This is a genomic window from Runella sp. MFBS21 (genome assembly GCF_029433105.1).
Taxonomy (GTDB): Bacteria; Bacteroidota; Bacteroidia; order Cytophagales; family Spirosomataceae; genus Runella.
Window position 1 is genome coordinate 1 of the sequence record NZ_JARNTW010000016.1, and the last position, 57671, is coordinate 57671.

A 57671-nucleotide genomic window follows, 5' to 3' on the forward strand; every position below is an offset into this window, starting at 1 on the left:
CAATCGATACAGTTCAATGACATGCCATCGAAAGGCACCTGTTTTGTACTTTTTCTTTAAATTAATAAAGCTGCTCACTTTCATAACTTTACACAATTTGTGTCAAGCTATTTCAGGGATATACAGTCGTTTAGACAAATACATTTTTGTTAAATTAACCTAATGATAGGTTATACCTCATGGCATAAATATCCTCGCAATTCAGACAATTTAAAAGCCGACAATAAGGTCTAATTAAAAGATATGACAGAGTTATACCTTGCCTTTATACTCAAAACAATAAAAATCCAATTCCTTCAATCTGTCTCGAAGGAAAGATAGAACGTGTTCTAAGCTACGTAGTAATCAAGACTCCCCACTCACGAAATAGCTATTGGGATTGGTTTAATCGTGTTTTATAGTAGGCAAATATTAGCGAATGCCGTACCGATACACATTTTTTGACTCTGCAAGAAAAATATTGACGTAGAAAAGGATTAGGAACGGCCATTTCTATCAAGACTGAACAAGCTCCCTTCATTGACACTTGCTTAAGAAAGAGAAAATGTATACAGAAAACCAGAATTCGTATTACTCCCCAACGATAGGCCTACGCTAATTTTGTAATCAAATCAAGACAATTAAAATCAATCATGAAAAAAGTAATCTTAATCACGGGTGCCAGTTCAGGAATGGGCAAAGAAACCGCTAAAAAACTAATTGGTGAAGGCCACCGCGTTTATACTGTTGCCCGCCGAATTGACCAAATGCAAGACCTGAAAGCGATGGGTGGGTTTCCCCTACAAATGGATGTCACAAACGAAGCCGATATTCAACAGGTAGTGGATACCATCATCAAAAAAGAAGGTAAAATTGATGTACTGTGGAATAACGCTGGTTTTGGTTTATACGGCTCGGTAGAAGATGTTCCTTTAGACGAAGCTCGAAGGGAGTTTGAGGTAAATGTGTTTGGAATGGCAGCCATGACCCAGAAAGTAGTCCCTTACATGCGGGAAACTAAGTCAGGTACAATCATTAATACCTCATCAATGGGAGGAAAGATGTATTTTCCGATGGGAGCCTGGTATCATGCGTCAAAACACGCAGTGGAAGGATTAAGCGATTGCTTACGCCTAGAATTGAAGCCCTTCCATATTAACGTAGTCGTGTTGGAACCTGGCTTTATTGCTACTGAATTTGGATCGGTACTCCTAAACAATTTCGCCAAAATCCGCCCCGACAGTGCCTATCGGGAGATGATGGATAAAATCATTGAAGGAACAAAAAAATCGGCAGAAGGCAATGGTTCATCCAAACCTTCAGTCATTGCCGATGCCATCAGTAAGATTGTCAATAGCAACAATCCTAAAACCCGTTACCGAGTCGGGAAATTTGCCAAGCCAATGGTCTGGATGCGGACTTATCTGGGTGATGAACTATTCGATAAAATTGTCATGAGTCAGATGTAAAATGGTCAACCACTAGGTCAAGACAACCATAGTAGAGTGCTTATCCATAGTTGTTGTTTATTCTGTACTTAATTGAAAACAGTTGACATAAACTCCTCAAAATGGCAGAAATCGTGATGCCCAAGAAGATGCGAAGAATTTCATTTTATTAGGTAGTACCTTGCACATTTTTCCAATGTGCATCCCCTCACAGATTATAAAAGCCTGTGAGGTTTTTTATCGTAGTACCAATATACCAAGTCAGGCTTCGTACCTTTGGAACTAGATAGTAGGTAATGGAATGAGGACAACTACAAAAAAAGAAATGTCTTTTAACATCTTTCATTTTGCATATGAAAAAATTATTGAACAAAACAGCGATTGTGACCGGAGCAGGTTCTGGAATGGGAAAAGCCATTGCAGAATTATTTGCTAAAGAAGGGGCCAATGTAATACTGGCCGACATCAACCAAGAAGCCATAGAAACGATTGTTGCCGAAATTCAACAAGAAGGAGGGAAATCAATAGCTGTCAAAGCAAATATGGCCAATGAAAACGACATTGAGGCGATGGTAGCGGCAGCCGTAACTACCTACGGAAAGCTTGATATTCTGGTAAATAATGCGGGTATTATGGACAATTTCAAACCCGTCGGTGAAGTGGACGATGCCTCTTGGGAGAGGGTGATAGGTATCAACCTTACGGGGCCATTTAAAGCTGCCCGTGCTGCGATACATATTATGGAGAAGCAAGAGACGGGTGGAATTATTATCAACAATGCTTCTATCGGAGGTTTATTTGGAGCTCGCGGTGGAGCTGCCTATGTAGCCTCAAAGCATGGGCTTTTAGGACTCACCAAAAATATCGCATCCACTTATGGCACTTTTGGCAAAATACGCTGCAATGCCATTGCCCCAGGCGGCGTAAAAACGAACATAGGACAAACCATTACAGACCCTAGTGAATTGGGATACAAAGCTATCTTGAGTACTGGCGAATCCATTATGGGCGTTCCGGAGCAGATTGCTACGATTGCCCTATTCCTCGCATCTGATGAGTCCAGTTTTATAAATGGAGATGTTATCACGGCAGATGGAGGCTGGACAGCGAGATAAAAAACGTCTTTCTTTCAAAATGTAATATTGGCATTTCCCCCTCATTGGCTTCAAAGCCCGTGAGGGTTTCTTGTTATGTTTGACAAAATGCTGCATCATATCTTGCCTAAAAACCAACCTGCACCAGCTTGCTATTGAGCAAAACATACTTGTCTAGATACAGCACTCATCCTACTAACTGAAAACGTGGATTTGTATACAACAATCGTGGATTTGATTAATCACTGTCTCTAAAAATATTCAGTACTTTGTCTGGTAATAATAACGCAGTTGACATGAAAGCAGTCATCATAGGGGCAACAGGAGCAACGGGCAAGGAATTGTTGCAATTGCTCATGGCAAGTAAGGACGTTTCGGAAATTGTAGCCTTAGTTCGCAAACCACTTCCTATAAAACATCCTAAGCTGAATACAATAGTTGTGGATTTTGGGAAATTAAGTGATTGGAAAAAGCACATTTCTGGCGATGTAGCATTTTCATGCCTTGGCACTACGTTGCGAGCAGCAGGTAGTCAGAAAGCGCAGTATGTCGTAGATTATGAGTACCAGTACGAATTTGCCAAACTAGCCAAAGATAATCATATCCCTACTTTTATCCTGATTTCATCTTCTACCGCTAATCCGAAATCATTGATATTCTATTCAAGAATGAAGGGGGAGTTGGAAAAATCTGTAGAAGCATTAGGCTTTAAAAACGTTGTCGTTTTCCGCCCTGGTCCATTGATAAGACCCGAAACTGACCGAACAGGCGAAAAGATAGGTGTAACTGTTATTTCTTTTCTGAATAAAGTTGGATTGTTCTGCAAGATGGCACCATTGGAAGTAAAAGACCTTGCCACATTGATGCTCCGTTACGCTACAAAGCCTCCTTTGATATATACAATTCTGGAGTCAGGAAGAATACTAGAAGAAGCACGGAAGTAAATAAAATATACGATTAAAAGATAAAAGACTATGGAGTTGATACAACACACAACCAACTGGATTAAAGGAGAATTATTTGAAGCTAAACTCATTGTTTCCTTCGGAATTTTAACCGCAGTTGTGGGATTTCTGTTTTGGAAATTGGGCAATACGCCTAATTCTCATGCCCTTTTATGGCCACTTCTGGTATGTGGGGTCATTTATATAGGTGTTGGAGGAGGAATGCTTGTTTCTAACCCAAAACGAATGGTAGAATTGCCTAAAAGTTATCAGCAAGACCAAAAAGCGTTTATTGTCTCTGAGAAGAAACGAGTAGATGATTTTCAATATGGCTATAAGGTGTCCAAAATCGTGGCTACTATCTTTTTTGCCGCCACGTTACTCATTTTCTGGACTACCAAAAATCCAACCTGGATGGGCATCGGTATTGGGTTATCGTATTTCGCTATAGCAGGTTTGGCAATTGACTATTTCTCCCAGGAACGAGCCGACACGTATTATAACGCTATTTTGGCCGCATTACATTAACAAAATAAAACATTCGTTATCCTTCCTATTTTAAAACAATGGTTCAAATGGATCAATCAAAACCAGTACTGGTAACTGGCGCGCCTGGTTTTGCGGTTGTTGATGATCGTAGGCCCCATGGCCAATAAATTTTTTACTCGACAAATGATTCGCAATAACTAACGTTGACATTCCGTTTAGCGTGGATAATTCCAAAATAAAGCGAGATCTGCAATTAACGTTTCTCCCCCTCAAAACCACCATGGAAGACCGTTTTCAGGTATTGGTTGATGTACAAATACTAAAGGCTAAATAACTAAAGTCATGAAAAAAGCAAATCGCTATCTGGCTCGATTTATAGTCGATCTGGTAATATTTAGAGTACAACCTAAAAATTCACATTCCCACCTATCTATAACAACTGGCAGGGCACTTGGCTCCTTAATTCTTAGAAAAATAGACCCTATACGATTTACCGTTTTTACCCATGATTCGTATTCATAAAAAACACTGGTTATGAGCAATATCCATCATATAGAAACGATTATTGAGATGTATAAAATGCTTCCAAAGGCGGAAGTAAAGCATCCATTGGTGGCCGTGGTCGATTTCTCGAAATATCAGGAACAGATCAACTCTGGTATGAAAATGACGTTGGGATTTTACTCGGTCATGTTCAAAAACTTCTGCATCAACAAAATGAAGTATGGTCAGCAGACCTATGATTTCCAAGAAGGTAGTCTAATTTGCATGGCTCCTCGACAGTTGATCACCATGGATGAGCCCACAGAACCAATCATCGATGCAACAGGCTGGGGGTTATTCTTCCATCCTGATTTAATCCGGGGCACCTCTCTAGGAAAAAGCATCAAGGAGTATTCATTTTTCTCCTATGAAACCAACGAAGCACTTCACCTTTCTGAAAAGGAAAAGAATGTATTGGCCGATATTATCCAAAAAATCAATGCTGAACTACAGGAAAATATTGACAAGCATAGCCAAACACTGATTGTTTCGAACATCGAGTTACTACTCAACTACTGTACTCGTTATTACGAGAGGCAGTTCATTACTCGAAAGCACGTTAATAATGACCTGTTAACAAAAGTAGAAGCCGTGTTACTGAATTACATGCAGTCCACAGAGTTAAGTGAGAAGGGTTTACCAACCGTTAAATATTTAGCTGATCAAGTGAACCTGTCTCCTAATTATTTGAGTGACCTATTAAAAAAAGAAACAGGCATGAATGCCCAAGAGCGCATTCATTATTACCTGATTGAAGAAGCCAAAGATTTACTGTTAAACTCCAATTTATCCATCAGTGAATTAGCCTATAAATTAGGATTCACCTATCCTCAATATTTCTCAAGGCTATTCAAAGCAAAAACGGGTATTCTTCCCCTAGAATATCGACATAAAAATTAACTCAGACAACCCTTCAGAAAAACCATTCTCGTTATACTGATACAATCTCACCCCTAATGTCCAGATTGACTCACATTAAATATAAAGCGAAACAACTTTGCAAGTTTCGCCGATATCTACTATTTTGAGCAAAAACGAGATTGAATTTTACACAACTTTTGCAAAGTTAGTTTCTTAGATTTATAAGTAGAAAATAATTACTAATGATAGCAGACCTTCTGAAGCAATTTTTTGATCCTTTTGTCTGCCTTGACATTAAGGTCTGGGAAAATTTCGAAAAATTAGGAGGAGTACATCATTTCCCTAAAGAAAGTGTATTGAAAGCCTCAAATACAACAGAAAAATATTTAAGTCTATTACTTAAAGGAAGTGGAGGAAATCTGATTTGGAATAAGAATAACTTTGTGTGTATTGATATTGCCTTTGAAAATGAATTTTTGTGTGATTATATGTCATTTACCCTGCAACAACCCACACCTATTGAAGTTAGGCTTTTTGAAGATGTAACCCTCTTCCGCATTTCGCATCAAAACTTCCAACAGACGTTGCTTAGTGGCAATCATGGCGAAAAGGTTACTAGGCTTGTGGCAGAAGCGGCATTTATTGACAAACAACAGCAGCAAATCGACTTACTGACAAAAACAGCCAAAGAAAGGTATTTAGAACAATTGCAGAGTAGAAAAGGGATGGCAAGAACCCCCTTAAAGTATTTGGCCTCTTACCTTGGCATTACGCCACAGAGCTTGAGCAGAATAAGAGCAGAAAAAATTTGAGACTTACCAAATGGTAACTCCTCTCTTGAAAGCTATATTTATGTTTGCATCATCAAATCACTAAATGCTTTGAATGATGCAAAACAAGAAAGTTCTTAAAGCCATACCTTTTTCAAAAACTATCGTAGTACTTATTGGATTCCCAGCCATATCTACTCTAATTTCTTTATTACTTCTAAATCGCTCTTTAATTACAAACATTGGTTTTGATTTTTTAAGTACATTTTGGTCAATTATTATTGGATGGTATTTACTTCAAATATATTTTATCTCAAAAATACTACAAAAGTCTGGTTGGGAATGGACAGATATTGGTTTTACACTTTCAAAAAAGCAATTAATTTATCTTATTACAGGATATTTACTTTTTTCATGCACCTTACTTGTCTTTATTGAATTTTTATTATCAAACTCTTCTATAGATACAGAAAAATTAAAATCAATATCTTCATTGACTCCTAAAACAACCTCTACAAGATTTATTTTCATTCTTATGGGACTGGTCGCAGGTTTAGCAGAAGAAATAGTGTATAGAGGGTTTGCCATCAGAGCTTTAGAAAGCAACAAAGTAAACAAGTGGTTAAGTATTTTTATTGCCACCATTCCTTTTATTTTTCAGCACGGATTAAAATCTATAAATCAGTTTTGGTGGTTTTTCGCGTGGGGAGTTGTATTTGGGACACTTTTTTTGTTACTCAAAAAACTCACTATAAATATTGCAATTCATTGGCTAGTGATATTATCAGCAATGGTCGCTATTTTACAAACGATTAAATAATAATTGTATCCTTTAGATATTACAAAAATGATAGCTTTCCCCAAACTACCATTTGGGGCAAAAATGAGGCTGCGTCTCCGACGCAAATTATAAAAACCCAACTCACTCAGCGAACACCCATCAAAGAAGGCGTACGTACCCCTGGCAATATTTCACCGCTCACATATACCCAAACCCCCTCCCACTCTACTACGGGAAGCGTCACCCTAGATGGCCATTCTTTTTGCTCCCCCACGTACTCCCAAGTGTCGTCGGTAGGATGATACACCATGAGGCTTTTGATGATACCTGGATGTTTGGGAGGAGTACGCCATGCGCCCGTCATGCCATCTACCCCACCCCAAAAAAAGAACCTTCCGTCTTTGAGTAAAGGTACCGTAGCCCCGCCTGCCGACGCGCCACGAGGCATAGGAGCAAGAGATTCCCAACGCGCTACAGGCTGACCATTTTCGCGTATCAACTCAAAACGATAAGCATCGGTCAAAATATGACGGTATTTGTGTCCCAAACGATTTAGTCCTGACGTTTCGCCGCTAAATACGTACCCATATTGTTGGTCTTTACCACACATTGGAAAAATACGAGCTTCTCCAGGAAACAATATTTCTTTCCAACCAGCGGCAGTATCTTTAAGGTCAAGCACCAGACACGTTTTGAGTGGTGCGGCGGTAGGTGTTTGATTTCCACCTATCAGTATCACCATATCGTTTAGCACTAAACCTCCCATTTGAGCCAAAGGATACGGAAGTGCAGGTAGGGATTTACGAACCACATCCGTACCATTCCATTCCAGAGCCTCAGCCTGCGTTAGATGCCCGTCTTGGTTACTTCCCCCAAATAGCAGCAATTGGTTTTGGTACGAAACCGAAGCTCCATATCCACAGGCTGCCGCAAGCTGCGTAGGGAGTCGCTTAGGTGTTCCGCCTTTTTCTAACACAAAAACATCATTGTACCAACGCTTTTTGCCTCCTTCCCAAGGCATCTTGTCGGGAAAATTAGCCCCACCAATAGCAATCAAAGCGTTATGGCTTACACCCGCAAACATCCCTGCACGCCCTTTGACATCGGGCAAATCGGGAAGTTTTACCCATTCTACCTTAGACTGAGCAAGTACTTCATGAAGAAAATTCATAGTAAAAAACAAAAGAAACAAAGCGAGTTTTTTCATACTAAATCAGAAGGAATGAGAAACAGTAATTACCATCACAGCACCGGGGCCAGGCTCGCCGTAGCCTCCCGTCACAAGCAGTACTTGACGCTCAGGCTGATATTCGATAAAACACAAATTACTTGTCAGAGGAAGCTGTGTATCAATACTAAACAACCACTCTCCTTGAGAATTTATAACTTGAATAGCCTGCATCCCATAATGTGCCACCCAAAGATTACCTTGGGGGTCGAGGGCAAGGCCGTCGGGTAAATTTTGACTAATCACACCCGACGAATGTGTAGGCAAGTCAATAAATATCTCTGCCTTGGCTTTCACTATGCCCGGTTCGGCAAGTTCTACCCGCAAGATTCGGTTTTTATAACTCTCTGCTACGTATAAATACCGCTCATCGTTTGATAACGCCAACCCATTGGCATATTCTATACCTCGCAGCACCACTTTTTCATCACCATCCGCCCCTTTGAAAAACACTTTACCATCGATAAGCAAAGAATCCGTAAAATAGAGGTTATTTTTACTATCAAGAATAAGGTCATTGGGGGTATGGATTTTTTCGCCCGCAATTTGCTCCCTAACGGGCTCAGGCAGAGGCTTTCCATTGATATCAAAACGCAAAATCCCGCCTTGCTTACTATCACAAAACCAGTGCGAGCCGTCAGCTGCTATGGCCTGTCCATTAGGACATACGGCAGTGGCCCATTGTATGGCTTCGCCTTGTTGGTCAACCTTTCCTATCCAGCCACCCGTCAAGGCCGTAAAAAAAAGATGGCCTTCCGAATCGACGGCGGGTCCTTCGGTATAAAAAGGAAGATTAAATAATTTTTGGACTGTAATCTGCATGACAAAATCAGCTGAGGTCTTCGAATGGGTATAAGGGCTTGCGCCGACAATGATACGTAAAAAGGGTCATATCGGCTTGCGTTGCTCCGGGGGTATCCACTTGCACGATTGCAGGGCATACCGACGAATAGGCCGCAATGGGCGCATTGACGCCTTTGGCAATAATCGCCTCAAATGCAGCAGGTTCTAACCCAAAAGCGGTCATCTGACGTAGGCTATAGGGCGGCGTGCGACGCGCCGTAAGCATGAGTATATTACCTTGGTCGGTTTCGACGATAGCCGTATTGCCCATATTATAATTGACAAAACCGCCGTGTTTGGGAGTATCTTCTTTAAAAATCCCGTCTGACAATTGTCTTAAAGTAACATAGACATGCCATCTGCCTTGGGTAGTAGTCAAATCAAGCCCAAATCGCTCTCCCAAACTATGCTGAAAAGCCTCTTCTACGGCGGTATGATCGGCTAGGCACGTAAATACTTTGGCAAAAGATTTTTTTTCAAAAAACTCAATCAAATGAGTGCTATTGCCCAAAGAGCCCCCACCTACATTGTCGCCCATGTCGAGCAGCAAAATGGGTTTGGGCAAATCAGACAATTGTTCATAAACCTCTTCAATGCCCGTTTTTTTTCCGTTGAAAAGACTTTTTCGGCTCAATACATAGGCTGTAAGCTGCTCTGCTACTTCTTCTAATTGAGTTTCTTGCGTATCAAGCCCATTAGCGATGAGCAAAAAACTAGAACCCATCTCAGGTACGTCTGCGTAAGGAAACCCTAACAACAAACTTGCATGAATCAGGTCATTTTCAGCCGCTTTTGCATTCATAAAAGCCAATAGGCTTTTGCAAGGGTCGTGCGAAGTATATTGCTGCTCAATACTAATCGCCAAGGGCAATTGTACTAATTTTTGGATAGGTTTTAACTTACCTCTCAGTGTTTCTACCATCCAGCGCCCCGCCCGCAACCCCGTTGCGTATTGGTCGATGTGGGGATTAGTACCATATGCAGTGAGGGCGTTGGTAACCTTTGCCATCGCAGGACTCACATTGGCATGAGGGTCGAGGGTTCCGATGATAGGCACATCAGTCCCCACTTTCTCACGCAGTTGGCCTAACCAATGCCCATCCATGTCAGGATATTTTTCCGACACTCCCGCTCCGTGGGGCACTACCACGTAGCCATCGAGGTGGCTCACTTGGGCGAGTGCATTCCACATTTGAGTGAGAATTGCTTCATACGTTTTACCCGAAATGATACCTCCGGGAGTAGCCGCTACATATAGTATGGGCACTAGCTCCATATCTTCGGCCTCTGCCACGGCGTCTATTACCCCGCTTATTTCGTGATGAGCGCCACGGTACTCCGACAAAATCTGCTGTCCTTCAAGCCAATACCCATTTCGAAAATCATCGAGCGTGGTAGGCCGCTCGATGAAAGTGTTGGTTTCGTGATAAATCCCTAATAGGGCGATTCGCTTTTTCATAACGCAATGACCGCATCTACCTCAAATTTTAGAATATCTCCCAAACACCCTATGAGAGTAGTACGAGCAGGAAAGGGCGCACTGAAATACTCGCGATAAATGGCATTGAATTCGGCCAAGTATTCCTGTTTACCCACATAATTTCGTACCTGAACGGCATTGTCAAGGGTAGTTCCAGCCGCTTCGGCAATGCGTTTTAGATTATCAAATGACCGGCGGCACTCTCCTTCAAAGGTATCAGTGACGATGTTGCCTTTGTCATCGACCGAAGCTTGGCCTGAAATATAAAGATAACCGCCAGAAATAATACCCGGCGAAAAAGGCAAATGACTTTGAGGAACGTCGCTTCCTGTGATTGGTTGTTTTTTGGTGCTCATAATACTCCGTATTTTAAATAGGCTTCAGTGGCCTTCATTCCATTTTTAATCTCATCTCTGGTAATATTTTCAGCCGAAACTTTGGCCAAGGCCGCTTTGATCACTTCCTCTTCTATGGCTTTGGGAATCACCACAATCCCGTCTTCATCAGCCATTACAATGTCGCCGGGCGCAAACCGAACGCCGTCGATTTCTACGGGCACATCTATATCAACTACCCGTTGGCGATTTTGACTATCATAAGGATTGCGAGCCGTCGCAAATACTGGAAACGCCATTTCTCGCATTTTGGCAATGTCCCGAATCGCTCCGTGAACAATCACCCCTACGCAGCCACTATTGCGAGCTGCCGTAGAAAGCAACTCTCCCCAAATCCCTGAGCGCTCCGAGCCTCCCGCTGCCGCAATTAGTATATCATCGGGTTGGCAGCTATCAACGGCTTTTAGCTCTAGTTCATAAGGGTTGGAATCGGTATGATACATATCGGCCCAAAGCGTAGTTTTACAACGTCCCATGATTTTGTTAATACCCGTATAAGGCGTAAACGCAATCCGCGTAGCCTGATGCGTATAGCCCATTTGGTCCAATACATCCGAAATAACGGCTACGTACAACTGATTTTTGAGTTCTTCGAAATTCATGTAAATCTGTTAAGTGGCAAGCCACTGCTAATTGTTAATTATCATTTATCCTTTAATAAATCGTAGGTTAATCCCCTTAAAATGACCCGTAAAGAGGGACAACATTTTCATCTAAGCTTCTTTTTCGTCGATAACATGCGCTGTTAGGTAAAGTCGATATAGGAGAAAAACACAAATCAACAATACGACCGTCGCTCCCCGAAACAGTATGCTCAAATCTAAGTGAGCGTCACGAACAGCCCCGCCAGCGTAGATACCAATACCGCCGATAATACACGAAAGCATATTGATGATGCCATAACCCGTAGCTCGATAACGGCGATCCACAATCATGCACAAAATAGGCATCATGTTGGCATCCAAAAAAGTACGCGTAAAAGCATAAATGGTAAAGCCCGCGATCGCCAATCCAAAAACGGAAGTGCTTGCCGCAATGAAAACAGCAGGCGCCGCAATGGTTAGTCCAATCATAGGAACCAATATCCTTCCTTTAGGATTCTGACGACTGAAGCGGTCGGCCAAATAGCCTCCTACTAGCACCCCAAACAAAGAAGCGGGGTGAAAATAGGCAGTGGCGTACATACCTGCTACACTTTGGGTAAGTCCAAAATGCTCTTGATAATAGGTCGGAAGCCAACCCACAATCATCCACGTGACAACTCCTGCTATTCCCCAAAAGGTCAACGCTAGCCAATAGCCTCGGTTACTAAACAAAACACTAATGGCGTCTTTGAGCCCAATAGCAGAGGTAGTTTCAGAAATCGCGTTTTCGACTGTAGTGTCTTCTTTGCGGTCTTTGAGCGAAAAAGTGAGCAGTATCGCGTACACAATTCCGATGATGCCAAAAACCAAAAAGACGTAATTCCAAGTACGGTCTTCGGCAAGCCAACCACCAACAAACCCCAAACTTTGGCCAATCATGATACCACTCATGTGGATACCCGTAGCCAAGGAGCGACTACTCCCTCGGTGATAATCACTGATTAATGCCAAGGCCGCCGGGATGTAGCAGGCTTCGCTGATACCCATCAAAGCGCGCGTTAAGAGCAATTCTTCGAAAGTCGATACGTAGGCGGTCATCCACGTGACCAACGACCACACAAACAAACTCCCGATGATGACGCGACTACGATTGAAGCGGTCGGCGAGATAACCCGCTAAGGGACTTAGCAAGCCGTACACCCAAAGAAACAACGAAGTCAGCAAGCCAAATTGGGATTCGCTCATGGGAATAGAACTCATGATAGACCCCCTCATGGTGGTAATCATCATTCGATCGAGGTAATTGAGACAGCCTACTACACAAAGCAAGCCCACAATTACCCAAGGATATACAGAGGAAAGAAAAGATACTTTTTTCATAATGATGTAATAAGGTATTACTCAAAATGTTGTTGAATAGCCGCAACACAATCAGCAACACCCATAGTGGATATGGCCGGAAGGCCGAAATTTCGTTCTACTGCACTCATGTCTTTGAAACCACTACCCGTCACAGGGCAAACAACCACGTCGGTGGGAGCGATTTCGCCCAATCGAAGCGCTTTGACAACTCCCGCCAAAGCCACTGCTCCCGCAGGTTCGCCAAAAACCCCTTCTGTTTGAGCCAATTGGCGATGCCATTCAAATACCTCAGCATCACTAACAGTATAGCCATTACCGCCTAGTTGTCGGCAGTTTTCGATTACTTGGTCTCCATCAATGACATTGGCTACTTGCAAGCCACTCACAAGGGTTGTAGAGTATCCGACAGGCGTAGCCTTATCACGTCCCTGACGTAAGGCCGACGCAATCGTGTCATTGCCTTCGGGCTGTACACAATGTACGCGGGTGGCAAGTCCTGCCGACAACACACCTCGGGTAATAGCGAGCGTCAAGCCCCCACCTCCTGCGGGCGAGAAGATATGTGTCGGAGCAGCGGGAAGTTGTTCGGCAATTTCATAAACCAACGTCTGTACGCCTTGCATAGCCGCCGGGCAATAACGAAACGCGCTAATAGGAAGCGGTAAATCAGATTTTTGACAAATAATAGCCAATTCAGCAAAGACTTGCTCCGTGACTGACGCACTTTTTCCAAAATCTTTAACCATCAATATCTCAGCACCATAGAGTTGCATTTGTTTGATTTTGGGCAAGGGAGCGCCGTCAACCACCACCACAATACACACAATCCCCGCCGCCGCACAATAAGCAGCCAAGGCAGCGCCTGTATTTCCGCTTGAAGTAGCAATACATACTTTTTGACCTGCCGCCTGCATTTGACTGACTAGTACTGCCGCAAAACGGTCTTTGTAAGAGCCTGTTGGGTTGAGGTTTTCGGTTTTAAAATACAAGGCTTCAAGACCTAGTTGCTTGCCAATGTACTTAGATTTCACCAACGGGGTTTGTCCTTCACCCAAAAACACGCGATGCGCTTCGGGGATAGCGGGTAAGTACGCGGCATAATTCCAGATGGTTTTCAAAATTCGTTGGGCAGTTGGAGTTTTTTAATAGAATATTTATTGAAATTGAAATGAAACCCACCATCAACGGGCAAGGTTGTACCAGTGATATAAGCGGCACTATCAGAAATCGCCCAGCGAATCACTTCGGCAATTTCTTGGGGCGATGCGCCGCGACCCAATGGCACAAAATCGGTCATTTCGTCAATTAGCTTTTGGCTAATGTCATTGCCTTCGTCATTTTTATAATCACGGCTCAAGGGCGTTTCGACCAAACCGGGCGCAATGCCCAGTACTCTGATTCCGCTACGCCCGTAAGTCGTGGCAGTTTCTTGGGTCAAACTTTCCAAACCTCCTTTGGCCGCAATGTAGGCAGGTCCCATACCCGAAGGGCGATGAGCCATCACGCTCGACACATTCACAATGACCCCCGAACGGCCTTGCTGCTCCATGTTTTCGGCCACCCATTTGGTCAAAAAAGCGGGGGCGGTTAAACATACTTTCAAGGTACGCTCCCATGTTTCCACTTGCATGGTACGCAGACTTTCTAAGGTACGCCAAGCCGCATTGTTGATAAGCACATCAATCTGCCCCCAAGTTTCAATCGTTGATTTCACTATGTGTTGGAGAAAATCTGCTTCGGCCAAATCCCCCACTAAAAGGAGTGTTTGGGTATGTTTTTGCAACACTTCGTCGAGTTGTGTAAGTCGCTCGGCGTCGGTATCAACCAGCGAAAGACAAAAACCTTCCTCCGCCAAAACACTGGCGGTGGCACTACCAATCCCGCCAGCTGCGCCAGTGATAATAGCCACTTTTTTAGGATTCATAAATAACAATTTTTCCGGGTTGAGTAATGGGTAAAATCCCTCCTAACGCGTCGCCTTTTTGCACTTTAATCAACGCCCTTTTTAGAAAAGCCAAGCCGTCTTTGTCACAAAACACCTCCGTCTGTAGCCCACTCATGGGATCTACTACATACCCCCACCGTTCTCCTTTTTTGACAAACTCTCCGATGACTTTTTCTCCTACAAAAAAGCCATCCGTAGGCGCGGGAAGCATGGCTTGCAGGTAGCCTGACAAAACCCGATGGTCTTCTACCCAAAAGACGGGTTCTTCAAAAACAGGGGTAGCTTTATTTTCTATCATTTCTAGCCAAGAAAGGATATTCAAAAAGGCATTTTGATAGGCTTCTGCGACCTGTGGCCGAAAATTGGTTCCTCCGCCATATTCAAGATAAATGGCCGGAACCCCTGCATCGCGGGCAATCGACAAAGTGCGACCTTCGGGAGTAGGCTCGGTGCCCCATACAATCGGCAACTGACACGCTTTTGCCATAGTCCGCTGGCATTCAAGCACAAAAGAGTCAGAATGAAGCATATATCCTGCTAAGGCCGCAATGTCAAACATCACTCCACCGGTGTGCATATCGACCAAATAATCGGCTTGTCGAATCAACTGACTTACTTCGTCGGCTATGCGTTCCGTAATGCTTCCGTCGGGCGAACCAGGACAAGTACGGGCTAAATCCAATCCGTCTTCTCCGCAGCGGCTACCATTGCGAAATGCACTTTCATTGGCCGTGGGAACAATCGTAACCGAGCCTTTATGGAGTAGTTTGGATACGATTTCTTTCAAAACCAATACCGCCTTCATAGGCTCATACTCATCTCCATGCACGCCCGCTATCAACAAAACGTGAGGGCCACTTTGAGCGGATTTTAAAGTATATGACTGAACAAGATTCATCACAGAAAACAATACTATTGATACAGCGATTTGATGCTCATTTTACGAATATTGACTACCGACAAGTGGGTTTTGGCCGCCTGACTTCCCGCACAATAAGCCAACAATACATCTTTGCCTTTAAAATGAATAGCCGTGTAGCAATACCAGCCGTCAGGGTCGGTTTCGATGTTTTTGATATGTTGCCAAGTTTTGCCTTCATCGCGCGAAACTGCAATGGTCAGCGGTGTACGTTTGCCCCAACGACCGCCTTCTTCCGATTTTTTATTGTTATTCCAGACCATCAACAAATCGCCCGTGGAAGGAATACGCGCCATTGAAGCAGGCGAAAGGGGCGAGAGAATATCGCTCGGTTTAATAGGGCTCCACGTTTGACCTCGGTCTTCGGAAAAACTAAGCTCCTGGAATCCACTATCGGCCCGAATAAACATCATGATTTTACCGTCTTTCAGCTCTACGAGCCCCGGTTCTTGCGTGATTGTAGGAGCAGGATTGGGTACCGCAGGGCTAGAAGTCCACGTTTTGCCGTTGTCGTCTGAGTAATAACTAAAAAGTGTGGCCCGATTTTGCCAAGCCGTTTCGGGCGTACGATGTAGAGCGACCGCCATGAGCAATCGTCCATTTTTAAGTTGAATCACGCGGTTGTTGTTCAATACAAAATAGCCTTTTTTGTCAGTAATACAAGGAATGGGTTCGCTCCAAGTCTGCGCCTCGTCGGTCGAAATACGCATCAGCGGGATACAATCCATTTCGGAGTTTTTCTTCAAATAAAACAAGGCAATTTTCCCATTTTTTAGCCTCAACAACGATACCGACATCACATTCATATCTCCTTCGCGGTCCACAATCAGGCGGTCGGAAGAAGACCAAGTTTTGCCACCGTCGTCGGAAACACGCCCCGCCAAATAAGCAGGTGCATGGTCGCTGGTAGATTTGCCTGTATAATGCGAATAGACAAAGAGAATTTTGCCGTTTTTCAACGTAATAAAATCCCCTTCACTATTTCGTGGATTGTTTTCTCCGGGACGAAGTTGTAAAGTCACAGCAGGGTCTGTCTGACCTAGCGCTGTTGCCGTAAATCCAATCACAGCCCACAAAAGGGGAATTAATAAGCGATAAATTCGAAAATAAGTCATGGGTTTAGGAATACTTAAAAGAGTTATGGATAAAGAAAATCAATACTCAATCGCCTCACGTTGGTCACCGAAAGCCCCGTACCTTTGGGGCGGTTGCCAGCACAATAACTCAGCAATAGATTTTTTTTACCAACAAAATGAATCGCCGTATAGCAATACCAACCATCGGGGTCATTTTCAAGCACTTGTTGATTTTTCCAGCTTTTACCGTTATCGCTCGAAACGGCAATATTGAGCGGTGTACGGCGGCCTTTATAGCCTTCTTTTACGGCACTGTTGTCGTTCCAAACCAACACTAAATCGCCCGTAGAAGGAATACGCGCCACCGAAGCAGGCGAAAGGGGCGAGCGGATTTCGGTAGGCGCTACGGTGCTCCAAGTTTTGCCACCGTCTTTTGAAAAAGAAGCATATTGTACTCCCGCATCTGTTCGGATAAACATCATGACTTCTTTTTTACCGAGCGCAATCAGCCCCGGTTCTTGTAGCATCACGGCATTGGGATTTTCTAAGGCTAGACTCGAAGTCCAGGTTTTTCCGTTGTCGTCCGAACGATAACAGTAAATAACACCGTGGTCATTGAAATCGCCTCCATCGGGAGTCTTATGATGCGCTACGGGCATGAGCAGCGTACCATTTTTGAGCTGAATGATGCGGTTGTTGTTCAATACAAAATAGCCTTTTTTGTCCGTAATACAAGTAGTAGCTTCGCTCCAAGTTTCGCCTTCGTCTTTCGAGATACGCAACATCGGGATACAATCATCAATGGAGTTTTTGCCCGCATAAAACAAGGCAATGTCACCATTTCGCAAGCGCAGTAAAGACACCGACATCACGTTCATACCAGCGTTGTTTTTGACAATCATGCGGTCCTGGTCAGTCCATGTTTTGCCACCGTCAGAAGAGTATCGAGCTACCAAATCGGCTTGGGCAAAATCACTGGCCGAATTGCCCGTGAAACGACTGTATATAAACAAGATACGCCCATCTTTGAGGGTTACAAAATCCCCCTCACTATTGCGAGGATTGTTAGACCCAGGTTCAAGTCTCAATACCACCTCATTTTCTTTTGCCAACTGAGCACGAATCATAAATGTTTGACTCAGCAAAAACACCAAGACAAAAATCATTTTTATAGATTTCATAGGCATTTTATTAATAAAAATCAGCTTCATTCAATGAAATACGCAGGTCACCTTGCATGGTAGTCACCCAAAGTTTGCCGGGTTTTATCTCAAAAATATAAGGGTACGCAATCCACGCTTTCGAAGTATCACTGTTTTGGATTTTGTATGACTTCGCAATCACTCTCGGTTTACTCCATGTTTTGCCATCATCATCTGAGAAAGCGATAGATAGCTCTTCGCGGTGATTGCTCGCCGCTATTTCCGAAAACTGCCCATCGCCTCCACGAAGGGGATAAGTATTTTTTCCTTCGGGAAAACGTCGATTCCAAATCAAAACGAGTTTGCCAGACGCCAGGCGTTTGAGCTGTCCAGGAGCCGAAGCCGCCGGAATAGCCGTAGGACGGATGGTTTTCCACGTAATGCCTTCATCGTCAGAAAAACATTCCCAAAAAGTGCCCCAATTGGTACGCATCAATTGCCAAATCTGCCCGTCTTTGAGCTGCTCGATAGTCGATTCTGTCACCCCACTATGGTGACCAATACCTCCCAAATCAATGACGTTTGAGCGTTCCCAATTTTCGCCATCGTCGCGCGAGGTGTAAGTCAATACCGTATGATGACCGGGATTGTGGCGCATCATCATCGACGTAAAAATGACATTTCCGATTTGGGTTTCAATCATGCTCCGAATCGCGCCCGTATGCTCGGTATGAAGTCGCCTCAAGTTTTGCCAAGTACGGCCACCGTCAAGGCTACGAATCGCATAAGTAGGCAAAATAGCCCCCGGCGAATCGGAGGTTTTGGGGTCCCATTTCCATTCCGAACGCTCCGCCAGATTGAGAAAAGCAAAAATAATAACGCCGCTACGGGTCGTAATCATCGCCCTTTCTCCCGAAACGTTGAATTTTTCGGGTTGGGCAAAAAGTGGGAATGACTCCCACGTTTTGCCTTCATCTTTGCTGATTTTGCTATTTTGACCATCAATAGCCACGATATGCCCTTGTTTGTTTCTTACAAACGGCCCCATCAATTGCCCCTTCAGTTCTTCCACATTTTTGGGAATCCACGCATCTGAGGCTGTTATTTTTCCGTTTTGTTCATTAAAAACAGGAACGCTTTCTTGTGCTTGCGTAAGGGTAGCCGAAAGTAGCAAGCCACCCATCAAACCTACGATAGTTCTTTTTTTCATTCTCCTTTGTCGTGATTTATTTACTAATCGTCCCAACGGTCAATGCCATTTTTTCCAAAATTTCGAGCACGGGTTCGTCCTCCCACGGTTGGTTGTGCATACCCAACGGCGGATTGGGCATACCGATACGAATACCATGTTTGAGTTGCATTGCTTTGTCAAAAAACGACCACGCATTCGGCAAAACAGTATGGATGATTTCTTGTAAAGTGAGCATGAATCGTTGTCCCAATTCATAATTACCGGCTATGAAAGCATTGCGTACATAGCGGCATTCTTCACCCCATAGATTGTAAAAACTACCGATAGCTCCCACTGTTCCACTCAAAGTAGCTTGACAAAACAACTCATCTGCTCCGCTAAAAAGAATCAAATCATCGCCTGCCAAGATATGCATTAGACTGATTTCGTAGAGGTTTTGGGTGGTCAGTTTCATACCCTCAATATTGGGCAGGGTGAGCAGTTTGTCAATATAAGCGCGAGCGTCGCCCGCAAAAATGCTTTGATTTCCTACATGGTAAGGGAAAAAGGGGATATTGATCGAAGAACTAATGGCGCGGTAATGAGCGAGGGCATTTTCGGTACCTCCTTGATAATAGATAGGTGCTACCGAAGATATTCCGTACACGCCAGCTTTTTCGGCGGCTTGCGCCAGACGTATCGACTCCCGGGTATTCAGTGCACCTACTTGAGTCATCACAGGGATTTTGTTGCCAACGATTTCCATTACTTTTTGGGTAACTTCAATTCTTTGTTTTTCGCTAAACAACACCCCTTGCCCCGTCGAGCCGAGCACATAGATACCGTCGAGCTGCTGGTCAAGACACAATTGAGTAATTTTTTCTAACTCCGCAAAATGAGGTGCGCCTTCTTGGTCAACTGGGGTAAACAAAGCAGGCCACAGCCCTCCGATGGATGATTTATTATACATTATGGATAAATTTTAATTTCAAAATTCTTAGTAATCAGCTATTTAGTACACAGCCATTTAATTTTACCCGCAGATTGTTGTTAATACAAAACCTTTTTTCAGCAGCAATCAGCGCTTTTATAATTCGGCGAATCTCTGCGGGTAAAAAATCGAAATTACGATGTACTTAATAGCCAGGATTCTGTTTGACTTTGTTTTCCAAGCTAAGGGTATTGGCTGAAATCGGGAACAACAACAAGTAATCTTTACCAGCGCGACTTTGGAGCGAAGGTACTTTTTCAAAAGCTTTGCCAAAACGCACAAGGTCCCACCAGCGCTTCCCTTCTAAGCCCAACTCTAGCAAGCGTTCTTTGAGAATAACCTCATCATTCTGGGCTTGCGTACCATTTACAAAACCATGAGTAGCAATATTTTTACCGTAAGCCCTTGTTCTGACTTGCATAATTTCGGCCGTGGGGTCTTGTCCTAAGGCATTTTTGATTTCAGCAATCATCAACAAAATATCGGCATAACGATAAATGACATAATCGTCCAAATAATAACGGGTACCTAGCTCTACCATCCCGTCAAATTTGACGGCAAATGAAGCATAGAATCGGCGAGTACCGCTTGTAGAGGTGTATATTTCGCGAAAAGTCCCATTTTTACGTTGGTCATCATCCGTAAATTGACTGCGAAAGGTCTGTGAAGGTGCCCAGAAATTTTGCCCGCCAGCCACTCCCAAGGCCGCCGATATTTCGCTGCTTATATCAACAGGTATAGAAGGTGCCCCAAAGTGCATATTTAGATAATCGTTGTTGGTAAATTCATTACGACGAAAATTGACGGCAAACACAATCTCTTTGTTGCCTTTATTGGCATAATCAAACACACTGCTATAATCATCCAACAAAGTCACATCGGAAGTCTTAACTTGGTTGAGAGCCTCCAAAGCCTTTGTCAAATCGGCATTGCCACCGCCTAGTTTTTTGGCCGTCCAAAGATATACGTCTCCTTTGAGGGCGTTGAGAGCGGGCTTGCTCCAGATATTACGCCCTGTCGGGAAAGTATTGTCAGGAAAAAGTGCTATACCTTTATCAATGTCGTCTTTGATAAGTTTGAAAACATCTGCTACAGAAGAACGCTCTTTTTGGATAGATGCAGGGTCAAATTGAACGGTAGGCTCGGTCACAATCGGTAGCTCCCCCCAAGTTCTGACCATAGAAAAATACACAAAAGCCCGCATAGCATAAGCTTGCGCCAAAATCTTGTTTTTAGCGGCTTCCGATGTGAAGCTGATGTTAGGTACATTTTTCAAAACGAGGTTGGCGTGGTGAACAATGGTATACATCCCCTGCCAATCTGGACCCGAAGTAGTGGCATCCAACTGATTGAGATAAAACGGATCACGCCCGTCTAGGCCCTGAATCCCAGAACCCATCGTCTCTCCACGGGCTTCTCCCCACAAAAACATATTACGACTCGCTTGCGTACGAAGATACACATACATGCCATATACCCCGCCGTTGGCATCGTCTTGGGTTTTCCAGAAAGATTCGTTACTGATGACACTCGTCGGCGTCACATTTAGGTTTTCGGTACAAGAGGCAAATAGAAGGCTCAAAAGTACCAATTTCAAAAATATGGATTTCGATTTCATGATAATTCGGAAGGGTTAAAGCGAAACATTTAAACCAAACATGAATGTTCTAGGAACAGGATAGCGTCCACGGTCGGTGCCTCCTTCTTCAGGATTCAGCCCTTTGTATTTTGTAAAATACCCTAGATTTTGGGCAGTTAGATTGAGTCTTACACCATCTATTTTCAAGCGACTTGTGTATTTTTTTGGTACACTATATGTAAGTGAAACCTCTCTTAAGCATAGAAAATCGCCTGATTCGTAGTATCTCGAATTACTACCATTGGCAGAGGTAGCATTACGGAAAAGGTTGTTTTGCCCCAACTGATCGGCCCAGTAGTACTTGGGAACTTCGGTGATATCACCCGGTTTTTTCCATGACGAAAGTGCCTCTTTTGAGATATTAATATCTCCTTGAAACTGCCCAATCATCTGTGCACGAGGATAGTTGAAAATCGTATGACCCGTGGTATAATCGGCACGTACATACAATCCTAAACCACGGTAACTAAGAGAGTTTGAAATACCGCCTGTCAAAGTTGGGAAAGGGTTGCCTACATAAACGCGGTCGCGGGCATCGATAGAGCCATTGCCGTCGGCATCAAGCCAAATCACATCTCCACCGTATTTGGTACGATTTGCTCTCGAAATTAGATAATCAATTGGTGCACTCGCGGCTGCTTCGTCGGTAGCATAAATTCCGAGTTGTTTATAGGAAAACATATCTCCTACCCGACCGCCTTCTTGCAATCCGCCATAATATACGTAAGATTGAGTCTGAGGATCCCAAATTTCGATACCACCAATACGGTTGTTGATATTACCATTGGTAGGTAGTTTAAGAATTTTCATTTTGGTTTTGGCCGCATTGAGCGATACTACCCATTCCAAAGGCGAAGTTGAAGGTAGTACGTTGGCCCGAAGTTCTACCTCTATCCCTTTGTTTTCAAGACTTCCTAAATTGGTACGAACGCTCGAAAAACCCGTCGAAAGTGGTAAGCTCAAATCGGTTAAGAGATTGTCAGTCACACGGCGATAAACATCCACTAGCATATTGATTCGGCCATTCCATACAGCGATGTCAGTACCAATATTGACTGTTTTAGAACGTTCCCATTTCAAACTTGAATTGGCCAATACGGTATTAGTAATCGCGGCATTGGTGTTATACAAATTCCCCACACTGTACTGTCCTTGTGATTGAAAATCAGTGAGTCCCGCAATGTTACCGTTTACACCGTAGCTTGCTCTCAACTTAACCCGTAGCATATCTTCACTGATTCCTTTCCAAAAATTTTCTTTATGAAGATTCCAGCCCACAGATACTCCCGGAAAAAAGCCCCATTGATGCGTTTTTCCCAAGTTAGAAGCACCGTCGTAGCGGGCATTGAGCGAAACAAGGTATTTTTCCATGTAGTCATAATTGATACGTGAAAAATACCCTACTAATACTTGGCGGCTTTCAAAACCTGTCACCGACACAGGCGTAGCAGAAGCATTGAGCGTAGGAATCAAATCCGAAGAAGCCCCCTGCCCGACGGCTCCTAGCCCAGTAGTATCTCTTTGGAAATAAGAAATACCCACCTTCGCATCAAGATTGTGCGCTTGGCCGATGCTTTTGATATAAGACAATACTCCGTCAGCTTGGTATTGCGTCCGTTTGCCAAACGACCCCGTGGCCGTACGTGTGGAAACAAACGAGGTAGGGCCATTTAGGAATCCTTGCTGAAACGAACGGCCATCTCCCGTAGTTTCATAAATAGAAAGCTGTGGGTCAAAAGATAGCCCTGGTAAAATCTGCCAATGACTACCTATCGCCATCGAAAGATTGGCGAAAGCGTTTTTCCCTTTTAGTTTATTCAGAAAATATTCTGGGTTACCAATCGACTGTGCCAAACCAGGAGCCAATGTACCGTCTTCAAAACGATACTTGGTGGTTTGAGGAATGTCGATAGAGCGCTCAAAAATGCTGTTGTTTGAAAATACTTGGTTGTTTCCTGAGCGCGAGTACATCATACGCGCATAAAACTTCAGGTGGTCGTTGACCATCAAATCTCCATTCAAGTCAAAATTGAGACGCTGGTACATGGTCGTAATGGCGATGCCTTGTGCATTCATGTAGCCAATACCTGCATTGAAGGTAGCTTTCTCACTTCCACCCGACAATGAAACGTGGTGGTTGTGGGAAAGCGCATTCTGAAACAATACTTTCTGAAAATCAGTCTCCTGAAAAATAATCGTTTTGGTAGGATCTACGGGGTCGGGCATACTCTGCCAGCCTTCATTGAGTTTTTGTCTATTTTGATCGGTCAAATATTGGGTAGTATAAGGTGTCAAATTGGTCAAATCGTTACCCGTTCCGTATCCCGTTTTTCCAGCCAACTGAGTCAAATAAGTCGAATTGCCCGACACCGCTACTGTAGCCAATATTCCTTGACGTTGGTAATCAATATAATCTCGCGCCGAAGCAAGGTCATAACCCTTGGCCAATTGCGACATCGACAGATTATACTGATAATTGACTCTCAGCTTACCACTTTTACCTGATTTGGTAGTTACAATCACTACCCCGTTAGAAGCCCGCGCTCCATAGATAGCCGTCGAAGCAGCATCTTTTAGAACCTGAATAGATTCGATTTCTTCAGAGCTGATATCGCTCAAATCTGGACGAACTACACCATCTATAATATACAGAGGTGCTGCTCCATTGGGATTAATGATAGAAGTACCACCCCGCAATACCACCCGTGGTGCTGCGCCGGGCTGTCCCGAAACCGTCTGTACGCGTACCCCTGCAATCGACCCTTGCAACGACGATGCCGCGTTTTGATAAGGCACGTTTTCTAATACCTTATTATCAAGACGCGATACGGCCGTCGTTATTTTGTCGCGCGATTGGGTTCCGTATCCCACCACAAGCACTTCATTGAGTGTCTGCAAATCTTGATTTAATGAAACATTGATTTCGGTTTGGGTACCCACCATCACTTCCTGTGATTTGTAACCCACAAAACTAAAAACCAAGGTTTGCCCACTTTGCACCGCAATGGTGTATTTGCCATTAGCGTCGGTATTTACTCCGAGCTGAGTGCCTTTGACCACCACCGTCACAAAAGGCATAGGAGCGGAATCTTCGGCTGACCGCACCACACCGCCGATTTTTTGCTGTGCAAATAAGACTGTAAAACTGGCGCAACATAGGGCAACCAAAAATAATACTCTCCAAGGCGACTTTAGCTTCTTTTTCATCCTGATAAAGTTTTGATTCATGCATTTTTTCTTTTACGGGCACTTAGAATAGCCAAATTTAATTCTAAAATTCATTTGTAGGACAAATATAATGATAGGATTTAACTATCAACATAATTGTAGAAAAAAAAATATAATTATCTGCTACTTTTCTTGTTTAAGTACTAACTTGCACGACCATTGTACAGGGATAGAAAATATATGACTACAAACAAACTAGATACTCTAGAGCCTCTTGGGAGTCTGTCGATGACCGACCGCGTCGAAAACAGTCTTCGATTGTATTTTACCGAAAGTGGGTTTAAGCCAGGAGATTCCTTGCCCAATGAGCAAGAGATGGCTCAGAAACTGAATGTGAGCCGAAATGTGGTACGAGAAGCACTTAGTAGATTAAGAATGTTGGGCATGATTGAAGCACGTCCACGCCGTGGCATGGTAATCGCCCAGCCCGATTTGCTAGTGGGCTTAGAAAAAGTAATGAATCCGTCGCTTTTAAGTCAAGACAATCTCAAAGATGTATTTGAACTTCGGCTCATCTTAGAAATGGGAATCGCCGAATTTCTTTTTGCTCGTAAAACCGAACAAGATTTAAACGAATTAGAAGCGATTGTAGCAAGTCAAAACGACGCGACGGTTGTTTCGAAAGAAGAAGAGATTGCCTTTCATGGAAAGCTATACGAAATGACTGGCAATGATACCTTCAAAAGATTTCAAACGCTTTTAATGCCGACTTTCGACCACGTGTTTACGGGTTATTATAACCAAAGTAAAAAGATAGAAATCCCTAATCCCGTAACGCACTACGATTTATTCAAGATTTTGAAAACGGGTACTGTCGAAGAGTTCCGAAAAGCAATGTACACACATTTAGCAGTGTATTTTGCTTCTATATTATAATGTATAATGCAAGAAGTAATTATTTAACAACAGCCTAGGATTGCCGTAGGCGGGGATTTTTAGTATTACGAAAGCTTTCGGGATTTCATAGAAGACGTCTCACCCTGCTTTTGGCAATGCTATATTAATAGCATTGCGCTTTGTTTTTTATACTTATATTTCGCTCATCTCTCTCTGCAAACTTCAATAAAAACTAAATATTGTATTTAGTTGGTTTGTTATATATACACACACACCAACTATTGATAGATTTACTAAAGCTCTAAAAATCCATTTCTGATTTGATAAGTCGTAGTTAATTTGTTTTGCAATCAAAACAGCCATTCCCATCAAAAAAAACCAAACCGAAAAAAACAGCGAGATTTTCCCTCTTATTAAAGTCGTTACTAAATCGTGGATAAGTCCACAGAAAACAAACGTTAACACTAAAGAAAATCCTGTTGGAAATATTTTCTTTAACGGTCGAAATATCTTTGTTCCTAAATAATAACCAAAAATCGGATTCCAGAAATTCCAAAAGGCTGAAAAATTATGTGCACCAAGCGACCTTTCTAAATTAGAACGAAGCGAATTGGGATGTCCGAAAGGAACACCATTTCTCTTCTTTATATATTCGGATAATTTCATTCTAGTAGTTTTCCTATTAATCCAGTAGCTTTTTCAACAATTTATACTCCGACTGACTTAGCAAGTCGAGTTCGCCATTGGTAGCCAACAAAATACGGTCACGGCACTTCTGGATTCGTGACAGCAAAGGCTGGATAATCGTATTGCTATGATTGATAAAATTATATAAATCCTGCTCTCCTGCGGGCAACTTATATCCTTTAGAACTACTCGCAATCAACACCCCCGCATCACGAAGAGGCGCTATCACTTTCGCTTGAAAATAATGCAAGCTGATATTGGTATTACGCCCTGCTTGAATATGATTCATCAACTCGCGACTTGAGATATAGCGCATTGGATTGACGTGCCGAAAATGAAAAATCAAATAACCCAAACAGTGAATTTGGTCGATTTTCTGCGGCGCACTTGTATAATTTAGATTTCGGTGTAAATAATCCTGTGCCAATTGCAAACTCAGCTCCGCAATTTCTCGATTATAAAGAAAAGCCTCTTCGGGTACTTGAACCGAAAGCGGCTGAAATGCCTCAGGCCAATAACGAAATGTAAGCATTTTGGATTTGAGCAAAGACGAAAATTCCTGACGATGCTCCGACAAAACCGTTTCATCATAACATCGTGCCAGTGTGTCAGCCACAAAGCCCGCCGCTTGCATGATTAGCTGCGAAGCATCTTGCACAAAACCAAAGCTAGACTGATTGAACAAATTAGGGATATGATTGGCATACACGTATTTCACAAAACCCTCCATGAAGCTATCGCTACCGAGTAGATTGGCAACCAACTCCAAGTTAGGAAAAGTCCGATACAGCTCTCGGTCGGCCAAGCCATGCAAAAACTTATAAAAAGAGCCTTTGTACTGAAATCCTTCGGTACGAAGTTGCCGCTTATCAACCACCAAACCAAAGATATGAAATGGAAGTTTGAGTAATTCAGTCAAAATCTGCAAGCGACGCTTGTCATCATTACCTACTTTTGAAGCATGAATGTGGGCATTGGGAAAGAATTGATGACGGATTACTTCCAACCGCTCTTCTATTTCGGGCAAAGCAGTTTTGGAAAGCAGCAGCGCCGCCACAATATAATGCGTAGAAGTAGCAGGTTTCGTAAAATCGAGATCGGTATTCCCCCACTCGTCCAAAAAGGCTATTTGTTCAGGCATAAGTATTCCTTAGAAGCCAGAAAGATAGAAAATAAAAAGAAAGAGCGATGAAATTCATCGCTCTTTCTTTGAAGTGGGAGTTGAGGGATTCGAACCCCCGACCCTCTGCTTGTAAGGCAGATGCTCTGAACCAGCTGAGCTAAACTCCCGATTTGTTATTATTTTTCAAAATAATCAGACACTTATTATGACTTACAACTATCTGATTTTCAGTGTGGGAGTTGAGGGATTCGAACCCCCGACCCTCTGCTTGTAAGGCAGATGCTCTGAACCAGCTGAGCTAAACTCCCGATTATTTTTTTAATTTCCCGCCCGTCGGCGTCGTTTGGGAGTGCAAATATGTAGGTCTAAAAATGCTTTTCCAAACTTTTCTTTAACTTTTTTTACAAAAAAATCGAATCTCTCTGAAACTCAAGGCACTTACCTTTTTAAATTATTTTCGCGTATAATATCACATACCTCTATTGTATCCAATGCTTTGTGAAAGGGTACTACGCGATATTGTGAAGCCACACCCAAGCGCTGAAGACTTATTTCATCCTCTGGAATAAAATCTTTATTTTTAGATATACTATCGTCATTCATCATTTGCCAAGTAGCGCCTCCCGTCAGGTAGGCCTCAAATCCATCCTGTTGTAACTTATCAATCAACCGCTCCACGATAGGCCAAGTCCTTCCTTTTATATCTTTTTGTTCTCCTACCTTTGCTAAATGAAAGAGCGTACGTACATAATAATCTTTCTGGATTTCCTGAGGCTTATAATGGTTGGCATAAGGTCCAATCACATCAAATTCATGACTGTGGCTACAAATTGCAAAAGGAATCCCGTTGCGAGGAAAAGAAGAGCGTACTTCTATCTTTTGGCGAGAACTTAATACCTGCAAATCGATTTGAGTCTTAGAATGATGAAATTCGGTCTCGGCCACAATCTCTCCCCGGCGATTCAACAATTTTTTCCAGAGCCACTCCGACAACAAGCCTGCCACGCAGCTATTTAGGATTTTGTCATAACTACGTGGCGTAATAGCATAATTAGCAGCCCTGGGATTGACCAATGCCGCTAATTCTTTTCCTTTTTCTAAAATACTATTGAGTAAGTGACTATCGGTGACATTGGTTTTGTAGTTAAACTCACACCTTACCACTCTAAAGGGTTTTTCTCTTTGGGTACGGCTATCGTGCTGACGGCAATTTATTTCCCAAAGAGACATATTCATGACTTTAACTGCTATTTTCGATAAATCGTAGTAGGAGCCGACTGAGCAGAAGCGTAGATAGTCATATCCGCAATCGTTACACGAGCAGGCGCTGAGACGGCGTATAGAATAGCATCCGCAATATCTTCTGCTAGTAGTGGCTCAAACCCTTCATACACTTTGGCAGCTCGCTCTTCATCTCCTTTAAAACGCACTAACGAAAACTCTGTTTCGACTGCGCCAGGTGCCACATTGGTGACTTTGATCCCGTGCTGTGTCAAGTCTAGACGCATCCCTTCACTTATGGCCTCAACAGCTTTTTTTGAAGCACAGTACACCGCTCCATTGGCATAAGTTTGCTTACCCGCTACCGAACTCAAATTAATGATATGCCCTCGAGAACGTGCCACCATACCTGTGATGACAGCTTTCGAAACATACAGTAAGCCTTGTACGTTGCCATCAATCATGGCGTCCCAGTCTTCTAAGCTACCTTCTTGAATAGATGATAAGCCATGTGCATTTCCAGCATTATTGACCAATATATCAATAGCCTGCCAGGATTCGGGCAAAGACTCAATAGCAGTAAAAACCGCCTCTTTATTGCTCACATCAAACAACAAAGTAGTAGTTTTTACCTGTGAATTAAGAAAGGAAGCTAATTCCTCCAAACGTTCTTGGCGACGCCCGCACAAAATAAGATTTATACCTACTTTGGCAAACGCGACGGCCGTAGCTCGTCCTATTCCGGACGTGGCTCCCGTAATCAGGGCGATTCGAGACATAAGTGTTTAGATAGGGTCAAATATAAAGAATAGATTTGCCCAAAGATGGTAAAAGCCGCTCAAATCCACAAAGAAGAAATACAATAAAAATCTGAAAATCCTAGAAAAGTAATTGACAGATTTTTATCAAAAAACTACGCAAGCGCCAATTCAATGGTAGAAAAAAGTATCTTATCTGAATAGGGAGCCATTAGAAAAGCCACTTTCCCTTCAATATTAGCGGGCACTCTTATCGAACTATCCAAAGCCAAAAAAACGACTGGCAAGTCTAAACCCGATTCTTTTTTAATCCATTCTACCACCGACGCTTGTGCCACATCGCAAACAATCAAGCTAGGTTGATAGATTAATACAGTTTGAAGAAATTCATTACTAGAGGCTGGAATAACACGAAAAACATCATATGCAGAGGCTTCCAAGGCCGTTTCTACTTCAGTGATGTCTGTATTTCCACCTTCTAGTAATAGAACTTTACTAGATACAGTCATTGTTTGGTCAATTTTGGTTAAGTATAGGGCAGGTATCCACATTTGTCTTGGTTGGTTATACAATCATTAAAATATACGGCTTCTAAATCTCTAAATATTATCCACAGCAATATGATAGGTCATTTTGTGAATAAAAATTATTGAGCATATAGACAAAATAGTATTTAAAATCTCTGCTAGTGTTTTATTAAAATACGGACTTACCAAGCAGCAATCACTTTCTATCTACAATGCTTTCCTAATTCCAAGTTATTGTCCTAAAACAACTATTTCAATTATGTATAAACACTGTATGTATAGACTTACATTTAAACAAAAAGTAACAAAATTTATGCTATATAACGCCAAAAAATATCATCACCTACCGTTATTTGCTTATCAAACTTCAAACCTGCAGAAAGCAAGGGGGCTTCTGTCCCCCGTGTAATCATAAGTGGACTCTTAAAAATTCGCACTTCATCAAATTTCCCTTCATTTAAAAAGGTTTGGAGTAGCACGGTTCCCCCCTCAACCAAAAGAGACTGTATTTTTCGTTGATAAAGATCTTGTAAAAAATGTTCTAAAAAGTTTTCGTCAAAGTCTATCTGTACAAAGCTCGTTTCTTGACTTTCTTCGTTCTTAAATGCGTTATAACACAACGTTTTTTGAGAATTGTCAAACAAATTCAAAGTAGTAGGTAAACGTAAGGTGCGATCCAAAACCACCCTAGTAGGATTAGGGCCAGTCCAAAGACGTGTATTGAGCTGTGGATTATCGTTAAGAGCGGTATTAGTTCCTACCAAAATCGCATCTTCTTGGGCGCGCCATTGATGACCCAACATCCTAGATTGTTTGCCACTAATACTAAGCGGATGTTTATTTTCATCAGCCACAAACCCATCAGCTGTTTCTGCCCATTTGAGAATAATATAGGGGCGTTTTTTTTCAAAAAAAGTAAAAAAACGTATGTTTAATTGTCTACCTTTTTCAGCTAAAACTCCTGTAGTAACCTCAATTCCAGCAGCTCTGAGTTTTTGAATACCTTTACCAGCCACCAATGGATTAGGGTCATCATTACAAACCACAACCCTTTTCACTTTTTTGGCTACCAATAAATCTGCACAAGGGGGTGTTTTTCCAAAGTGAGAGCATGGCTCTAGAGTTACATATACCGTGGCATCTTCAAGCTTAAACAAATCTTCTTGACTTACATCATTTATAGCGTTGACTTCTGCGTGCCAATCCCCGTACTTCTTATGCCATCCTTCTCCAATGATTTGACCCTCATACACAATCACACATCCTACCATTGGATTTGGACTGACGTGCCCACTACCAAGCATTGCTAGTTCTAGTGCTCGGTCCATGTACAAATTATCGCTTAACATTAGTTTAATTAAAGTTTAAAAGTAATATAAAAAATAGTTGCCTCTCCAACTCATGTACAATAAACTGTATGAAATTGCACTTTTTTACTATAAAATCTAAGATTCTATCACTTCTCCACACTTATTTTAGAGAAGTCCCTACTTTTGCATCCTACTTAAATTGTGTTATTCTAATTAGTTGCCAAAATTGTTATTTAAAATGAATACCTCTATCATCGGAATAGGACTGCTAGGAGGCTCGTATGCCCTCTCTTTACGCGACAAATACCCCAAAATGCATTTCATCGGAGTGGATGCGTCAGAAGTTCATGGTAGGTTGGCAGTGGCCAAGGGCATTATCGATGAAGTTCTTCCCCTCGAAATGGCTGTCCCTCAATCAGACTTGGTGGTATTGGCGGTGCCAGTCAATCATATCGTTGATTTAGTACCTAAAGTACTTGACCTCATACCACCCAAAGCTACGGTTGTTGATTTAGGTTCTACCAAACGGCTTATTTGTGAAGCTGCTGATAAGCACCCCAATCGCCAGAGATTTGTAGCGGCTCATCCTATGGCTGGAACAGAAAATTCAGGTCCCTCAGCCGCTTTTCGTGAACTTCTTCCTGAAAAAAATGTCATTTTGTGTGACACTCAAAAAAGTGCTTCTGATAGCCTAGCTTTGGTAGAAGCATTGTTTAAAGACATTGGAATGAAAATACATTACATGTCGCCTGAAGAACATGATTTGCATCTTGCCTATGTCTCGCACCTAAGTCACGTTACTTCTTTTGCTTTAGGATATACGGTCTTAGAAAAAGAAAAAGACGAGCAAAATATTTTCGATATGGCAAGTACGGGATTTAGCTCCACTGTACGCCTCGCCAAAAGCTCACCTGCTATGTGGGCACCTATTTTTGACCAAAACCGAGAGAATCTTTCTAGGGCATTAGGCGATTATATTGAATTTTTGAAGGAGTACAAAACTTACATTGATACACGCGATGTCAATGCAAGCTTTGGCTTTATGCAGCGTGCCAACGACATTCGCAGGGTACTTTCGGGGATTGATAAAAAATAACGGTATGATGAAACGTTTTCTTTCACACTCTTGGATACTGCTACTATTGTCTGTAAGCCATGCTGCTTTAAGTCAAAGCACAGCAAAAAAACCATTTGTAATGGGGGTAATTGAAGAAATTTATTCAAACGAATTAAAAGAAAAACGGTATCTCAATATTTATTTACCTGAGGGGTATTCGCCAGATTCGGCGGCGCTATACCCCGTTATTTATCTGTTGGATGGTTCGGCCGACGAAGATTTCATCCATGTATCGGGCTTAGTTCAGTTTTATAATTTTCCTTGGATTGATGTTTTACCCAAATCTATCGTCGTAGGGATTGCCAATCGAGACAGAAAACGCGATTTTACTTATCCTACTACTATCGAGAAAGACAAAAAAGATTTTCCAACCACTGGGGGTTCTTCTCAATTTATCTCTTTTCTGGAGAAAGAACTTCAGCCTTATATTCAAAAAAACTACAAAACCAGCACCTCCAAAATGCTTATTGGTCAATCACTTGGAGGTTTACTAGCTACGGAAATTCTTTTCAAAAAACCTTCGATGTTTGACCAATATATCATCGTAAGTCCGAGCTTATGGTGGGATAAAGAATCCTTATTGAAGCTTTCTCCCGTAGCCCCTACTCAGCCCACTAAGGTAATAATAGCAGTAGGAAAGGAAGGGCGAATCATGGAGAGAGATGCAAAAAAACTCTACCAATTTCTCAAACATCAGGATTCTTCTCAGCTAAAAGTAGGTTTTGATTACTTAAAAAATAAAAACCACGCCACGATTTATCATCAAGCCCTTGCGAATGCCTTTATGCTACTCAAAGCATTATAATTAATACCCAAGATAGGTACAGGATTTGCATCGTTTTTTGACAAATTCTATACTTTTTTAGCAATATAAGAAGCTCATATGACATTAGAATAAGTCCAAAAGTCTCTTAAATTTGTGAAAGATTATACAAACCTTCAATGAACTTACCCTTACATGGCAACAACCCCAACATCCCCCAGTAAAACAGAAATTTTGGACAAAAAAAATGAGGAAGCGCTATTAGGCGGTGGTACAAAGCGTATCGAGCAACAACACAAAAAAGGCAAACTTCACGCCAGAGAGCGCGTTGAATTGCTGCTTGATGCGGGGTCGTTTGAAGAAATTGGGAAGTTTGTCATGCACCGTTGTAAAGACTTTGGACTTGATAAAGAGTACTATCTGGGCGACGGCGTTATCACGGGCTATGGTACTATTGAAGGACGCCTAGTGTATGTTTTTGCGCAAGATTTTACCGTTTTTGGGGGTTCTCTTTCTGAAACCCACGCCGAAAAGATCTGCAAAATCATGGATTTGGCCATGAAAAATGGAGCGCCTGTTATTGGGCTTAATGACTCAGGCGGTGCTCGTATTCAAGAAGGTGTATTGTCGTTGGCAGGTTATGCCGATATTTTTTACCGCAATACCCTTGCTTCGGGGGTCATTCCGCAAATTTCGGCGATTATGGGGCCTTGTGCGGGCGGGGCAGTGTATTCGCCTGCTATTACGGATTTCATTATGATGGTAGAAAACACCTCCTATATGTTTGTGACAGGTCCCAATGTAGTAAAGACCGTCACCCATGAAGATGTAACTTCGGAAGAACTTGGGGGGGCGATGACCCACGCCACCAAATCAGGCGTGACCCATTTTGTAAGTGCCAACGAAGTAGAATGCCTTCGTGACCTACGTCGTTTGTTGAGTTATATTCCCCAAAATTGCGAAGAAGAAGCTCCCATGCTCCCTTACGAAGCAAGCAATGAAAAAAGGCCCAAACTCAATACTCTTATCCCCGAAAACCCCAATCAACCTTATGATATGAGAGAGGTGATTGATGAGCTAGTAGATGAGGGAAGTTTTTGGGAAGTTCATAAATATTTTGCCGAAAATATCGTCGTCGGTTTTGCCCGTCTTGGTGGGCGGAGTATCGGCATTGTAGCCAATCAACCTGCGGTATTGGCGGGCGTACTTGATATCGATTCAAGCACCAAAGGGGCTCGATTTGTTAGGTTTTGTGATAGCTTCAATATTCCTTTGTTGGTATTGGAAGATGTACCCGGCTTTTTGCCTGGTACCGACCAAGAATGGAATGCTATCATCACCAACGGCGCCAAATTGCTTTATGCTTTTTGTGAAGCTACGGTGCCGCGCGTTACGGTCATTACTCGTAAAGCCTACGGTGGTGCCTATGATGTCATGAACTCAAAGCACATCGGAGCTGACATGAACTACGCTTGGCCTACGGCCGAAATCGCCGTGATGGGAGCGAGTGGAGCAGCGGAAATTATTTTCAAAAAAGAGATTGCCGAAGCAGATGACTCGGCAGCGAAGCTTCAAGAAAAAGTTCAAGAATATACCACTAAGTTTGCCAACCCCTACCGAGCTGCTCATCGCGGATATATTGATGAAGTGATTTATCCCGAACAAACGCGGGAGAAATTGTTAAGAGCTTTTAAAATGCTTGAAAACAAAGTCGCTAATCTCCCCAAAAAGAAACATGGCAATATTCCATTGTAAAGTCATCTTTTAACAAATTTGGATTCTATTTTTTCTAATACTTCGGCTCGTAGGTTGCGACTTAAGGGTAGCTTCTCGTCACCTACGTGGATTTCGTTGCCCTCTATACGGTCAATTTTACCTACCGGCACGAGGTAAGATTTATGAATTTTGACAAACTGCTCAGTAGGCAAATACTCTTCTAAACCTCTCATGGTCAAATAGGTAATGTATTTTCGCTGAGTAGTTTGTAAAACAATGTAGTTTTCTAAAGCTTTGACATACAGCAAATCTTTTATTTCTATTCGCTCGATTTTTCCGTCGCACTTCACAAAAAAATAATCAGCACTCGTAGTCAAACTTTTATTTTTTTGCTCATAAAAACCTTTGGCTTTCAAAGCAGCCTTTATAAAACGCTCAATCGAAATGGGCTTTAATAAATAATCCAACACATCCAACTCAAACCCCTCCAAAGCATATTGTGGATAGGCCGTCGTCACAATTACAGCGGGAGGATTTGGTATTTTTTTAAGAAGCTCTAGCCCACTCATTTGGGGCATCTCTATGTCCAAAAAAAGCAAATCAATCGGGTGCTGGGCCAATAGATTGATGGCCTTTAAGGGGCTTTCGGCTTCACCTACTAGACACAGCCATTCCAAATCTTCCACAAATTCTCGCAAAATCTGACGAGCTATTGGCTCATCATCCGCTATCAAACAATTGATTTTCATAGGCTTGATTTCAAGTTTATTTTTAGAAAAACGTCAAATAATTCGTTTGTTTCCCGAATTTCGAGTTGATAACACCGAGGATAAAGTAATTCCAATCTCCTTTTTACGTTGGCAATGCCAATGCCACTTGACGATGATTTAGGCTTCATTTGTTTTTCATTTTTAGTGTTTTTACACAAAAACACCAAAGCACCTTCTTCTGTAAACATCTGAATATCAATCACATTTAAAGCACTGACATGATCACTTACAAACTTAAAGGCGTTTTCGACAAAAGGCGAAAAAAGCAAGGGAGCTATCAAAATACCCTGTATATCCTGATGAAAATTTACCTCAACCTTCAAATTGTCATTTTTCCGTAAACGCTGAAGATTAATGTAGTTTTGGAGGTATTCTATTTCTTTTTCGATGCCTACTTTTTCTGCATTACATTCATACAACTGATACCGTAGCAAATCCGAAAACTGCACCACTAGCTGTCGTGCTATAGGGTTGGTTTTATGAATAGAGCCATAGATAAGATTTAGGGTATTAAACACCACATGTGGGTTCATCTGTGATTTGAGATATTGCAGCTCTGTTGCCAGTTGTTCATTTCTGATTTTTTGTACCAATTCTCTCTGATAAAACCACTCTCTGCTCAGCCAAATAGCCATGCTAAAAATAGCGTAAAATACCGCAATAGAGACATTATAAAAGGTATTGACCCACAATGTTTGTCGTTCGGTATCTCCCAATACATAGCCATATAGATACATATCGTGGAGATTTTTGAACAGCACATAGGCCAGAACCAATCCTGCTAGGCTCAAAAAATATCCTCCATAACGCTTGGCATTGAACAACCTTGGAATCAATATCCACAAATTACCATAAATAACGCCCGCCAGTAGGAGATTTCGTACCAATAACTCTCCCACAAAGTCACCCCAGCTCAGCTTGTCAATAATATAGCTGCGGTTGTAGGCATGAAATGAAATCGTTGCCAGCCAAAACAAGACGTGGTCTATACGATATCTAAAAAGTATTTCCATGCTGAAAGTTAGGGAATTGCGGGGTTGTAGCCCAAATAATTTACGTCAAACATCTAAATCACTTGACGAGTGCTTTTAGGGTGCCTTTTATCAAGTATTTTTATCTTCTCACCTAAGAAATTATCTCCCTTTGCATACGCTTATTTCTTTTGTATCATCAAAGTGTCAGGGTCATAAAAGTTAACTAAAGCCCAAAAAATAGAAAGCTGATGCAACATTCTCTAAAAAAATGTCTCCTTGCTGTAACCAATCTAAAAAAATAGAGTATTCACGACAACATCCATCCTAACCACAAAATCTATTCACTCACTCTTTTTGACAGCCAAATAATCTAAACCATGAAACATTTATGCTGCTTGGCCCTATTTTTAGGGCTTACGGGCTATGCTTTTGCCCAAAAATCAAAAATCACGGGTTTTATCCTTGATTCTGCATCTCGCAAACCTGTTGAATTTGCAACGGTGGCACTCTTGCAAAACAACAAAATTTTAGAAGGAGCAACTTCTGATGTAACTGGCAAATTCGTGTTTTCGAAAGTAGCTGATGGAAACTACGAAATCAGAATTACCTTCGTAGGTTATCAAGATAAGGTAGTAAATGGACTAAAAGTAAGCCAAGATAATGACCTAGATGTAGGTGTTATTTCATTTTCACAAACCGCCCAACAACTCAATGAAGTAAGGGTGGTAGAACAAAAAGCTTTGTTTGAAGACAAACCCGACCGCTTGGTGTATAATGCCGAAAAAGACATCACAATCAAGGGAGGAAATGCGGGGGATGTATTGCGCAAAATCCCTTCGATTGCGGTAGATTTGGACGGTAACGTCGAACTCCGTGGAAGTTCAAACATCAAAGTACTCATCAACAATAAGCCTTCCAATCTGATGGCGAAGAGTATTGCCGATGTATTGAAACTTATCCCCGCCGACGACATCAAGCAGATTGAGGTAATCACCTCACCCTCTGCCAAATACGACGCCGAAGGCACAGCGGGTATCATCAATATCATCACTAAACGAAACAACTTACAAGGCATCAATGGCAAGGCCAATACGTCTTTTGGTCGCTGGAATGATAACTACAACGGCTCGCTCAACTACCGTAAAAAAAGCTTTGGGGTATCGGCAAGAGGGGGTTTTAACAAATGGCGTAACCTAGGCGAAAACAGCCTGACTCGTCTCTCCACCGTCGAAAGTTATCAAACCAAACTTATCCAAAATACTTCATTTAGGGGCGGTGGCGAAAACCTTTATGGCAATATTTCGGCGGAATGGGATATTGATACCCTCAATCGTTTAAGTGCAGGACTCAACTTTTATGATGGCAAAAATGCTATGAATTTTGACTACTTCAATGAATTTTCGAGCGGTACTGCCACTCCATCCTTGTTTACCCGAAAATTATATCGCATTTATGATTGGGACGGGGGCACGCTCAACATTGACTATAATAAGACTTTCAAAAAGCCTAAAAAAGAATTTAACGTTCTGACTATGTTTTCGAAAGAAGCAGAAGATAGTTATTACAACCTCGATCAGCTCAACGCCGAAAACATTATTTATTACCGCGAAAAAAGCCCTAATGTAAGCCGCAATTATGAAGGGACTATCCAAATAGATTTTACCAATCCGCTTGATAGCGTCAGTACCTTAGAAGTCGGGGCCAAAAGTATTTTGAGAAATGTAAAAAGCGACTATCGGGTAGCCACTGCCCTCGACGGAAGTGATGATTTTCAGGATGTGCCCGCACTTGCCAATGTCTTTGATTATAACCAGCAAGTAGCCTCTGCTTACCTTGCCTACTCGCGTACTTCCAAAAACAAATGGAGTATCAATGCCGGCGCTCGCTATGAGCATACTTTTATTCAAGCAGAGTTTTTGGCGGGTAAGGTGCCTTTCTCAAACAATTATGGCAACCTCATTCCCAATGTCAGTATTTCGAGAAATTTACCAAAAAACCAAAAATTAAAACTCAGCTACTCACAGCGAATCCAGCGCCCTATGCTTTGGTTTTTAAATCCTTACGTAAATGCGAGTGAGCCTCAGTCAACCTATTCGGGCAATCCTTATCTCAACCCCGAACTAACCCACAGCGCTGAAGCAAGCTATAACGTTTATATCAAAGAGTCATCGGTGAATGCCACCTTTTTCATGCGCCAAACCAACAATGCCATCGAACGCATCCGTACCGTAGATAGCGAAGGAGTGTCTAATTTGACTTTCCAGAATATTTCTCAAAATATCTCCTACGGACTCACGCTGAGTGGTTCGGCCAAAATCAAGAAAAAATTCACTTCTAATGGCTCTATCAATTTGTATTATAACATCCTCAATAGTCCTGCCCTACAGGCTCAAAACTCCAATTGGATGTACCGCCTCAACCTTAATTCTACCTACGATTTTGGGAAAGGCTTAAAAGCGCAATTCTTTGGCTTTTTCAATTCACCAAGGGTAATGCTGCAAGGCAAAATCGGAGGCTATGCCTATTACAATGTAGCTTTACAAAAAGAAATCTTAAAGAAAAAAGGCTCTGTTAGTCTAGGGCTAGACAACTTTTTTGCCCCTTATATCGAACAAAAAATTCAATTTTCCTCCCCTACTTTTGTCCAAGATGGTATGAGTCGGTTCTTCAATCGGGGTTGGCGAGTAAGTTTTTCTTATGAATTTGGAAAAATGAGCAGCCAACCTCAGCGCAGTAAGAAAAGCATCAACAACGATGATAAAAAAGGCGGCGAAAACTAAGACGCCTTTGTGGTAATACGCTTTCTTGAGAGGAGATTTTCAGATTATTTATAAAAAAACAAATGAAAAAGCTGACCTTAACTTTGATGTGTACCGCTATCATTTCAGTAGGTTATTGTCAAAAAATAGGGGGTGGTTGCGAAGATTGCGAGCTGATGTTTGAAGGTATTCCTGAGCAGCTGCATTGGCAAACCACCCTCGCCTCTCCCAAAGAAGAAGGCGAACGTATGATGATTAGCGGTACGATTTACCAAAAAGACGGTAAAACACCAGCGGCGGGCGTTATCTTGTACGTATATCATACGGATGTAAAAGGTGAATACAAACCTGCCGCTGCCCAAAAGCACGGGCGGCGGCATGGACATCTTCGTGGATGGATGAAGACCGACGCCCAAGGGCGCTATCAGTTTAGTACGATTCGCCCAGCGGCGTATCCTAATCAGCGATTTGCGGCCCATATCCATCCTATCATCAAGGAATCGAAAAAAAATGAATATTGGATTGACGAATATCAGTTTGAAGATGACCCACTCCTTACCCAAAAAGACTTACAAAATGCCCAAAATCGCGGCGGTTCGGGCATTATCAAACTAACCAAAAATGAAAAAGGTATCTGGATTGGCAAAAGAGATATAACTTTAGGAAAAAATATTCCTAATTACTATTAACTCCTATCTCTTCAGATGAATGCTAGCGATTTTTTGCTTTTTGCTTTTGCTACCCTAATGCTCAACCTCACCCCCGGTGCCGACATGATATACGTCGCTACGCGTAGTACGACCCAAGGCACTAAAGCAGGAATCGTATCGGCATTGGGGATTGCAGGGGGGTGTTTAATTCATACCTTAGCTGCTGTTTTGGGACTATCGGTACTCATCGCAAAGTCGGCGGTGGCTTTCAATATCGTTAAGTTTCTGGGAGTGGGCTATTTGTGTTATTTAGGTATCACTGCTTTGTTAGATAAAAGTCACTTGTCAACAAGCACTAAAGTAGAAGTAATTCCGCTCAAAAAAATCTTTTGGCAGGGTGTTTATACCAATACCCTTAATCCCAAAGTAGCGTTGTTTTTCTTGGCTTTTTTGCCACAATTTGCGCACGTAGAGGCCGAAAACTTCAAATGGCAAATCTTATTTTTGGGAGTTTGGTTTAACTTATCAGGGACGTTGGTAAACGGTTTAGTGGCGGTTGTGTTTGGAAAAGCTGGTAATTATTTCAACAAACTCCCCCATTTTGCGCGTCTTCAAAACAAAATTACTGGCATCATGATGATTGGCTTAGGGGCCTATTTGGCTTTTGCAAAAAAGGCTAATTCCTAACGCTATTCATAGAAAAGGGGAAACCCTTACGGACTTCCCCCTTTTGTATTGGCTTGCTCGATGGGTTTATTCGTCGTCTTCGTCGCTCGTAAACGAATAAAGAGTCGTGTCCAATTTCAGACGGCCACTGTTAAAATCCTCGATAAATTTTGAAACTACGTCGTCCGTAATGGCTTCTACATTCAAACTAGCATCTAGTCCTACGCCATATTCAAAATCGGTTTCAATCTCCAAGTGTTCTTTCACTTTTACCGCTTCTTCTTCTTCGAAGGTTTCGATCAATTCGGTGATTAGCTCTTCGGCTTCTTCTTCCTCTTCAGGGCTCATGTTAAAACCGGGACCACGCTCATCAAGAGGCAAGTATTTAGGATATACCTTTTGGGCTTGTTCTACGGCTTTTTCATATACCAAACTACTATGATGTAAGCGTAGGGTATAAATAATTGCATCGTAAATAACCTCTTGGCCTTTATAATTTCCAACAAACTGCACATGTGCCAGCTCGCCTTGGTCGGCCATACTATCTTCTTCATCATCACAATGAACAAAATTGGTACCGGCTTCGCGGCATTCTTCTTTGAGAAGTTCTATTTCTTCGGGACTATATCCGTCATTCATAATATTGTCTGATTTTATTGATGAAGTAAAATAACCGAATCATTAGGGGAAATCAAAGAATATATGACAAATTTGGAGCAAATAAGCAGTTGATACCCATGAAAGATTTTTTTAAAGACAACCTTAGAGTGGTCGAGCTTGCTAGCGTGTTGGCAGGGCCGGCAGTGGGCATGTTTTTTGCCGAACTTGGGGCAGAAGTTATCAAAATCGAAAACAAAAAAACGGGAGGTGATATGACTCGCACTTGGAAACTCCCCTCCGAAAATCCAGTCTTTTCTTTCTCGGCTTACTATGCAAGTTTGACTACTCCCCCGCATGAATGACGGGGGATTCTTGCGAAAGATTCGAGCTACTGCCCCGTCTTAGCTCGCAACGGATGAGTCCCCACCCGGAATATCTTAGAGAGTCCAAAGTTGCGGATATTGATTGCCGCATTCAGGTCTCTATCATGTTTGGTTTCACACTTTGCACAAGTCCACTCCCGTTCCGAAAGAACGAGTTCGCCTTTGTGTTGACCACAGCTTGAACAGATTTTAGAACTTGGCTCAAAGCGACCTATCTGTTCAAAGTTCTTACCATACCACTCGCATTTATACCGGACTTGGTTTTCAAACATACTCCATCCCACGTCGGCAATCGAACGGGATAGGTTCTTGTTTTTAACCATTCCGACAATATTCAAATCTTCCATCACGACTGTATCGAACTGCTTGACTATCGCAGTTGATGTTTTGTGGAGAAAGTCTTTGCGTTGGTTGCTTACTTTCTCATGGAGTTTAGCAACTACTAAGTTTTGCTTTTGATAGCCTTTACTTTGCTCTTTTGCCCCTTTGCGGAACCGACGTTTAAGCGTTCGTTGCTCAACCCGCAATCGTTTTAGAGAATGAAACAGAAACTTAGGGTTATCAATCTTGCTTCCATCTGACAGCGTAGCAAAGTGTTTAAGACCCACATCAATTCCAACGGCAGTATGGCCAACCATTGGATTCTTTACGGCAGCAGCTTGTCCAGTCTCAACCAGAATAGAGACAAAGTATTTGCCTGGTGGTGTTTTGCTAACGGTAGCATTGCGGATAGTACCATTGAATCCTCTGGAAACAATCAACTTTACCCATTTCAACTTGGGCAGAAACAATGCCCCGGCTTCCCAATCAACCTTTACGCCTTGTGGAACGTGAAAAGATTGTTTGTGTCGCTTTGATTTAAAGCGAGGGAATTTAGCCCGACCCTTAAAGAAGTTGGAGAACGCATTATCCAGATTGGAAATGGCGTGTTGAAGGGCATGAGTAGGTGATTCATAGAGCCACTCAAATTCGGTTTTCAACTCGGTTAACTGTTTCATCAAATCAAAGCAGTTAACCGACACGCCTTTGGTATAAACGTGTATCTTGGTTTCTAAGGCAAGATTGTACACGAATCGACATGACCCCATGATTTGATTCAGGTGGTTAGTCTGTTCAGGGGTCGGAGCCAACTCGTATTTAAACGCCTTTAACATACCCAAAGATACGCATTTTGCAATAAACAAAAAAAGTATTGCAAAAATAAAATCGGATTCGTGCGCTCGGCCTAAAGGACCGGGGCTTGCGTCGCCTGTAATTTATCGTCAATTGGAACAAAACTAGCTTCTTATTAGATTTAGAAAACCCCACTGACCGGCAGCAGCTTTATGATATTATTGAAACCGCCGACATCGTCATTAGTAATTATCGCCTACAAGTTGCCCAAAAATTAGGCGTAGACTATGCCACTCTTTCGGCGTTAAATTCGTCTCTTATCTTTGCCCAACTCAACGCCTTCGATTCCGAAAGCGAACGCCCCGCTTTCGACGTAGTACTCCAAGCCGAAGCGGGTTTTATGTACATGAATGGCGAAGCTGACGGGCCTCCTATCAAGATGCCCGTTGCTTTGATTGATGTCTTAGCAGCTCACCAACTCAAAGAAGGGATTTTACTCGCCCTACTTCGCCGCACCCAAACCGGAAAAGGAGCCTTCGTACAAACCTCTTTGTTTGAAGCCGCAGTAGCTTCTTTGGTCAATCAAGCTACCAACTGGCTCATGGGTGGATATATCCCTCAACGCATGGGAACTCAACATCCCAATATCGCTCCCTACGGCGACCTATATACTTGTAGCGATGGGCAGCAGATTGTATTGGCCGTAGGCACCGAAAAACAGTTTGCTCATTTGTGCTATCAACTAAAGCTAGAAGCCTTATTGGAAGACCTACGATTTGACACCAATGCTGCTAGAGTGAAAAATCGGGCAGTAGTACTAAACGCCCTATTGTCTGAGAAAATTTCTGTACAGGAATCCTCTATTTTGTTGCAAAATCTTGAAAAACAAGGAGTTCCTTCGGCATCCATTCGCAATATGCAGCAGGTATTTACGCTCCCTGCTGCACAATCCATGATTTTGGAAGAAACTTGGCCCGACGGCACTCTGAGCCAACGCGTCAAAACGGTAGCGTTTGAAATACAAGCTTAAACTTTTTAAACTAATTCCAAAACACAATTTTAATAAATTACCGCCTTACTGTAACTTACACACCCAAGTGAAGTATCTTTTACAAATGCCATCTCTAATCTGCTTCACTTATGATTAAAATCCTCGCGATTACCCAATTTTTACTTCTACTTTCCTCTGTTATGATTTGGGGAAAAAGCACGTTTTCAGCCCAACTGGCTTCTTTTCCCTCCGCCGAGTACCGCCTCGTTTATCAACAAAACATGCTAAATGCTTATCGAGGAGAAGTACTAGCCCAAGGCAAATCGGACATTCATGGAACGTTTTCCGTTTCTTTTTCCATTACTTCTCCACAGCCCCTATTATTATTTATTGGGAATCAGTTTTTTAAAATTTGGTTCACTCCCGAAGCATCCCTTCACTTCAAAGAAGCGGAGGGCCGATTTGAGTTTAATGGAACCAATGCCCTTGAAAATAAATTTTTGTTTGACACTCGATTGATGCAGCCTTACACTGTCAATCCAGTAGCCACCTCGACTCACTTTGAGCCTGATTCACAAATCACTTACTTGTCTCAGCTAGAAAAAGAACGTTGGGACCAATATCGCAACACAATTGCCCATCAAAATGTATCACCAATCTTCCAGTCATTTGTGACTGGCGAAATCAACGGTTTTACTTTTTTACAAAAAAACCAATATCCCCAACGCTTTATTTACATGACCAAGACCCTACGGATAGAAGATATTCCTGAGAATTATTATGATTTTTGGCAGGGGTTTCAATTGTTAGACGATGCAACACCGAGCGATATCTATCATCAAAGTTTGCAGGCATTTATCGAGTTTAAAGCCAAAAGTAAAGTAGGACATTCTGCAGATATGAATGAGCTATATCAAACCGAATTTGCGCTGATGGATTCGCTCTTAAAAGGCAGACCTCTCACACTTCAGCGACAGAAGGCTGAGGCTATCCGCTTTTTGATTCAATATACAGATTTGAATGAGCTTTCTCAAAAAGCTATCCATACCCTGTATAACGATTTCCCGAGTTCTTCCTATGTTGTTTTTTTGGAAAAAGAATGGAGAAAAAAAACAAAAACGATGCTTTCTAGCCCAAGCTTTCAACTACGCGATTCACAAGGCAATTTAGTGGCCAGTAAAGATTTGAAGGGCAAAGTAGTATATATTGATTTTTGGGGGAGTTGGTGTCAACCCTGTATAGCTTTGATACCGAGTTCGGAGAAGTTGCAACAAAAGTTTAAAAATCAACCAGTAGTTTTTCTGTTCATCAACTTCCATGATTCTAAAGAAAAATGGCTTAAAACCCTACAACAAAGGCAACTGACAGGTCTACATTTGAAAGCTGAGAAAGAAAATGAAGCTTACTTTCAGGAGGTTTTTGGGATAGGAGAAGGCTTTCCTCGGTATGCCTTACTCGACCGAGAAGGAAAATTACAGTCAACGGCCGCTCCCCGCCCCGACTCTCCCGAAATTGTTCCTTTGTTGGAACAGTTTATTAAAGCCGAACAGAAATTATCAGATAAATAAAAAATAGCCTGCCAAACAAAAAGGTTGTTTGGCAGGCCAATTTAATAAAAGTCACTCTTTTTTTTGCTCAAAAAGTAATTGCCACTTTTCCAATGGTTTTACCCGACTCAAGAAGTTGATGTGCTTGTTTAAAATTCTCTACCGTCAATCCCTCTAGCGTCAGATATAAGGTAGATTGAAGTGCCTCGGCTTCTACAAGGTCGGCGATTTGGTTTAGGATATGGTGCTGTTGTATCATATCTTCGGTCTGAAACATGCTTCGCGTATACATATATTCCCAAGAAAAACTAGCACTCTTGGTTTTCAGCTTGTTGAGAGCTACCGGTTCACTACTTGCCGTGATAGATCCAATATGCCCCTGAGGTTTGATAAGCTCCACCATAGCATCCCAATAAGCACCCGTATTTACAAAATCAGCGATAAAATCAACATAATGAAAGCCTGCATTGTGCACTCCATTCACCAAATCTTGGTGGTTAACTACTACATCTGCACCCATTTTTTTGCACCACTCTACGGTTTCGGGGCGCGAGGCCGTAGCAATGACAGTAAGCCCGGCTACCGTTTTTGCTAATTGAATGGCGATTGAGCCCATACCACCAGCACCTCCGATAATCAAAAGCGTTTTACCTTTGTCTTTTTCGGTACTAATCCGCATTCGGTCAAAGAGGATTTCCCAGGCCGTCAGTCCCGTTAGAGGAATCACTGCCGCCTCAGCCACGCTCAAGTTTTTGGGTTTTCGCCCTACTATACGTTCGTCAATTAACTGATAATCAGCATTGCTCCCTGGCTTCGTAATATCTCCGGCATAATAAACTTCATCGCCCTTTTTGAATAACGTTACCGCTTCGCCTACTTCTTCTACGATTCCCACCGCATCCCAGCCTATGATTTTGGGAGTATCCAAAACTACCTCTTTGGCGCTGTTTTGACGGATTTTGTAATCAACAGGGTTTACACTCACAGCTTGTACTTTCACCAATAAATCGTGCGCATGAGGTGTGGGTTTTTCGGTTTCAAAAGCGATAAAACTTTCTTGCTCAACAATAGGAAGCGATCTCTTAAATCCAATAGCTTTCATGTATAATTTCGTTGTTTTTTCAATTTGGCTATGTAGCTTTCGCTACTTTTTTAACCAAATAAAAAGCATTTGCGTTTCTAGGAAGTTAGAATTTTGGAAGAATAAGAAAAAACGAAGAAGTGCTCAGCGTAGTTTGGGCACCGTTATTTCTGTTGCGAAAATAGCTCGTGCAACTGCCATATTTTGGGCAAAAGGAGTTGTTGCTCATCATTATGAATCACAAAATCAGCGATTTTTAAGCGTTCTTCTTCCGACACTTGCCGATTGATAATATCTCTAATTTCGGTTTCGGAGCGGTGAGGGTCGCGCTGTTGTACTCTTTTCACCCGCAAGTCCACAGGTGCTTGCACTACGACCACTTTATCCAAAGAATTGTTGCTACCCGCTTTGCTCATAATAGCTGCTTCCTTCACAACATAGGGCGCATTTTGGTAGGTCTCCATCCATTGTAAGGTATCTTCACCCACACGTGGATGTACCACAGCATTGAGTTCACGCAAAAGCACGGGATTTTGAAACACTCGCCCTGCTACCCATTGACGGTTGTAGCTACCTTCAGCAGTGTATGCTTCGTTTCCTAACAATGCCTCTACGGTTTTTCGGAGTTTAGGGTCATGATTAAGAAGCCATTTAGCACGCTCATCAGCCGAGTACACCGGCACTCCTAACGCCCCAAAAACTCGACATACTAAGCTTTTGCCAGAACCAATTCCTCCCGTAATTCCGATTTGAAGTGCCATTTTGGGGGGTAGTGCAAAATTTTACGGTTTTGAAGAACAAAAAAGGAACTTACTTTTTCAAAAAGTATTTCCTCTCTATTTCTTCTTTTTTGATTTGTTTTTTGAAGATGTTTCTTTGGCGGGCTGTGCGGCTTTAACGGCTGGGGTGGGATTGATATTTCTTAGAAGTTCGCCTACTTCAAAGCTCACAAAAACCCGCTCTGCACTTGCCTTCAATAAAGGCGATTGGGGATATCGGATAGGCAGTTCTTCATCATAATTCCCCTGAATCTTTTGGGCGGGCACTTTCACAACGATGGTATCAGGGATATCCACAATAAGCGACGTAGGGCCATCAAAAGTAACAGTAGATGGATTAAGATTAATAAAACTTGAGACCACAAAACGAGGTGCAAGATTGAGCCCAATGCTATCAACTTTCAGCACGCTGGTTTTTATCATTCGTTCCTCAAAATCCAATACCCCTGAGTCAAGCACTATATTAGAGATACGAACATCCTTCACCTGCTCATGCATCGTGGCTACTAGTGCATTAGTATTAAGTACCGAAGTCGCAAGCGGATTGGTAAGAGGGTATGAAACTGGCGGTACCGTAAACGAAAGAGATTTTCGCAGTAGTGTCCATCCATTGCCTACCAATACCGCACTTACACTTTTGGGAAGCGGTGTAGTAGGAATGTACAATGAGTCGTTGTAGGTAATATGGATAGGATAGCGTACTTGCAGGGTGTAGCCATCTTTATTGAGCTCATTGAAGAGCCAAATTACCGTAGCCGCAATCATACACAAGATAGCAATGCGGCTACGAGAAGGTTGTGACGAGAGAGGAATCTGTGCCAATGTGAATAACAGGTTAGTGTCTTATGAGAGAGTCATGCTCTCCATTTAGTCTAAACCTACCATGTTATGCGGCAGGAGTAGATACCTTACGCGAAATCGACGATTTTTCAAATTTGAGTTTAGTTCCTTTACCATCAACTTCCACAGTTACTGTATTTTCATATACCGATACTACAGTTCCGTGTAAGCCCCCTATAGTGACGATTTCGTCTCCTTTTTTAAGTTCTTCCAAAAATTTCTTTTGGTCTTTTTGCTTTTTTTGTTGGGGACGAATCATAAAAAAATAAAAAACGCCAATGATACCTGCCCAAAGAACAAGTTGGTATATCATAGATGATTGCCCTCCTTGGGCTTGTAAAAGAATAGTTTGCATAAAAGTTGATTGTTTTGAATCAGTTGGTTGAGTTTTACTCAATCAAATAAACAGGATTAGGTTATTAAAAATACAATGTTAGGGAGTAGCGGTTGTGTCTTTGGTAGCGACCACATTGGCTTTAAACTGAATTTCGCTAGTAGCGGGATTGGTATTGGCAAAAATGGTCACCGTTTTTAACTGCTGTCCTTCTTTACCTTTGCTATTAAAATGTACCAAAATAGACTCTTCTTCTCCGGGGCCGATTGGTTCGCGGGGCCATTGAGGAATGGTACAGCCACAAGAAGCACTTACATTATTGATAATCAGCGGAAAATCACCCACATTCTTAAATTTGAATCGGTGTTCTACTTCCTGCCCTTCTTTGACAGTCCCAAAATCAAAATTTTTTATGTCTTCAGCAAACTCAAATTTTGGGAGTTTATCATCCATATTGTTGGCAGCAGTTTTGTCTTGATTGCTACCGCACGAAAACAAACCAACACTTACAAGGATAAAAAAAAGAATCCGCATTTTGATCTAATTTTTTAAGGATAATTTAAGTGAGCAAAAATTAAAAAGCTTAAGACATACCTTTTTTTATATAAAAAATAAGGATGCCCTCGCGTATGAGCTACACGAGGGCAGGTAGTTTATACGGTTTGTTTTTTGATTTGAGCCATCAAACGATCTACATCTTCGAGCAAGCGTTCTGCTTTTTCGCGTGCGTCGGTTACCACTTTTTGGCCTTCTGTTTTGGCCAAACTTTCTGGCAAATCTTTTCCTTCTAGCAAATCAGAAATCAACCCTTGCAATTGCTCACGGTATTTTGAAAGCCGATACGACAGTTTGTCACGAGTGATTTCTCCCTTTTCGGGGGCATACAATACCCCAATGGCAGCTCCTGTAGCTACTCCAGCCAAAAAAGCCACTAATGTTCTTGATGAATTGCTCATGTTTTGGAATGTTTTCTTGTAATCCTGCGATTACTAATGATTATTTGTCACTATTTAGCAATATGCTTTAGGCTGTAAGCCATAAGCCTTTTATTAAAAATGATTTTGTATACTCAACGAACCTCGGCTGTGATTGCCTAAAACATCGCAAAAAATGCTTATGGCTTAAAACTTATTGCCTAAGGCTCATTTAAAATATGCTTGGCTTTTCAACCTATTTGTTGTCCAAAAGGCCCCTTCCACTCTTACGCACTTTTCCTTCTTTGACAAGTTTTTTGGAAAGGGTATCCAAAATTCCGTTCACAAATTTACCACTTTTTGGCGTACTATATTCTTTTGCGATTTCAATTGCCTCATTGATGGTCACTTTTACGGGGATGCCAGGAAAGTTGACCATCTCCGAAACGCTCATTTTCAGGATTAAATAATCCATCGGTGCCAATCGTTCCAAATCCCAATTTTTGAGTGGCTCAGCAACAAGCTGCTCGTATTCATCGTTTCGAGTCACGGTTTGCTCAAAAAGCTCTTCCATAAAATAACGGTCTTCTTCCCAATCGTCGGTCAATGGTGAAAGCTGAACGCCCTCTGGCTCCGTGGCTGATTTCAGGGTTTTATTGGTCATCTTACGCGCCAAATCCCCATTTTCGCTCCAATATAAGTCATTCAATTCAAAAAAATTGATAACTTCTTCATTTTTCAGAATCACCTCTTTTAGGGCGTGTTGCATCAGCTGTTGGTCTTCTTCGACGGTATGTTTCTTCTGTGCACAATAGGCACGGTATACTTCATCTTGCCGAAAAACCTCCCTAAAAAGCTTACGTACCATCCCAGTAGCATGCTCTCCCCAGCTTATTCCGCGACGAATAAATTCATCTTGTAAAACTGTGCTTTGGGTAAGGGCAACTACGACTTGGTTTGTATCAAAACCCGACAATTTGGACAAAGGATTACTATCGGGATCGTCGTATTGGCGCTCACGCTCGCCCTGAGATAAGCTACCCAGCTCAATAAATAGCTGCAACAACAATAAGTACGAATTATAAATCGCTTCTACCTCAGGAGTAAGTTGTCGGGCAATCCGCTGCTTATCTTTTCGATAAAGGTCTTGATAGTATTTTAGGGCATTTTTGGCTGTTACGATTGCTTCGGCGGGCGCATCTTCATCTTTCGAAATATCCCCACCACGATAGTTTTCTTCTAGAAGCATCGTCGTAATTTTACGCATACCTTCCAGCTTTACTGGATCTTGGGGAGTCATAGAATTGAGATCCGGCTTAAACGACTCCACTATGAAATCTACGGCCAATTGATAGTCTGCCTCACGGGCAGCTTGAAGTGCATAAAGGGATTGTAATACCTTTATACGAAGATGTCTTCGACTTAACATTCAGTCCTGAGAGTTTGTGCAAATAAGCAGCAAGGAAAAGAACTTGCTTGTGTTTCCGAGTGCAAAGGTACGCTAATTGCCGCAAAAGTAATACCTATCCCCCCAAGATTTTGAGAAAATAAGTGTTAAGCTACCATGCCTATGCCTTCTTTTACGAAGCGCATTTTGGGAATGTTAGCATAGATACTCCTTCCTAAATATCCCCTTTATTTCTTTTTATTTTTATAAAAAATAAACCCTCTAAACGCCAAATTTTGTTCAAAAAAACACTTGGTAAACTCATACAAAAACCGTAATTTTACCCCTATGAAGGAAGTCCCTTCAGTTAGTCGTTAAAGGACTTAATGAGTATTAACAGCCCATGTAAATAATGCTTCCCAATAACGAATAGCATCTCTCTTTCACTAATCTAATATTTTTTAGGTAAGCAATTAATTAAACAAAATGGCCGACAACAAAGAACAAAAATTCAAAGCCCTGCAAACCACTCTTGAAAAGCTAGACAAAGCCTATGGTAAAGGTACCGTAATGCGTCTGAGCGACACCAAAGTAATGGACGTAGAAGTCATCTCTACAGGCTCCGTAGGTCTCGATCTAGCATTGGGAATCGGTGGCTTACCCCGCGGACGTGTCGTGGAAGTTTATGGCCCTGAATCGTCTGGGAAAACGACCCTCGCCATGCATTGTATTGCCGAAGCACAAAAAGCAGGAGGATTGGCTGCGTTTATTGATGCGGAGCACGCCTTTGATCGTGTCTATGCCCAAAAGTTAGGAATCGACACCCAAAACCTTCTTATTTCACAACCCGACAACGGTGAGCAAGCACTCGAAATCGCCGAACATTTGATTTCGTCGGGAGCCATTGACATCATTGTGATTGACTCAGTAGCAGCCCTTGTGCCCAAAGCCGAAATCGATGGAGAAATGGGTGACAGTAAAATGGGTCTACAAGCCCGCTTGATGTCGCAAGCACTTCGTAAATTAACAGGGGTTATCAACCGTACCAACTGTTGCTGCATTTTTATTAACCAATTGCGCGACAAAATCGGAGTTATGTTTGGCAGCCCAGAAACTACTACAGGTGGTAACGCACTCAAGTATTATGCTTCGGTACGTTTGGATATTCGTCGAATTGGTCAAATCAAAGAAAGTGCCGACAATATCACCGGAAACCGTACCAAAGTAAAAGTGGTAAAAAACAAATTAGCTCCTCCATTTAAAGTAGTTGAATTTGACATTATGTACGGCGAAGGAATCTCTAAAGTAGGCGAAATTATCGATTTGGCCGTTGAGTTAGAGATTGTTAAAAAATCAGGTTCTTGGTTTAGCTATGATGGCAACCGCCTCTCACAAGGCCGTGATGCTGTAAAGCAACTACTCAAAGACAACCCTGAACTGACAGAAGAAATTGAGGCCAAAATCCGAGCCAAAGTCAGTGAAGATGAAAATGCTTTGATTGATACGCTCGAACCCAATATCGCCGACGACGGTACACCAGATTAATTCATATCAAGCCAGGGCGGAGAGAGTCTCCGCCCTTTTTTGTTGCTTTATTTCAAAATTTCTCGCGAAATCACTAACTTTTGAATTTCGCTCGTTCCTTCGCCAATCGTACAAAGTTTACAGTCACGGTAAAATTTCTCGACCGGAAAGTCTTTGGTGAAACCATATCCTCCAAAAATCTGTACGGCTTCATTGGCTACCCTCACCGACACTTCTGAAGCATAGTATTTGGCAGTGGCACTCTGTAAAGTCACCTTCTCGCCTCTATCTTTACGGTCAGCGGCGTCGTAAATAAGCAATTTTGCTGCCTCTATTTCGGTATACATATCAGCCAATTTAAAAGCAATACTTTGAAACTGAGAAATAGGCTTACCGAATTGTTCTCTTTCTTTAGAGTAAGCCAGTGCCGCTTCATAAGCGCCCAGCGCCGTTCCCAAACTTAGAGCGGCAATCGAAATCCGTCCACCATCAAGGATTTTCAACGACTGTACAAACCCTTCCCCTACTTCGCCCAATACTTGACTCTCATGAATACGGCAATCCTGAAAAATCATCTCAGCCGTTTCGGAAGCTCTCATTCCAAGTTTATCTTCTTTTTTGCCTGCCACAAATCCCGTAGTACCACGCTCTACCACAAAAGCCGTAGCTCCGCGCTTATCACCAGGTGCTCCCGTACGCGCAATCACCACGGCCACGTTGCCACTTTTACCGTGCGTAATAAAATTTTTAGAGCCATTGAGTACCCAATACTCCCCTTCTTTGACAGCCACCGTACGCATATTGCCCGCATCCGAGCCTGTATTGGGCTCTGTAAGGCCCCACGCTCCAATCCACTCACCAGAGGCAAGTTTAGGCAAATATTTTTGTTTTTGTGATTCATTCCCAAACATCAATATATGATTGGTACAGAGCGAATTGTGAGCTGCCATAGAAAGCCCAATCGAGGGATCTACTTTACTCAATTCGACAATCGCCGTCACATATTCTCGATACCCCAACCCTGCACCACCGTATTGCTCGGGCACTAACACTCCCATCACACCTAATTCTCCTAACTGATGAAACACATCCACAGGAAAATGCTGCTTTTCGTCCCAGTCTCGCACGTAGGGTTTAATCATTTTAAGGGCAAAATCTCGCACAGCCTGTGCAATCAATTCTTGATTTTCTACAATTTCTGTAATCATGGATGTAAAATAGATTGGTTTTCGTTGTTGACTATATATTCCTAATTTATAAAAATACAACGACTATGCCAAGGTTTGGGAACTAATCCCAACAGCCATGAAGAGGAAAATTTTGTTATCCAAAGATTTAGTGGCTCAAGTATTTCTTAAAGTATTACAAAAGATAGAAAAAATTTGTCACAACAACTATTTTATAATACTATTCTTTTTAGAAAAAATGGCGTATTCACCGTAAAATCATTAGTAGTATGACAAATATGCGATTGGTTTAGAGGGTTTGACAAAATTCTTCTAATTTTGGGACGATTTGTATAGACTCAAAAAAATACAATTTTAAACTTTTTCAGTAAATTATTAGATTACTAACCAAATCATCATATAAAGGCATGAAAATAGCAGTAGTAGGAACTGGATATGTAGGACTTGTAACAGGTACTTGTTTTTCTGAAACAGGGATTCAAGTAACTTGTATCGACATCGATGTAAAAAAAGTTGAAAAACTCAACAACAGTGTTATTCCCATTTACGAGCCAGGCCTCGATGTTCTTTTCCACCGCAACGTAGCCGAAGGCCGCCTAAAATTCACGACCAACCTTGCAGAAGGTATTAAAGATGCAGAAGTTATATTTTTAGCTTTGCCAACGCCTCCAGGTGAAGACGGTTCTGCTGATTTGAAATATATTTTGAAAGTGGCCGACGACCTCGGAAACATTATGGAAGAGTATGCGGTGATTGTGGATAAGAGCACCGTACCCGTGGGTACCGCCGAGAAAGTCTACGCTGCTGTCGCCAAAAACGCCAAAGTAGATTTCGACGTCGTCTCAAATCCTGAATTTTTACGAGAAGGTGTAGCCGTTGAAGACTTTATGAAACCCGACCGCGTGGTGATTGGGACACGTTCAGAAAAAGCAAAGAAAGTAATGGAAAAACTGTACGCACCACTGGTACGCCAAGGCAATCCCGTTATTTTCATGGACGAACGCTCAGCCGAAATGACCAAATATGCCGCTAACTCGTTTTTGGCTATGAAAATTACGTTTATGAACGAAATCGCTAACCTATGCGAACTTGCAGGTGCCGACGTAGACAATGTGCGTAAAGGTATTGGTACTGATAGCCGTATTGGTAAACGTTTCTTGTTTGCAGGTATTGGCTACGGCGGAAGCTGCTTCCCCAAAGACGTACAAGCATTGGCCAAAACCTCTGAAGAGTATAACTATGATTTCAAGGTTTTGAAGTCAGTAATGGAAGTGAATGAACTCCAAAAAACCAAAATGCTTCCTTTACTTAGAAAGCATTTTGATGGGGAGCTCCAAGGAAAAACCATCGCCGTGTGGGGACTTTCTTTTAAACCTTATACCGATGATATTCGCGAAGCCCCAGCTTTGGAAAATATCAAGATTTTGCTTGAAGAAGGGGCCAAAGTAATTGCCTACGATCCCGAAGGTATGGAAAACGTAAAAAATTATGTGTTTGGCAACAAAATCACTTATGCACATACTCCTTACGCTGCCTTAGATGACGCCGATGCATTGATGATTTTTACTGAATGGCCCCAATTCCGTACTCCCGAATTTGAAAAAATGGCGTTATTGATGAAAAATAAAGTTATTTTTGACGGCCGTAATGTGTACGAATTGGATCAAATGAAAGAATTAGGTTTCACTTACTATTCAATCGGACGCGAAACCGTAACCCAGTAAGTTTCAATAGTGTAGGTTTGTCGTAGCTTTGGTAGCTACCCAGTTTTGATAATTGATAAATTGATAATTGATACATGAAAAGAGTCTTAATTACAGGCGCAGCAGGCTTTTTAGGGTCGCACTTATGCGATAGGTTTATTGCAGAGGGTTTTTATGTCATTGGAATGGACAACCTCATCACAGGCGATTTGCGCAACATAGAGCATTTGCGTTCAAACCCCAAATTTGAGTTTATTCACCACGACATTTCCAAACACATTGTCATTGACGGTGAGCTGCATTATATCCTCAACTTTGCCTCTCCTGCTAGCCCCATTGACTACTTAAAAATCCCTATTCAGACCCTTAAAGTGGGGTCGTTGGGTACTCAAAACTGTCTTGGACTTGCCAAAGCCAAAGGAGCCCGTATCTTGGTAGCTTCTACTTCTGAGGTATATGGCGACCCACTCGTACACCCCCAAAATGAAGAATACTGGGGCCATGTCAATCCAGTAGGATTGCGCGGATGCTACGACGAAGCCAAGCGCTTCCAAGAAGCTATCACGATGGCTTACCACCGCCACCACGGTGTCGAGACACGTATCGTACGTATTTTCAACACCTACGGACCTCGCATGCGTCTGAACGACGGCCGAGTGCTACCAGCTTTTATTGGCCAAGCATTGCGTGGAGAAGACCTTACGGTATTTGGTGATGGTTCACAAACTCGCTCTTTCTGTTACGTCGATGACTTAGTTGAAGGTATTTATCGCCTCCTTATGAGCGATTATGCCATGCCTGTCAACGTTGGAAACCCCGCCGAAATCACCATTGGGCAGTTTGCTGAAGAAATTATCAAACTTACTGGAACTACTCAAAAAGTAATCTACAAACCTCTTCCACAAGACGATCCAAAACAGCGTCAACCAGATATTACATTGGCTAAGCAAGTTTTGGGTTGGGAGCCAAAAGTATCAAGAGCGGAAGGCTTAAAAATCACTTACGAATACTTCAAGAATCTTCCCGAAGATCGTTTATATGAAGAAACTCACCACCGTGAGTTTTAAGACACGATTCTATTCTATTCATCAACGCCCTTTGCCAAATTTTAGCAAAGGGCGTTGTGTTAGGTTGAGCTATCTTTTTTCTTTTTAATTTTACTGAACCCAACATTGCTTTCTACAATATCCCACACTATCATTTCTCCCTCCTTGTTATCGTTCGCAATGCCTACTGGTTTGACTACTAAATAACGATCATCATCCATTTCATTATTTAGATCGTACGCTTGCCTTCCTAATTCTAGATTTTTTTGTATTTCTTTGAGCTGAGCTACATCTTTTGCTGTTGGCATACTAATGGAAATTTAGTATAAAAAGTTTTTCCTTTAATTATTTTACCAACATATATACGGATGTTTAAACGTAATCGATGATTTAATAGCATGAATTGGGATTTTTATTAAACCTCTTTTCAAGTCCCTCTTGTTGCTATTTCTCAAAGACTAATCTGTTTTCATATTGTTTCCATCATAGGGATGTAACCGTCTGAAAACAAATCCAGAAATAATTGTAAGTATTCCAATAGCTAGAAAGGTATATCGAAAAGCCTCATGTAAGTGGAGTGCTGGTAAATGTTCCTGAAATATTTTTAATAAAAGTAGCCCAAAAGAAATCCCAAACCCTATCGCCAACTGTTGGTTGACTGAAAGTAAGGAGTTGCCATTGCTCTCATGATAATTTCTAAGGTCAGCAATTGAGATGGTGTTCATGGCCGTAAATTGAATAGAATTGAAAAAACCTAAAACCATCAAAATAGGCATAAAGGTATAAACAGCGCTATTCACTGCTGGAATAGCCAATAAACAAATCATGAGACCAATAATAAACGTATTGAACATCAGTGTTTTTCGATAGCCCCATTTGTTTAGAATTCTAATAACTACCGATTTTCCAAACATCGCCGAAACAGCCATGGGCGCCACAATCCAGCCAGAAAGAACAGCACTTTTGCCATAATCTACTTGAATCATCAAAGGGACCAACAAAGGTACAGAGCTAATGCCCAAGCGCGTTGCTAAATTCCCAAGAATTCCTACCCGAAATGTTCTTACTTTAAACAAATTGAGAGGAAAAATGGGATACTGCGCAAACAAGGCATGCTTATAGTAAAAAAATAACAATAAAAAGCTCAAAATAAAAACGAGAAGTACAGGTGTAAGATTCTTCGCATTCCCTAGCCACTCCAACGAAATGGACATCAATAAAGAAGCAGAGGCGAAGATTAAAAAACCTTTCAAATCAAAATGAGTAGAAGGAGCCTTATAATTTGGCATGTATTTTTGACTCAACAAAATGCCAATTAATCCCATGGGAATATTGATTAGGAAAATCCAATGCCAGCTCAAAAAATCAACGATATAACCTCCAAACAAAGGTCCAAGTACAGGACCAATGAGTGCGGGGACAATAGCGTAATTCATCGCTTTTACTATCTCA

55 protein-coding genes and 2 tRNA genes (1 of these 57 running past the window's edge) are annotated in these 57671 nt (G+C 42.1%); 20 read left to right on the top strand and 37 right to left on the bottom strand.

Features of this window, described 5'->3' with window-relative positions:
• The first annotated feature begins 632 nt into the window (after positions 1-632).
• From P1X15_RS23545 to P1X15_RS23575, 7 genes are all read left to right on the top strand, one after another.
• Positions 633-1448: an oxidoreductase gene (locus P1X15_RS23545; RefSeq protein WP_277340596.1), complete on the top strand. Its 816-nt coding sequence runs from the start codon at positions 633-635 to the stop codon at positions 1446-1448.
• Positions 1449-1780: 332 nt separating this feature from the next.
• Complete coding sequence (locus P1X15_RS23550; protein ID WP_277340597.1) at positions 1781-2542, top strand: glucose 1-dehydrogenase; 762 nt, start codon at positions 1781-1783, stop codon at positions 2540-2542.
• 275 nt (positions 2543-2817) lie between these two features.
• Positions 2818-3465: an NAD(P)H-binding protein gene (locus tag P1X15_RS23555; RefSeq protein ID WP_277340598.1), complete on the top strand. Its 648-nt coding sequence runs from the start codon at positions 2818-2820 to the stop codon at positions 3463-3465.
• Positions 3466-3495: 30 nt separating this feature from the next.
• Positions 3496-3993: a hypothetical protein gene (locus tag P1X15_RS23560; RefSeq protein WP_277340599.1), complete on the top strand. Its 498-nt coding sequence runs from the start codon at positions 3496-3498 to the stop codon at positions 3991-3993.
• Between the two features lie 495 nt (positions 3994-4488).
• Positions 4489-5397 (top strand): AraC family transcriptional regulator, encoded by a 909-nt coding sequence (locus tag P1X15_RS23565; RefSeq protein ID WP_277340600.1) that lies wholly within the window; start codon positions 4489-4491, stop codon positions 5395-5397.
• A 203-nt stretch (positions 5398-5600) separates the two neighbouring features.
• Entirely contained in the window at positions 5601-6170 is a 570-nt protein-coding gene (locus P1X15_RS23570; RefSeq protein ID WP_277340601.1) for a Crp/Fnr family transcriptional regulator, read from the top strand.
• Between the two features lie 73 nt (positions 6171-6243).
• Entirely contained in the window at positions 6244-6948 is a 705-nt protein-coding gene (locus P1X15_RS23575) for a CPBP family intramembrane glutamic endopeptidase (RefSeq protein WP_277340602.1), read from the top strand.
• A 106-nt stretch (positions 6949-7054) separates the two neighbouring features.
• Here the strand turns inward: P1X15_RS23575 and P1X15_RS23580 are convergent, their stop codons facing one another.
• The 15 genes from P1X15_RS23580 to P1X15_RS23650 all read right to left on the bottom strand — a co-directional run bounded on the left by P1X15_RS23580 (position 7055) and on the right by P1X15_RS23650 (position 24891).
• Entirely contained in the window at positions 7055-8080 is a 1026-nt protein-coding gene (locus P1X15_RS23580) for a hypothetical protein (RefSeq protein ID WP_277340603.1), read from the bottom strand.
• A 42-nt stretch (positions 8081-8122) separates the two neighbouring features.
• A complete protein-coding gene (locus P1X15_RS23585; protein WP_277340604.1) occupies positions 8123-8959 on the bottom strand; it encodes an SMP-30/gluconolactonase/LRE family protein in 837 nt (278 codons plus the stop codon).
• A 7-nt stretch (positions 8960-8966) separates the two neighbouring features.
• Positions 8967-10439 (bottom strand): M81 family metallopeptidase, encoded by a 1473-nt coding sequence (locus tag P1X15_RS23590; RefSeq protein WP_277340605.1) that lies wholly within the window; start codon positions 10437-10439, stop codon positions 8967-8969.
• Positions 10436-10816, bottom strand: a complete 381-nt coding sequence (locus P1X15_RS23595) for a RidA family protein (RefSeq protein WP_037328195.1) — start codon at positions 10814-10816, stop codon at positions 10436-10438. The genes P1X15_RS23590 and P1X15_RS23595 overlap by 4 nt, the downstream gene beginning before the upstream one ends.
• Entirely contained in the window at positions 10813-11457 is a 645-nt protein-coding gene (locus P1X15_RS23600; RefSeq protein ID WP_277340606.1) for an RraA family protein, read from the bottom strand. Before P1X15_RS23600 ends, P1X15_RS23595 begins: the two co-directional genes overlap by 4 nt.
• Positions 11458-11568: 111 nt before the next feature.
• The gene (locus P1X15_RS23605; protein WP_277340607.1) at positions 11569-12819 is read right to left on the bottom strand and encodes an MFS transporter; all 1251 of its coding nucleotides are present in this window, start codon (positions 12817-12819) and stop codon (positions 11569-11571) included.
• Between the two features lie 17 nt (positions 12820-12836).
• Positions 12837-13919 (bottom strand): pyridoxal-phosphate dependent enzyme, encoded by a 1083-nt coding sequence (locus tag P1X15_RS23610; protein WP_277340608.1) that lies wholly within the window; start codon positions 13917-13919, stop codon positions 12837-12839.
• The gene (locus P1X15_RS23615; RefSeq protein ID WP_277340609.1) at positions 13916-14725 is read right to left on the bottom strand and encodes an SDR family NAD(P)-dependent oxidoreductase; all 810 of its coding nucleotides are present in this window, start codon (positions 14723-14725) and stop codon (positions 13916-13918) included. Before P1X15_RS23615 ends, P1X15_RS23610 begins: the two co-directional genes overlap by 4 nt.
• A complete protein-coding gene (locus P1X15_RS23620; RefSeq protein WP_277340705.1) occupies positions 14715-15644 on the bottom strand; it encodes a succinylglutamate desuccinylase/aspartoacylase family protein in 930 nt (309 codons plus the stop codon). The genes P1X15_RS23615 and P1X15_RS23620 overlap by 11 nt, the downstream gene beginning before the upstream one ends.
• A 14-nt stretch (positions 15645-15658) precedes the next feature.
• Positions 15659-16780: a sialidase family protein gene (locus P1X15_RS23625; protein ID WP_277340610.1), complete on the bottom strand. Its 1122-nt coding sequence runs from the start codon at positions 16778-16780 to the stop codon at positions 15659-15661.
• A 23-nt stretch (positions 16781-16803) separates the two neighbouring features.
• Positions 16804-17922 (bottom strand): sialidase family protein, encoded by a 1119-nt coding sequence (locus P1X15_RS23630; protein WP_277340611.1) that lies wholly within the window; start codon positions 17920-17922, stop codon positions 16804-16806.
• Positions 17923-17932: 10 nt separating this feature from the next.
• On the bottom strand, positions 17933-19093 hold the full coding sequence (locus P1X15_RS23635; protein WP_277340612.1) for a sialidase family protein: 1161 nt from the start codon (positions 19091-19093) through the stop codon (positions 17933-17935).
• Positions 19094-19109: 16 nt separating this feature from the next.
• Positions 19110-20024: a dihydrodipicolinate synthase family protein gene (locus P1X15_RS23640; RefSeq protein WP_277340613.1), complete on the bottom strand. Its 915-nt coding sequence runs from the start codon at positions 20022-20024 to the stop codon at positions 19110-19112.
• Positions 20025-20190: 166 nt separating this feature from the next.
• A complete protein-coding gene (locus P1X15_RS23645; protein ID WP_277340614.1) occupies positions 20191-21663 on the bottom strand; it encodes a RagB/SusD family nutrient uptake outer membrane protein in 1473 nt (490 codons plus the stop codon).
• Between the two features lie 15 nt (positions 21664-21678).
• On the bottom strand, positions 21679-24891 hold the full coding sequence (locus P1X15_RS23650) for a TonB-dependent receptor (RefSeq protein WP_277340615.1): 3213 nt from the start codon (positions 24889-24891) through the stop codon (positions 21679-21681).
• 201 nt (positions 24892-25092) lie between these two features.
• On the opposite strand from P1X15_RS23650, the gene P1X15_RS23655 reads away from it, so the two are divergent.
• On the top strand, positions 25093-25788 hold the full coding sequence (locus P1X15_RS23655; protein WP_277340616.1) for a FadR/GntR family transcriptional regulator: 696 nt from the start codon (positions 25093-25095) through the stop codon (positions 25786-25788).
• Positions 25789-25971: 183 nt separating this feature from the next.
• Here the strand turns inward: P1X15_RS23655 and P1X15_RS23660 are convergent, their stop codons facing one another.
• From P1X15_RS23660 to ribD, 8 genes are all read right to left on the bottom strand, one after another.
• On the bottom strand, positions 25972-26415 hold the full coding sequence (locus tag P1X15_RS23660; protein WP_277340617.1) for an acyltransferase: 444 nt from the start codon (positions 26413-26415) through the stop codon (positions 25972-25974).
• A gap of 16 nt (positions 26416-26431) precedes the next feature.
• A complete protein-coding gene (locus P1X15_RS23665) occupies positions 26432-27577 on the bottom strand; it encodes a DUF3800 domain-containing protein (protein WP_277340618.1) in 1146 nt (381 codons plus the stop codon).
• A gap of 74 nt (positions 27578-27651) precedes the next feature.
• Positions 27652-27726 (bottom strand) — tRNA-Val (locus tag P1X15_RS23670).
• Positions 27727-27792: 66 nt separating this feature from the next.
• Positions 27793-27867 (bottom strand) — tRNA-Val (locus P1X15_RS23675).
• 130 nt (positions 27868-27997) lie between these two features.
• The gene (locus P1X15_RS23680; protein ID WP_277340619.1) at positions 27998-28795 is read right to left on the bottom strand and encodes a hypothetical protein; all 798 of its coding nucleotides are present in this window, start codon (positions 28793-28795) and stop codon (positions 27998-28000) included.
• An 11-nt stretch (positions 28796-28806) separates the two neighbouring features.
• The gene (locus tag P1X15_RS23685; RefSeq protein WP_277340620.1) at positions 28807-29559 is read right to left on the bottom strand and encodes an SDR family NAD(P)-dependent oxidoreductase; all 753 of its coding nucleotides are present in this window, start codon (positions 29557-29559) and stop codon (positions 28807-28809) included.
• Between the two features lie 134 nt (positions 29560-29693).
• The gene (locus P1X15_RS23690; protein WP_277340621.1) at positions 29694-30047 is read right to left on the bottom strand and encodes a hypothetical protein; all 354 of its coding nucleotides are present in this window, start codon (positions 30045-30047) and stop codon (positions 29694-29696) included.
• 329 nt (positions 30048-30376) lie between these two features.
• A complete protein-coding gene (gene ribD / locus P1X15_RS23695; RefSeq protein ID WP_277340622.1) occupies positions 30377-31393 on the bottom strand; it encodes a bifunctional diaminohydroxyphosphoribosylaminopyrimidine deaminase/5-amino-6-(5-phosphoribosylamino)uracil reductase RibD in 1017 nt (338 codons plus the stop codon).
• Between the two features lie 220 nt (positions 31394-31613).
• Between ribD and P1X15_RS23700 the strand changes: the two genes are divergently transcribed.
• The 3 genes from P1X15_RS23700 (at position 31614) to P1X15_RS23710 (ending at position 35010) form a co-directional block, all read left to right on the top strand.
• The gene (locus P1X15_RS23700) at positions 31614-32471 is read left to right on the top strand and encodes a prephenate dehydrogenase (RefSeq protein WP_277340623.1); all 858 of its coding nucleotides are present in this window, start codon (positions 31614-31616) and stop codon (positions 32469-32471) included.
• Between the two features lie 4 nt (positions 32472-32475).
• Positions 32476-33297 (top strand): alpha/beta hydrolase, encoded by an 822-nt coding sequence (locus P1X15_RS23705; protein WP_277340624.1) that lies wholly within the window; start codon positions 32476-32478, stop codon positions 33295-33297.
• A 153-nt stretch (positions 33298-33450) separates the two neighbouring features.
• On the top strand, positions 33451-35010 hold the full coding sequence (locus P1X15_RS23710) for an acyl-CoA carboxylase subunit beta (protein WP_277340625.1): 1560 nt from the start codon (positions 33451-33453) through the stop codon (positions 35008-35010).
• A 2-nt stretch (positions 35011-35012) separates the two neighbouring features.
• Here the strand turns inward: P1X15_RS23710 and P1X15_RS23715 are convergent, their stop codons facing one another.
• Both P1X15_RS23715 and P1X15_RS23720 read right to left on the bottom strand, forming a co-directional pair.
• Positions 35013-35720 carry a LytTR family DNA-binding domain-containing protein gene (locus P1X15_RS23715; RefSeq protein ID WP_277340626.1) on the bottom strand — a complete coding sequence of 236 codons (708 nt, stop codon included), beginning with the start codon at positions 35718-35720 and terminating at the stop codon, positions 35013-35015.
• The gene (locus P1X15_RS23720) at positions 35717-36754 is read right to left on the bottom strand and encodes a sensor histidine kinase (RefSeq protein WP_277340627.1); all 1038 of its coding nucleotides are present in this window, start codon (positions 36752-36754) and stop codon (positions 35717-35719) included. The genes P1X15_RS23715 and P1X15_RS23720 overlap by 4 nt, the downstream gene beginning before the upstream one ends.
• A 338-nt stretch (positions 36755-37092) precedes the next feature.
• On the opposite strand from P1X15_RS23720, the gene P1X15_RS23725 reads away from it, so the two are divergent.
• The 3 genes from P1X15_RS23725 to P1X15_RS23735 all read left to right on the top strand — a co-directional run bounded on the left by P1X15_RS23725 (position 37093) and on the right by P1X15_RS23735 (position 40811).
• Complete coding sequence (locus P1X15_RS23725) at positions 37093-39495, top strand: TonB-dependent receptor domain-containing protein (RefSeq protein WP_277340628.1); 2403 nt, start codon at positions 37093-37095, stop codon at positions 39493-39495.
• Positions 39496-39557: 62 nt separating this feature from the next.
• Entirely contained in the window at positions 39558-40163 is a 606-nt protein-coding gene (locus P1X15_RS23730; RefSeq protein ID WP_277340629.1) for an intradiol ring-cleavage dioxygenase, read from the top strand.
• A gap of 15 nt (positions 40164-40178) precedes the next feature.
• The gene (locus P1X15_RS23735; protein ID WP_277340630.1) at positions 40179-40811 is read left to right on the top strand and encodes a LysE family translocator; all 633 of its coding nucleotides are present in this window, start codon (positions 40179-40181) and stop codon (positions 40809-40811) included.
• Between the two features lie 66 nt (positions 40812-40877).
• On the opposite strand, the gene P1X15_RS23740 is transcribed toward P1X15_RS23735, so the two are convergent.
• On the bottom strand, positions 40878-41429 hold the full coding sequence (locus tag P1X15_RS23740; protein WP_028667736.1) for a hypothetical protein: 552 nt from the start codon (positions 41427-41429) through the stop codon (positions 40878-40880).
• A gap of 98 nt (positions 41430-41527) precedes the next feature.
• Between P1X15_RS23740 and P1X15_RS23745 the strand changes: the two genes are divergently transcribed.
• Entirely contained in the window at positions 41528-41752 is a 225-nt protein-coding gene (locus P1X15_RS23745; protein ID WP_409049703.1) for a CoA transferase, read from the top strand.
• Between the two features lie 26 nt (positions 41753-41778).
• Here P1X15_RS23745 and P1X15_RS23750 read toward each other — a convergent pair whose 3' ends face one another.
• Positions 41779-42927, bottom strand: a complete 1149-nt coding sequence (locus P1X15_RS23750; RefSeq protein WP_277340631.1) for an RNA-guided endonuclease TnpB family protein — start codon at positions 42925-42927, stop codon at positions 41779-41781.
• Between the two features lie 104 nt (positions 42928-43031).
• Here P1X15_RS23750 and P1X15_RS23755 point away from each other — a divergent pair, with 104 nt between their 5' ends.
• Positions 43032-43916: a CaiB/BaiF CoA-transferase family protein gene (locus tag P1X15_RS23755; RefSeq protein WP_277340706.1), complete on the top strand. Its 885-nt coding sequence runs from the start codon at positions 43032-43034 to the stop codon at positions 43914-43916.
• Positions 43917-44026: 110 nt separating this feature from the next.
• A complete protein-coding gene (locus tag P1X15_RS23760; protein WP_277340632.1) occupies positions 44027-45445 on the top strand; it encodes a thioredoxin family protein in 1419 nt (472 codons plus the stop codon).
• Between the two features lie 67 nt (positions 45446-45512).
• Here the strand turns inward: P1X15_RS23760 and P1X15_RS23765 are convergent, their stop codons facing one another.
• The 7 genes from P1X15_RS23765 to nusB all read right to left on the bottom strand — a co-directional run bounded on the left by P1X15_RS23765 (position 45513) and on the right by nusB (position 50801).
• Positions 45513-46526 carry a zinc-binding alcohol dehydrogenase family protein gene (locus tag P1X15_RS23765; protein WP_277340633.1) on the bottom strand — a complete coding sequence of 338 codons (1014 nt, stop codon included), beginning with the start codon at positions 46524-46526 and terminating at the stop codon, positions 45513-45515.
• Between the two features lie 143 nt (positions 46527-46669).
• On the bottom strand, positions 46670-47266 hold the full coding sequence (gene coaE / locus P1X15_RS23770; protein WP_277340634.1) for a dephospho-CoA kinase: 597 nt from the start codon (positions 47264-47266) through the stop codon (positions 46670-46672).
• Between the two features lie 75 nt (positions 47267-47341).
• On the bottom strand, positions 47342-48106 hold the full coding sequence (locus tag P1X15_RS23775) for a hypothetical protein (RefSeq protein WP_277340635.1): 765 nt from the start codon (positions 48104-48106) through the stop codon (positions 47342-47344).
• Between the two features lie 64 nt (positions 48107-48170).
• Positions 48171-48479, bottom strand: a complete 309-nt coding sequence (gene yajC / locus P1X15_RS23780; RefSeq protein ID WP_277340636.1) for a preprotein translocase subunit YajC — start codon at positions 48477-48479, stop codon at positions 48171-48173.
• 78 nt (positions 48480-48557) lie between these two features.
• The gene (locus P1X15_RS23785) at positions 48558-48992 is read right to left on the bottom strand and encodes a DUF1573 domain-containing protein (protein ID WP_277340637.1); all 435 of its coding nucleotides are present in this window, start codon (positions 48990-48992) and stop codon (positions 48558-48560) included.
• Between the two features lie 119 nt (positions 48993-49111).
• Positions 49112-49414, bottom strand: a complete 303-nt coding sequence (locus P1X15_RS23790; protein ID WP_028667729.1) for a YtxH domain-containing protein — start codon at positions 49412-49414, stop codon at positions 49112-49114.
• Positions 49415-49628: 214 nt separating this feature from the next.
• Positions 49629-50801 (bottom strand): transcription antitermination factor NusB, encoded by a 1173-nt coding sequence (gene nusB, locus P1X15_RS23795; RefSeq protein ID WP_277340638.1) that lies wholly within the window; start codon positions 50799-50801, stop codon positions 49629-49631.
• A 444-nt stretch (positions 50802-51245) separates the two neighbouring features.
• Between nusB and recA the strand changes: the two genes are divergently transcribed.
• The gene (recA, locus tag P1X15_RS23800) at positions 51246-52304 is read left to right on the top strand and encodes a recombinase RecA (RefSeq protein WP_277340639.1); all 1059 of its coding nucleotides are present in this window, start codon (positions 51246-51248) and stop codon (positions 52302-52304) included.
• Between the two features lie 47 nt (positions 52305-52351).
• Here recA and P1X15_RS23805 read toward each other — a convergent pair whose 3' ends face one another.
• On the bottom strand, positions 52352-53491 hold the full coding sequence (locus P1X15_RS23805; protein WP_277340640.1) for an acyl-CoA dehydrogenase family protein: 1140 nt from the start codon (positions 53489-53491) through the stop codon (positions 52352-52354).
• Positions 53492-53877: 386 nt separating this feature from the next.
• On the opposite strand from P1X15_RS23805, the gene P1X15_RS23810 reads away from it, so the two are divergent.
• Complete coding sequence (locus tag P1X15_RS23810; RefSeq protein ID WP_277340641.1) at positions 53878-55194, top strand: UDP-glucose/GDP-mannose dehydrogenase family protein; 1317 nt, start codon at positions 53878-53880, stop codon at positions 55192-55194.
• 74 nt (positions 55195-55268) lie between these two features.
• On the top strand, positions 55269-56240 hold the full coding sequence (locus P1X15_RS23815) for a UDP-glucuronic acid decarboxylase family protein (protein ID WP_277340642.1): 972 nt from the start codon (positions 55269-55271) through the stop codon (positions 56238-56240).
• Positions 56241-56299: 59 nt separating this feature from the next.
• Here P1X15_RS23815 and P1X15_RS23820 read toward each other — a convergent pair whose 3' ends face one another.
• Both P1X15_RS23820 and P1X15_RS23825 read right to left on the bottom strand, forming a co-directional pair.
• Complete coding sequence (locus P1X15_RS23820; protein WP_277340643.1) at positions 56300-56527, bottom strand: hypothetical protein; 228 nt, start codon at positions 56525-56527, stop codon at positions 56300-56302.
• Positions 56528-56677: 150 nt separating this feature from the next.
• A protein-coding gene (locus P1X15_RS23825) for an MFS transporter (protein ID WP_277340644.1) crosses the window boundary here: on the bottom strand, positions 56678-57671 show its 3' portion. It continues 401 nt past the right edge of the window; the window shows 994 of its 1395 coding nt (coding positions 402-1395); its start codon lies off the right edge, out of view — the gene reads right to left on this strand; its stop codon occupies positions 56678-56680.

Excerpts from the sequence above, each read along its gene's own strand:
- P1X15_RS23545 (WP_277340596.1), top strand. The coding sequence starts at position 633 with ATGAAAAAAGTAATCTTAATCACGGGTGCCAGTTCAGGAATGGGCAAA.
- P1X15_RS23550 (WP_277340597.1), top strand. The coding sequence starts at position 1,781 with ATGAAAAAATTATTGAACAAAACAGCGATTGTGACCGGAGCAGGTTCT.
- P1X15_RS23555 (WP_277340598.1), top strand. The coding sequence starts at position 2,818 with ATGAAAGCAGTCATCATAGGGGCAACAGGAGCAACGGGCAAGGAATTG.
- P1X15_RS23560 (WP_277340599.1), top strand. The coding sequence starts at position 3,496 with ATGGAGTTGATACAACACACAACCAACTGGATTAAAGGAGAATTATTT.
- P1X15_RS23565 (WP_277340600.1), top strand. The coding sequence starts at position 4,489 with ATGAGCAATATCCATCATATAGAAACGATTATTGAGATGTATAAAATG.
- P1X15_RS23570 (WP_277340601.1), top strand. The coding sequence starts at position 5,601 with ATGATAGCAGACCTTCTGAAGCAATTTTTTGATCCTTTTGTCTGCCTT.
- P1X15_RS23575 (WP_277340602.1), top strand. The coding sequence starts at position 6,244 with ATGATGCAAAACAAGAAAGTTCTTAAAGCCATACCTTTTTCAAAAACT.
- P1X15_RS23580 (WP_277340603.1), bottom strand. The coding sequence starts at position 8,080 with ATGAATTTTCTTCATGAAGTACTTGCTCAGTCTAAGGTAGAATGGGTA.
- P1X15_RS23585 (WP_277340604.1), bottom strand. The coding sequence starts at position 8,959 with ATGCAGATTACAGTCCAAAAATTATTTAATCTTCCTTTTTATACCGAA.
- P1X15_RS23590 (WP_277340605.1), bottom strand. The coding sequence starts at position 10,439 with ATGAAAAAGCGAATCGCCCTATTAGGGATTTATCACGAAACCAACACT.
- P1X15_RS23595 (WP_037328195.1), bottom strand. The coding sequence starts at position 10,816 with ATGAGCACCAAAAAACAACCAATCACAGGAAGCGACGTTCCTCAAAGT.
- P1X15_RS23600 (WP_277340606.1), bottom strand. The coding sequence starts at position 11,457 with ATGAATTTCGAAGAACTCAAAAATCAGTTGTACGTAGCCGTTATTTCG.
- P1X15_RS23605 (WP_277340607.1), bottom strand. The coding sequence starts at position 12,819 with ATGAAAAAAGTATCTTTTCTTTCCTCTGTATATCCTTGGGTAATTGTG.
- P1X15_RS23615 (WP_277340609.1), bottom strand. The coding sequence starts at position 14,725 with ATGAATCCTAAAAAAGTGGCTATTATCACTGGCGCAGCTGGCGGGATT.
- P1X15_RS23620 (WP_277340705.1), bottom strand. The coding sequence starts at position 15,644 with ATGAATCTTGTTCAGTCATATACTTTAAAATCCGCTCAAAGTGGCCCT.
- P1X15_RS23625 (WP_277340610.1), bottom strand. The coding sequence starts at position 16,780 with ATGACTTATTTTCGAATTTATCGCTTATTAATTCCCCTTTTGTGGGCT.
- P1X15_RS23630 (WP_277340611.1), bottom strand. The coding sequence starts at position 17,922 with ATGAAATCTATAAAAATGATTTTTGTCTTGGTGTTTTTGCTGAGTCAA.
- P1X15_RS23635 (WP_277340612.1), bottom strand. The coding sequence starts at position 19,093 with ATGAAAAAAAGAACTATCGTAGGTTTGATGGGTGGCTTGCTACTTTCG.
- P1X15_RS23640 (WP_277340613.1), bottom strand. The coding sequence starts at position 20,024 with ATGTATAATAAATCATCCATCGGAGGGCTGTGGCCTGCTTTGTTTACC.
- P1X15_RS23645 (WP_277340614.1), bottom strand. The coding sequence starts at position 21,663 with ATGAAATCGAAATCCATATTTTTGAAATTGGTACTTTTGAGCCTTCTA.
- P1X15_RS23650 (WP_277340615.1), bottom strand. The coding sequence starts at position 24,891 with ATGAAAAAGAAGCTAAAGTCGCCTTGGAGAGTATTATTTTTGGTTGCC.
- P1X15_RS23655 (WP_277340616.1), top strand. The coding sequence starts at position 25,093 with ATGACTACAAACAAACTAGATACTCTAGAGCCTCTTGGGAGTCTGTCG.
- P1X15_RS23660 (WP_277340617.1), bottom strand. The coding sequence starts at position 26,415 with ATGAAATTATCCGAATATATAAAGAAGAGAAATGGTGTTCCTTTCGGA.
- P1X15_RS23665 (WP_277340618.1), bottom strand. The coding sequence starts at position 27,577 with ATGCCTGAACAAATAGCCTTTTTGGACGAGTGGGGGAATACCGATCTC.
- P1X15_RS23680 (WP_277340619.1), bottom strand. The coding sequence starts at position 28,795 with ATGAATATGTCTCTTTGGGAAATAAATTGCCGTCAGCACGATAGCCGT.
- P1X15_RS23685 (WP_277340620.1), bottom strand. The coding sequence starts at position 29,559 with ATGTCTCGAATCGCCCTGATTACGGGAGCCACGTCCGGAATAGGACGA.
- P1X15_RS23690 (WP_277340621.1), bottom strand. The coding sequence starts at position 30,047 with ATGACTGTATCTAGTAAAGTTCTATTACTAGAAGGTGGAAATACAGAC.
- ribD (WP_277340622.1), bottom strand. The coding sequence starts at position 31,393 with ATGGACCGAGCACTAGAACTAGCAATGCTTGGTAGTGGGCACGTCAGT.
- P1X15_RS23700 (WP_277340623.1), top strand. The coding sequence starts at position 31,614 with ATGAATACCTCTATCATCGGAATAGGACTGCTAGGAGGCTCGTATGCC.
- P1X15_RS23705 (WP_277340624.1), top strand. The coding sequence starts at position 32,476 with ATGATGAAACGTTTTCTTTCACACTCTTGGATACTGCTACTATTGTCT.
- P1X15_RS23710 (WP_277340625.1), top strand. The coding sequence starts at position 33,451 with ATGGCAACAACCCCAACATCCCCCAGTAAAACAGAAATTTTGGACAAA.
- P1X15_RS23715 (WP_277340626.1), bottom strand. The coding sequence starts at position 35,720 with ATGAAAATCAATTGTTTGATAGCGGATGATGAGCCAATAGCTCGTCAG.
- P1X15_RS23720 (WP_277340627.1), bottom strand. The coding sequence starts at position 36,754 with ATGGAAATACTTTTTAGATATCGTATAGACCACGTCTTGTTTTGGCTG.
- P1X15_RS23725 (WP_277340628.1), top strand. The coding sequence starts at position 37,093 with ATGAAACATTTATGCTGCTTGGCCCTATTTTTAGGGCTTACGGGCTAT.
- P1X15_RS23730 (WP_277340629.1), top strand. The coding sequence starts at position 39,558 with ATGAAAAAGCTGACCTTAACTTTGATGTGTACCGCTATCATTTCAGTA.
- P1X15_RS23735 (WP_277340630.1), top strand. The coding sequence starts at position 40,179 with ATGAATGCTAGCGATTTTTTGCTTTTTGCTTTTGCTACCCTAATGCTC.
- P1X15_RS23740 (WP_028667736.1), bottom strand. The coding sequence starts at position 41,429 with ATGAATGACGGATATAGTCCCGAAGAAATAGAACTTCTCAAAGAAGAA.
- P1X15_RS23745 (WP_409049703.1), top strand. The coding sequence starts at position 41,528 with ATGAAAGATTTTTTTAAAGACAACCTTAGAGTGGTCGAGCTTGCTAGC.
- P1X15_RS23750 (WP_277340631.1), bottom strand. The coding sequence starts at position 42,927 with ATGTTAAAGGCGTTTAAATACGAGTTGGCTCCGACCCCTGAACAGACT.
- P1X15_RS23760 (WP_277340632.1), top strand. The coding sequence starts at position 44,027 with ATGATTAAAATCCTCGCGATTACCCAATTTTTACTTCTACTTTCCTCT.
- P1X15_RS23765 (WP_277340633.1), bottom strand. The coding sequence starts at position 46,526 with ATGAAAGCTATTGGATTTAAGAGATCGCTTCCTATTGTTGAGCAAGAA.
- coaE (WP_277340634.1), bottom strand. The coding sequence starts at position 47,266 with ATGGCACTTCAAATCGGAATTACGGGAGGAATTGGTTCTGGCAAAAGC.
- yajC (WP_277340636.1), bottom strand. The coding sequence starts at position 48,479 with ATGCAAACTATTCTTTTACAAGCCCAAGGAGGGCAATCATCTATGATA.
- P1X15_RS23785 (WP_277340637.1), bottom strand. The coding sequence starts at position 48,992 with ATGCGGATTCTTTTTTTTATCCTTGTAAGTGTTGGTTTGTTTTCGTGC.
- P1X15_RS23790 (WP_028667729.1), bottom strand. The coding sequence starts at position 49,414 with ATGAGCAATTCATCAAGAACATTAGTGGCTTTTTTGGCTGGAGTAGCT.
- nusB (WP_277340638.1), bottom strand. The coding sequence starts at position 50,801 with ATGTTAAGTCGAAGACATCTTCGTATAAAGGTATTACAATCCCTTTAT.
- recA (WP_277340639.1), top strand. The coding sequence starts at position 51,246 with ATGGCCGACAACAAAGAACAAAAATTCAAAGCCCTGCAAACCACTCTT.
- P1X15_RS23805 (WP_277340640.1), bottom strand. The coding sequence starts at position 53,491 with ATGATTACAGAAATTGTAGAAAATCAAGAATTGATTGCACAGGCTGTG.
- P1X15_RS23810 (WP_277340641.1), top strand. The coding sequence starts at position 53,878 with ATGAAAATAGCAGTAGTAGGAACTGGATATGTAGGACTTGTAACAGGT.
- P1X15_RS23815 (WP_277340642.1), top strand. The coding sequence starts at position 55,269 with ATGAAAAGAGTCTTAATTACAGGCGCAGCAGGCTTTTTAGGGTCGCAC.
- P1X15_RS23820 (WP_277340643.1), bottom strand. The coding sequence starts at position 56,527 with ATGCCAACAGCAAAAGATGTAGCTCAGCTCAAAGAAATACAAAAAAAT.